This window comes from Bradyrhizobium sp. CCBAU 45384 (assembly GCF_028128665.1).
GTDB lineage: Bacteria > Pseudomonadota > Alphaproteobacteria > Rhizobiales > Xanthobacteraceae > Bradyrhizobium > Bradyrhizobium manausense.
In genome coordinates, this window is sequence record NZ_LBIZ01000120.1 from 1 (window position 1) to 55,589 (window position 55,589).

54 protein-coding genes, 1 tRNA gene and 2 pseudogenes (1 of these 57 running past the window's edge) are annotated in these 55,589 nt (G+C 64.2%); 28 read left to right on the forward strand and 29 right to left on the reverse strand.

Annotated features, from left to right (window positions below):
* Positions 1-357 (forward strand): annotated as a pseudogene (locus XH80_RS39710) (methyl-accepting chemotaxis protein); the annotation flags it as partial.
* Positions 358-452: 95 nt separating this feature from the next.
* Here the strand turns inward: XH80_RS39710 and XH80_RS39715 are convergent.
* Positions 453-824: a DUF3175 domain-containing protein gene (locus XH80_RS39715; RefSeq protein WP_271603337.1), complete on the reverse strand. Its 372-nt coding sequence runs from the start codon at positions 822-824 to the stop codon at positions 453-455.
* A gap of 128 nt (positions 825-952) precedes the next feature.
* On the opposite strand from XH80_RS39715, the gene XH80_RS39720 reads away from it, so the two are divergent.
* The 3 genes from XH80_RS39720 (at position 953) to XH80_RS39730 (ending at position 4,956) form a co-directional block, all read left to right on the forward strand.
* Complete coding sequence (locus XH80_RS39720; protein ID WP_271603338.1) at positions 953-2,440, forward strand: MFS transporter; 1,488 nt, start codon at positions 953-955, stop codon at positions 2,438-2,440.
* Positions 2,441-2,444: 4 nt separating this feature from the next.
* Positions 2,445-3,266: a trehalose-phosphatase gene (otsB, locus tag XH80_RS39725; RefSeq protein ID WP_271603339.1), complete on the forward strand. Its 822-nt coding sequence runs from the start codon at positions 2,445-2,447 to the stop codon at positions 3,264-3,266.
* A 226-nt stretch (positions 3,267-3,492) separates the two neighbouring features.
* Positions 3,493-4,956: a trehalose-6-phosphate synthase gene (locus XH80_RS39730; RefSeq protein ID WP_271603340.1), complete on the forward strand. Its 1,464-nt coding sequence runs from the start codon at positions 3,493-3,495 to the stop codon at positions 4,954-4,956.
* Between the two features lie 38 nt (positions 4,957-4,994).
* Here XH80_RS39730 and XH80_RS39735 read toward each other — a convergent pair whose 3' ends face one another.
* Complete coding sequence (locus XH80_RS39735) at positions 4,995-5,336, reverse strand: hypothetical protein (RefSeq protein ID WP_271603341.1); 342 nt, start codon at positions 5,334-5,336, stop codon at positions 4,995-4,997.
* Positions 5,337-5,531: 195 nt separating this feature from the next.
* On the opposite strand from XH80_RS39735, the gene XH80_RS39740 reads away from it, so the two are divergent.
* From XH80_RS39740 to XH80_RS39765, 6 genes are all read left to right on the forward strand, one after another.
* A tRNA-Ser gene (locus XH80_RS39740) sits at positions 5,532-5,621 on the forward strand.
* A 230-nt stretch (positions 5,622-5,851) separates the two neighbouring features.
* On the forward strand, positions 5,852-7,453 hold the full coding sequence (locus XH80_RS39745; RefSeq protein WP_271603342.1) for an ABC transporter substrate-binding protein: 1,602 nt from the start codon (positions 5,852-5,854) through the stop codon (positions 7,451-7,453).
* An 86-nt stretch (positions 7,454-7,539) separates the two neighbouring features.
* A complete protein-coding gene (locus XH80_RS39750) occupies positions 7,540-8,550 on the forward strand; it encodes an ABC transporter permease subunit (protein ID WP_271603343.1) in 1,011 nt (336 codons plus the stop codon).
* Entirely contained in the window at positions 8,547-9,455 is a 909-nt protein-coding gene (locus XH80_RS39755; RefSeq protein WP_271603344.1) for an ABC transporter permease subunit, read from the forward strand. The genes XH80_RS39750 and XH80_RS39755 overlap by 4 nt, the downstream gene beginning before the upstream one ends.
* Positions 9,456-9,473: 18 nt before the next feature.
* A complete protein-coding gene (locus tag XH80_RS39760) occupies positions 9,474-10,502 on the forward strand; it encodes an ABC transporter ATP-binding protein (protein ID WP_271603345.1) in 1,029 nt (342 codons plus the stop codon).
* Positions 10,499-11,476, forward strand: a complete 978-nt coding sequence (locus XH80_RS39765; RefSeq protein ID WP_271603346.1) for a peptide ABC transporter ATP-binding protein — start codon at positions 10,499-10,501, stop codon at positions 11,474-11,476. Before XH80_RS39760 ends, XH80_RS39765 begins: the two co-directional genes overlap by 4 nt.
* A 93-nt stretch (positions 11,477-11,569) precedes the next feature.
* On the opposite strand, the gene XH80_RS39770 is transcribed toward XH80_RS39765, so the two are convergent.
* The 8 genes and pseudogenes from XH80_RS39770 to XH80_RS39805 all read right to left on the reverse strand — a co-directional run bounded on the left by XH80_RS39770 (position 11,570) and on the right by XH80_RS39805 (position 20,836).
* A complete protein-coding gene (locus XH80_RS39770; RefSeq protein WP_271603347.1) occupies positions 11,570-13,492 on the reverse strand; it encodes a CHAT domain-containing protein in 1,923 nt (640 codons plus the stop codon).
* Positions 13,493-13,526: 34 nt separating this feature from the next.
* Positions 13,527-14,528, reverse strand: a pseudogene (locus tag XH80_RS39775) (tetratricopeptide repeat protein); the annotation flags it as partial.
* Positions 14,529-14,751: 223 nt separating this feature from the next.
* Positions 14,752-15,387: a LysE family translocator gene (locus XH80_RS39780; RefSeq protein ID WP_271603348.1), complete on the reverse strand. Its 636-nt coding sequence runs from the start codon at positions 15,385-15,387 to the stop codon at positions 14,752-14,754.
* 104 nt (positions 15,388-15,491) lie between these two features.
* Positions 15,492-16,442 carry an ABC transporter ATP-binding protein gene (locus tag XH80_RS39785; RefSeq protein ID WP_271603349.1) on the reverse strand — a complete coding sequence of 317 codons (951 nt, stop codon included), beginning with the start codon at positions 16,440-16,442 and terminating at the stop codon, positions 15,492-15,494.
* Complete coding sequence (locus XH80_RS39790; RefSeq protein WP_271603350.1) at positions 16,439-17,413, reverse strand: ABC transporter ATP-binding protein; 975 nt, start codon at positions 17,411-17,413, stop codon at positions 16,439-16,441. Before XH80_RS39790 ends, XH80_RS39785 begins: the two co-directional genes overlap by 4 nt.
* Before the next feature lie 3 nt (positions 17,414-17,416).
* Entirely contained in the window at positions 17,417-18,277 is an 861-nt protein-coding gene (locus tag XH80_RS39795; protein WP_271603351.1) for an ABC transporter permease, read from the reverse strand.
* Positions 18,274-19,218: an ABC transporter permease gene (locus XH80_RS39800; protein WP_057748172.1), complete on the reverse strand. Its 945-nt coding sequence runs from the start codon at positions 19,216-19,218 to the stop codon at positions 18,274-18,276. Before XH80_RS39800 ends, XH80_RS39795 begins: the two co-directional genes overlap by 4 nt.
* A gap of 76 nt (positions 19,219-19,294) precedes the next feature.
* Positions 19,295-20,836: an ABC transporter substrate-binding protein gene (locus tag XH80_RS39805; protein WP_271603352.1), complete on the reverse strand. Its 1,542-nt coding sequence runs from the start codon at positions 20,834-20,836 to the stop codon at positions 19,295-19,297.
* Between the two features lie 242 nt (positions 20,837-21,078).
* Here XH80_RS39805 and XH80_RS39810 point away from each other — a divergent pair, with 242 nt between their 5' ends.
* The 5 genes from XH80_RS39810 to recQ all read left to right on the forward strand — a co-directional run bounded on the left by XH80_RS39810 (position 21,079) and on the right by recQ (position 27,356).
* On the forward strand, positions 21,079-22,035 hold the full coding sequence (locus tag XH80_RS39810) for a MurR/RpiR family transcriptional regulator (protein WP_271603353.1): 957 nt from the start codon (positions 21,079-21,081) through the stop codon (positions 22,033-22,035).
* 190 nt (positions 22,036-22,225) lie between these two features.
* Positions 22,226-23,527, forward strand: coding sequence for an O-acetylhomoserine aminocarboxypropyltransferase/cysteine synthase family protein (locus XH80_RS39815; protein WP_271603354.1), 1,302 nt, complete (start codon positions 22,226-22,228; stop codon positions 23,525-23,527).
* A 12-nt stretch (positions 23,528-23,539) separates the two neighbouring features.
* Complete coding sequence (gene metA, locus XH80_RS39820; RefSeq protein WP_271603355.1) at positions 23,540-24,568, forward strand: homoserine O-succinyltransferase MetA; 1,029 nt, start codon at positions 23,540-23,542, stop codon at positions 24,566-24,568.
* Positions 24,569-24,648: 80 nt separating this feature from the next.
* Entirely contained in the window at positions 24,649-25,392 is a 744-nt protein-coding gene (locus XH80_RS39825) for a polysaccharide deacetylase family protein (protein ID WP_271603356.1), read from the forward strand.
* A 98-nt stretch (positions 25,393-25,490) separates the two neighbouring features.
* Entirely contained in the window at positions 25,491-27,356 is a 1,866-nt protein-coding gene (gene recQ / locus XH80_RS39830) for a DNA helicase RecQ (RefSeq protein WP_271603357.1), read from the forward strand.
* Between the two features lie 194 nt (positions 27,357-27,550).
* Here recQ and XH80_RS39835 read toward each other — a convergent pair whose 3' ends face one another.
* Positions 27,551-28,567, reverse strand: coding sequence for a 1-aminocyclopropane-1-carboxylate deaminase (locus XH80_RS39835; RefSeq protein ID WP_057748155.1), 1,017 nt, complete (start codon positions 28,565-28,567; stop codon positions 27,551-27,553).
* A 159-nt stretch (positions 28,568-28,726) separates the two neighbouring features.
* Here XH80_RS39835 and XH80_RS39840 point away from each other — a divergent pair, with 159 nt between their 5' ends.
* Positions 28,727-29,191, forward strand: a complete 465-nt coding sequence (locus XH80_RS39840; protein WP_148755822.1) for an Lrp/AsnC family transcriptional regulator — start codon at positions 28,727-28,729, stop codon at positions 29,189-29,191.
* Positions 29,192-29,352: 161 nt separating this feature from the next.
* Positions 29,353-29,913: a carboxymuconolactone decarboxylase family protein gene (locus XH80_RS39845; RefSeq protein WP_220001239.1), complete on the forward strand. Its 561-nt coding sequence runs from the start codon at positions 29,353-29,355 to the stop codon at positions 29,911-29,913.
* 16 nt (positions 29,914-29,929) lie between these two features.
* Here the strand turns inward: XH80_RS39845 and XH80_RS39850 are convergent, their stop codons facing one another.
* Positions 29,930-30,784, reverse strand: coding sequence for a hypothetical protein (locus tag XH80_RS39850; RefSeq protein ID WP_271603942.1), 855 nt, complete (start codon positions 30,782-30,784; stop codon positions 29,930-29,932).
* Between the two features lie 231 nt (positions 30,785-31,015).
* On the opposite strand from XH80_RS39850, the gene XH80_RS39855 reads away from it, so the two are divergent.
* The gene (locus tag XH80_RS39855) at positions 31,016-31,261 is read left to right on the forward strand and encodes a hypothetical protein (protein WP_057748140.1); all 246 of its coding nucleotides are present in this window, start codon (positions 31,016-31,018) and stop codon (positions 31,259-31,261) included.
* 9 nt (positions 31,262-31,270) lie between these two features.
* On the opposite strand, the gene XH80_RS39860 is transcribed toward XH80_RS39855, so the two are convergent.
* The gene (locus XH80_RS39860) at positions 31,271-32,206 is read right to left on the reverse strand and encodes an alpha/beta hydrolase (protein ID WP_271603358.1); all 936 of its coding nucleotides are present in this window, start codon (positions 32,204-32,206) and stop codon (positions 31,271-31,273) included.
* A gap of 149 nt (positions 32,207-32,355) precedes the next feature.
* On the opposite strand from XH80_RS39860, the gene XH80_RS39865 reads away from it, so the two are divergent.
* A complete protein-coding gene (locus XH80_RS39865) occupies positions 32,356-33,243 on the forward strand; it encodes a branched-chain amino acid aminotransferase (protein ID WP_271603359.1) in 888 nt (295 codons plus the stop codon).
* Between the two features lie 126 nt (positions 33,244-33,369).
* On the opposite strand, the gene XH80_RS39870 is transcribed toward XH80_RS39865, so the two are convergent.
* Both XH80_RS39870 and phaR read right to left on the reverse strand, forming a co-directional pair.
* A complete protein-coding gene (locus XH80_RS39870) occupies positions 33,370-33,987 on the reverse strand; it encodes a class I SAM-dependent methyltransferase (RefSeq protein ID WP_271603360.1) in 618 nt (205 codons plus the stop codon).
* A gap of 106 nt (positions 33,988-34,093) precedes the next feature.
* Positions 34,094-34,684 (reverse strand): polyhydroxyalkanoate synthesis repressor PhaR, encoded by a 591-nt coding sequence (gene phaR / locus XH80_RS39875; protein ID WP_057747408.1) that lies wholly within the window; start codon positions 34,682-34,684, stop codon positions 34,094-34,096.
* A gap of 294 nt (positions 34,685-34,978) precedes the next feature.
* Between phaR and XH80_RS39880 the strand changes: the two genes are divergently transcribed.
* From XH80_RS39880 to yddG, 3 genes are all read left to right on the forward strand, one after another.
* Positions 34,979-36,157 carry an acetyl-CoA C-acetyltransferase gene (locus XH80_RS39880; RefSeq protein ID WP_057747409.1) on the forward strand — a complete coding sequence of 393 codons (1,179 nt, stop codon included), beginning with the start codon at positions 34,979-34,981 and terminating at the stop codon, positions 36,155-36,157.
* Between the two features lie 237 nt (positions 36,158-36,394).
* The gene (gene phbB, locus XH80_RS39885; RefSeq protein ID WP_271603361.1) at positions 36,395-37,120 is read left to right on the forward strand and encodes an acetoacetyl-CoA reductase; all 726 of its coding nucleotides are present in this window, start codon (positions 36,395-36,397) and stop codon (positions 37,118-37,120) included.
* A 101-nt stretch (positions 37,121-37,221) separates the two neighbouring features.
* Positions 37,222-38,091, forward strand: coding sequence for an aromatic amino acid exporter YddG (gene yddG / locus XH80_RS39890; protein WP_271603362.1), 870 nt, complete (start codon positions 37,222-37,224; stop codon positions 38,089-38,091).
* Between the two features lie 6 nt (positions 38,092-38,097).
* On the opposite strand, the gene XH80_RS39895 is transcribed toward yddG, so the two are convergent.
* The 3 genes from XH80_RS39895 to gloB all read right to left on the reverse strand — a co-directional run bounded on the left by XH80_RS39895 (position 38,098) and on the right by gloB (position 40,082).
* Complete coding sequence (locus tag XH80_RS39895) at positions 38,098-38,781, reverse strand: flavin reductase family protein (protein ID WP_271603363.1); 684 nt, start codon at positions 38,779-38,781, stop codon at positions 38,098-38,100.
* A 74-nt stretch (positions 38,782-38,855) separates the two neighbouring features.
* Entirely contained in the window at positions 38,856-39,278 is a 423-nt protein-coding gene (locus XH80_RS39900; protein WP_271603364.1) for a cupin domain-containing protein, read from the reverse strand.
* Positions 39,279-39,314: 36 nt separating this feature from the next.
* Entirely contained in the window at positions 39,315-40,082 is a 768-nt protein-coding gene (gene gloB, locus XH80_RS39905; RefSeq protein ID WP_220001247.1) for a hydroxyacylglutathione hydrolase, read from the reverse strand.
* 108 nt (positions 40,083-40,190) lie between these two features.
* On the opposite strand from gloB, the gene XH80_RS39910 reads away from it, so the two are divergent.
* The gene (locus XH80_RS39910; protein WP_057747414.1) at positions 40,191-40,937 is read left to right on the forward strand and encodes a methyltransferase domain-containing protein; all 747 of its coding nucleotides are present in this window, start codon (positions 40,191-40,193) and stop codon (positions 40,935-40,937) included.
* 59 nt (positions 40,938-40,996) lie between these two features.
* On the opposite strand, the gene XH80_RS39915 is transcribed toward XH80_RS39910, so the two are convergent.
* Both XH80_RS39915 and prmC read right to left on the reverse strand, forming a co-directional pair.
* Positions 40,997-41,773, reverse strand: a complete 777-nt coding sequence (locus XH80_RS39915) for a DUF4167 domain-containing protein (RefSeq protein WP_271603365.1) — start codon at positions 41,771-41,773, stop codon at positions 40,997-40,999.
* A 461-nt stretch (positions 41,774-42,234) separates the two neighbouring features.
* On the reverse strand, positions 42,235-43,119 hold the full coding sequence (prmC, locus tag XH80_RS39920; protein WP_271603366.1) for a peptide chain release factor N(5)-glutamine methyltransferase: 885 nt from the start codon (positions 43,117-43,119) through the stop codon (positions 42,235-42,237).
* Positions 43,120-43,327: 208 nt separating this feature from the next.
* Here prmC and XH80_RS39925 point away from each other — a divergent pair, with 208 nt between their 5' ends.
* Positions 43,328-43,801, forward strand: a complete 474-nt coding sequence (locus tag XH80_RS39925) for a MarR family transcriptional regulator (protein ID WP_271603367.1) — start codon at positions 43,328-43,330, stop codon at positions 43,799-43,801.
* 15 nt (positions 43,802-43,816) lie between these two features.
* On the opposite strand, the gene prfA is transcribed toward XH80_RS39925, so the two are convergent.
* The 3 genes from prfA to XH80_RS39940 form a co-directional block, all read right to left on the reverse strand.
* Entirely contained in the window at positions 43,817-44,902 is a 1,086-nt protein-coding gene (gene prfA / locus XH80_RS39930; protein ID WP_271603368.1) for a peptide chain release factor 1, read from the reverse strand.
* Between the two features lie 56 nt (positions 44,903-44,958).
* Positions 44,959-47,226 carry a phosphoenolpyruvate--protein phosphotransferase gene (ptsP, locus tag XH80_RS39935; protein WP_220001253.1) on the reverse strand — a complete coding sequence of 756 codons (2,268 nt, stop codon included), beginning with the start codon at positions 47,224-47,226 and terminating at the stop codon, positions 44,959-44,961.
* A gap of 349 nt (positions 47,227-47,575) precedes the next feature.
* The gene (locus tag XH80_RS39940) at positions 47,576-48,832 is read right to left on the reverse strand and encodes an aspartate kinase (protein ID WP_271603369.1); all 1,257 of its coding nucleotides are present in this window, start codon (positions 48,830-48,832) and stop codon (positions 47,576-47,578) included.
* A gap of 152 nt (positions 48,833-48,984) precedes the next feature.
* On the opposite strand from XH80_RS39940, the gene XH80_RS39945 reads away from it, so the two are divergent.
* From XH80_RS39945 to XH80_RS39955, 3 genes are all read left to right on the forward strand, one after another.
* Entirely contained in the window at positions 48,985-49,452 is a 468-nt protein-coding gene (locus tag XH80_RS39945) for a PH domain-containing protein (protein ID WP_057747421.1), read from the forward strand.
* A gap of 14 nt (positions 49,453-49,466) precedes the next feature.
* Positions 49,467-50,240, forward strand: coding sequence for a bifunctional 2-polyprenyl-6-hydroxyphenol methylase/3-demethylubiquinol 3-O-methyltransferase UbiG (ubiG, locus tag XH80_RS39950; protein ID WP_271603370.1), 774 nt, complete (start codon positions 49,467-49,469; stop codon positions 50,238-50,240).
* 147 nt (positions 50,241-50,387) lie between these two features.
* The gene (locus tag XH80_RS39955; protein ID WP_271603371.1) at positions 50,388-51,287 is read left to right on the forward strand and encodes an EamA family transporter; all 900 of its coding nucleotides are present in this window, start codon (positions 50,388-50,390) and stop codon (positions 51,285-51,287) included.
* A 114-nt stretch (positions 51,288-51,401) separates the two neighbouring features.
* Here the strand turns inward: XH80_RS39955 and XH80_RS39960 are convergent, their stop codons facing one another.
* From XH80_RS39960 to XH80_RS39975, 4 genes are read right to left on the reverse strand one after another with little or no spacing between them, the layout of a single operon-like run.
* Entirely contained in the window at positions 51,402-51,878 is a 477-nt protein-coding gene (locus XH80_RS39960; protein ID WP_271603372.1) for a DUF1178 family protein, read from the reverse strand.
* On the reverse strand, positions 51,875-52,753 hold the full coding sequence (locus XH80_RS39965; protein ID WP_271603373.1) for a carbon-nitrogen hydrolase family protein: 879 nt from the start codon (positions 52,751-52,753) through the stop codon (positions 51,875-51,877). Before XH80_RS39965 ends, XH80_RS39960 begins: the two co-directional genes overlap by 4 nt.
* Positions 52,750-53,025, reverse strand: a complete 276-nt coding sequence (gene grxC / locus XH80_RS39970) for a glutaredoxin 3 (protein ID WP_271603374.1) — start codon at positions 53,023-53,025, stop codon at positions 52,750-52,752. The genes XH80_RS39965 and grxC overlap by 4 nt, the downstream gene beginning before the upstream one ends.
* A gap of 47 nt (positions 53,026-53,072) precedes the next feature.
* The gene (locus XH80_RS39975; protein ID WP_271603375.1) at positions 53,073-53,870 is read right to left on the reverse strand and encodes a ComF family protein; all 798 of its coding nucleotides are present in this window, start codon (positions 53,868-53,870) and stop codon (positions 53,073-53,075) included.
* A gap of 118 nt (positions 53,871-53,988) precedes the next feature.
* Between XH80_RS39975 and XH80_RS39980 the strand changes: the two genes are divergently transcribed.
* Positions 53,989-54,858, forward strand: coding sequence for a methyltransferase domain-containing protein (locus XH80_RS39980; RefSeq protein ID WP_271603943.1), 870 nt, complete (start codon positions 53,989-53,991; stop codon positions 54,856-54,858).
* A gap of 104 nt (positions 54,859-54,962) precedes the next feature.
* On the opposite strand, the gene XH80_RS39985 is transcribed toward XH80_RS39980, so the two are convergent.
* Together XH80_RS39985 and argJ are read right to left on the reverse strand one after the other, a co-directional pair.
* Positions 54,963-55,373: a (deoxy)nucleoside triphosphate pyrophosphohydrolase gene (locus tag XH80_RS39985; RefSeq protein WP_057747428.1), complete on the reverse strand. Its 411-nt coding sequence runs from the start codon at positions 55,371-55,373 to the stop codon at positions 54,963-54,965.
* 5 nt (positions 55,374-55,378) lie between these two features.
* Positions 55,379-55,589: the end of a bifunctional glutamate N-acetyltransferase/amino-acid acetyltransferase ArgJ gene (argJ, locus tag XH80_RS39990; protein ID WP_271603376.1), read on the reverse strand. 1,031 nt of this gene lie beyond the right edge of the window; only the last 211 of its 1,242 coding nucleotides appear in the window; its start codon lies off the right edge, out of view; the stop codon is at positions 55,379-55,381.

Genomic DNA, 55,589 nt, shown 5'->3' on the forward strand with positions numbered 1-55,589 from the left:
AAGGCCACCGACGAGATCTCCTCGCACATCGCGGGCATGCAGGGTGCGACGGCCGAGTCGGTCGCCGCGATCAAGGAGATCGGTGCCACCATCGGCAAGATCTCGTCGATCTCGACCTCGATTGCCAGTGCAGTGGAAGAGCAGGGCGCCGCAACCCAGGAGATCGCCCGCAGCGTCCAGAACGTCGCCCAGGGCACCCAGACCGCCGCGACCGACATCGGCCAGGTCAACCGCGGCGCGGCCGAAACCGGTTCAGCCTCGGAGGAGGTTCTGAACTCGGCGAAGACGCTGTCGAGCGAAAGCACCCGCCTGCGCGCCGAGCTCGATCGGTTCATGGCGAATATCCGGGCAGCGTAGGACCCGCCTGTCGCTTCATGCTCCGCCGTCGTCCCGGACGAGCGCGCCTCAAGCGCGCGCTGTCCGGACGACAGCGGGGTAAGGGGCGGCGCGCCTCATTCCCTCCCGAACGCCCGCTTCAGCTCCACCTTCGCCTTCTCCAGCCGCTCACGCTGAATCTTCGGCAAGGTCTTGCCGGCGCGGTTGATGTAGAACGTCAGCATCGACAGCGCGGAGCGATAAGCGCCGGTCTTGCGGCGCGCGCTGTGCTCGGCCGAGCGTTTCAGCGAGGCTGCGATCTTACGGGGGCTGGTGAGTTTGAACACGCCGCGTTTGAGATCGAGCGCGTCGCTCTCCTTCGTCACACGCTGCGACCAGCGCTTTGGCGCGGCGCGTTTTGTGCCTTTGCGGGCGGCGCTGCGCCGCGTGCTGGTGTTCTTGCTTCCCGTCGTTTTGCGCGAATGTGTCGTCTTTCTGACCTGAGCCATGCGTCAACTCCTTGCGGCTGCAGCGGAAACGGTCGGCATTCGCCGGCGTTCCCAGGGGAACCGGCGGATGGCGCCGACGTTGTCGCAGGTGGCAAGCGAAATGCCGCACCCCCAGACCCAGCAACCCCATGGAATTGCAGCAGAGCGCAGCGCTGAATGATGGACCTGCAGTCTCGGCGGCGGTCGCAACCGATCGCATCGTCGAGACCAGCATTCCCGCGCGGCTCGATGCGTTGCCCTGGAGCGGCTTCCACACCCGTGTCGTGCTGGCGCTCGGCATCACCTGGATTCTCGACGGGCTCGAAGTGACGCTCGCGGGAGCGCTTTCGGGTGCGCTGAAGCAGAGCCCGACGCTGCGCTTCTCCAATCTCGATCTCGGAATCGCCAATTCCGCCTACCTCGCCGGCGCCGTGCTCGGTGCGCTCGGCTTCGGCTGGCTGACCGACCGCATCGGCCGCAAGAAACTGTTCTTCATCACGCTCGCGCTCTATCTTTCTGCGACCGCGGCGACTGCGCTGTCTTGGGATATTGCCAGCTACGCGCTGTTCCGCTTCCTGACCGGTGCCGGCATCGGCGGCGAATACACCGCGATCAACTCGACCATTCAAGAGCTGGTGCCCGCGCGCTATCGCGGCTGGACTGACCTGGTCATCAACGGCAGCTTCTGGATCGGGGCGGCGATGGGGGCCGTCGCGGCCATCGTGCTGCTCGATCCCGCCGCGATCGGCCCCGATATCGGTTGGCGTCTAGCCTATCTCATAGGCGCGACCATCGGCCTCGTCGTGCTGTTGATGCGGATGTGGATCCCGGAAAGCCCGCGCTGGCTGATGATCCATGGCCGCCCCGACCAGGCGCACGAGATCGTCGACGACATCGAGCGCTCGGTGCTCGGGCATGATCAGGAGGCGGACCGCGAGAGTTTTCCCAAGATGCGGCTCAAGATGCGCGATCACACCCCGATCCGCGAAGTCGCGCAGACGCTGTTCGGCACCTACCGCCAGCGCGCGCTGGTTGGCCTGGTGCTGATGGTCGCGCAGGCCTTCTTCTACAACGCGATCTTCTTCACTTTCGCGCTGGTGCTGACTGATTTCTACGGCATCAGCGCCGATCACGTCGGCTGGTACCTGCTGCCATTCGCAGCCGGCAATTTCCTCGGCCCGCTTCTGCTCGGCCGTCTGTTCGACACGCTCGGCCGTCGCGCCATGATCATGTTCACCTATGGCGTCTCGGGCCTCTTGCTCGCGCTATCGGGCTATCTGTTCTCGATCGGCGCGTTGAGCGCGCAGGGGCAGACCATCGCCTGGATGGTGATCTTCTTCTTTGCTTCACCCGCGGCGAGCGCGGCCTATCTCACCGTCAGCGAAACCTTCCCGCTGGAGGTCCGCGCATTGGCAATTGCGGTGTTCTATGCGGTGGGCACCGGCATCGGCGGTGTGATTGGTCCTGCGCTGTTCGGCGCGCTGATCGATACGGGATCACGCAACAGCGTGTTCGCCGGCTATCTGCTGGGGTCTGTCCTGATGATCGCGGCCGCAATTGTGGCATGGCGCTATGCCATCTCGGCAGAGCGCAAATCGCTCGAACAAATCGCGCGGCCGCTCGCTTCCATGGAGTAGACTGATGAAATCCGAACTCGCTGAACCGGACCAGAAGCCCGCCATGCCTGACGAAGAAGCGCCCGATGCCGTGCCTGTGCCGCATGCGCTCGTTCCGCATCTCGACGAGACCGCGATTCTGCTCGACATCGACGGGACGCTGCTCGATCTGATGCCGACGCCGCGCGAGGTATGGGTGCCGCCGGGCCTTTCGGAGACGCTGACTCGCCTGACGGAGCGCACGTCCGGCGCCCTGGCCATGGTCAGCGGCCGCTCGCTCAACGACATCGACCTCATCTTCGCGCCCGATGTGTTTCGCGCGGTCGCCGGTCACGGCGCGGAGATGCGGCTGTCGGTGGACAACGAGGCCGACGACGTGCACGCGCCGCCGATGGACAAGGAGCTGAAGCGGCGCCTGGCTGCGATCGCAAAGCTCAGCCCCGGCATTCTGCTTGAGGACAAGGGCTATTCGCTGGCGCTGCATTATCGCCTCGCGCCGCATGCGGAGAAGGCGATTTACGAAGCCGTCTCGCTGATCCGCGCCGATCTGCCCAATGCGCCGATCGAGGTGCTGCCCGGCAAGTTCGTCTGCGAGATCAAGCATTCCGGGTTCACCAAGGCGACCGGCGTGCGCGAGCTGATGAAGCATGAGCCGTTCAGGGGACGTCGTCCGATCTTCATCGGCGACGACGTCACCGATGAAACCGTCTTCGCCATCATGCCCGACATGAACGGGCTCTCCTTCTCGGTGGGCCGTCGTGCCAAGGGCGTCAACGGCCATTTCGATGCGCCGAACGACGTACGTGCGTTCCTTGCGCGGCTGCTTGACGACACAAGGTCGGAATAAGGCGCGGTCATCTCATAGCCATATTTTCACGCGTGCAGTGCACCTGCGCGCGTCTCTTCCGGCCGTGCGAAACCAATCTTTCTCGAATGAAATCGTCGGGTTCCCTCGAAGGAAACAGGTTCCAACGCGCGCGCCTGACTTTGGTTTCATTTCGTAGAAATGATGACAGGAACCATATTGATGAACGGCAGTTAAACGGGGTGGAATGAACAGGAGGGGACGACCTGTGAACTTAGTTGTCGTTTCAAATCGAGTTGCGCGCGGCAAACCCAACGAACCCATGACGGGCGGCCTCGCAGCGGCGCTGCTTCCCGTTGTCGAGCATTCGGGTGCTATCTGGGTTGGCTCCTCCGGCCGCGTGCGTGATGGCCATCAGAAGGAGCCGTTCGCCGAGATCGAGGCGCTGGGCACGGGCGCGATCGCAACGCTGGATCTGCCGGCGGCGCATTATGGCGGCTACTACGAAGGCTTCGCCAATTCGGCCTTGTGGCCGGCGCTGCACTCGCGCAGCGATCTGATCCGCGTCTCGCGCGACGACTATGTCAGCTATCGCGAGGTCAACGCCTTCATGGCGCGCGCGCTGATGCGCTTCCGCAAAAACAAGACGGCGTTCTGGGTGCAGGATTATCATTTCCTCGCGCTCGGCGCGGAGCTGCGGGATCTCGGCGTCGATGATCCCATCGGCTTCTTCCTGCACACGCCTTGGCCGGTCGTCGCGGTGATGCAGGGCGTGCCCAATCATCGTGAGCTGATCACGACGATGCTGGCCTATGATCTGCTCGGTTTCCAGACCGAGAGTGATTGCCAGAATTTTCTTAGCTATGCCGGTAGCGAGCTCGGCCTCATCATCGAGGACGGCGTCGTGCTCTCGCAATACGGCCGCACGCGCTGCCAGGTGTTTCCGATCGGCATTGACGCGGAGAAGTTCGCTGCCTATGCCGCGAAATCAGCCTCGCATCCGGATGTCTCGCGCCTGCGCCGCAGCCTCAATGGCGAGCGACTCGCGATCGGCGTCGACCGGCTCGACTATTCCAAGGGGCTCGTCAACCGTATCTGCGCGTTCGACCGGCTCTGGACCGAGCAGCCGCAAATCGCGCGCAGCATCTCGCTGCTCCAGATCGCCAATCCGTCGCGCGGCGGCATCGAAGCCTATGGCAATCTCCAGAACGAAGTCGCCCGCCTCGTCACTGACGTCAACGGTCGCCATGGTGAGGTCGACTGGACGCCGATCCGCTATCTGAACAAGGGTTTTAGCCAGGCCGTGCTCGCCGGCCTCTACCGCACTGCGCAGGTCGGCGTGGTGACGCCGCTGCATGACGGCATGAACCTCGTCGCCAAGGAATATGTCGCCGCGCAGAACCCGGCCGATCCCGGGGTGCTGGTGCTGTCGAAATTCGCCGGCGCGGCCAACGAGCTCGACACCGCGCTGCTGGTCAATCCGCACGACATCGACGGCATGGCGCGCGCGATCGCGGTCGCCGCGGCGATGCCGCTCACCGAGCGCAAGATGCGCTGGGACGCGATGATGAAGAAATTGCGGGGTCACACCATCCAGCAATGGTCGTCGGATTTCGTTGCCGAGCTGGAGAAGTGCCGCACCGAGAAAGTCGCGGCAGCTCCACTCGCGGCACAACCGCCGCAGGCGCTGCGCTGGCTGAAATCGGCGATCTCAGGTGTGCGGCTGATCTAACCTCTCTCTGCCTCTCCCTCGCCGAGAGAGGTGCGCCCTCAATAGCAATACGACACGCCGTCCAGGATCGCGCATTGCCGCTTGTTCGGCGCGTTCGGATCGTCCATCGGCACCACGCCCTTGCCCTGGCCGACAAACACGCCGGGCCCGACATGCACGGAGCTCTTGTTGCCGATGATGATGCTCTGGTGCGGCGTGGAGCTGGAGCGGGTCCCATCCGGCCATAGGATGGTATCGCCAGCGAGCACCCCGCGCCGCCCGTCGTCGCAGGTCACATCGACGCCCAGCCTGCTGCAGGCCTGCGCCTTCGCAGGCCCGGTAAAGGCAGCACCAAGGGCCGAAATCAGGCAAAGGGCGGCGAGGGTGTTGCGGATGGTCATGGCGTCCCCGGTCATGTCTGGCGTCTTCAGGTGAATCGTCGCGCCAAACCCGTGATGGGTTCAGCCCAAAGGGGCTCCCGAAGTCACGGCGATGTGAGTTTTTATGCTGTAAATACAATATGTTGCGGAAAATTCATCGGATTTACCCGCGATCCCTTGCAAAATCGCCGGCGCCCCTTCAAGAGAGGGCGCTCCGGAGAGATGGCCGAGTGGCTTAAGGCGCACGCTTGGAAAGCGTGTGTGCGGGAAACCGTACCGTGGGTTCGAATCCCACTCTCTCCGCCAGCCCGCACATCCCAGCGAGTATGGACTTTCTGCATCGCGTTTGGCCTTCGTTCTCGGCAAGCAATTGCGGGCCGTTTTCGAGAGCTGGCAAACGTGCAATGCACGCCAAGGCGCTCAAGCCCGACGCATTGACAGCTGCAATGCCCGATCGCAATCTCAATCGCAATCTTGCCCCAGGCGTCTTTGGCGCAGCCTAACCGCGCCGAGACAATTCACAGGGAGTTCCGACAGTGAACAGATCAACCCTGCTCGCCGGCGTCTGCGCTTTGGCGCTGGCTGCGGCCTCGCCCGTATCAGCCAAAACCCTGATTTTCTGCTCGGAAGGCAGCCCGGAGAACTTCTATCCCGGCGTCAACACCACAGGCACGTCGTTCGACGGCAACGAGCCGATCTACAATCGCATTGTCGAGTTCGAGCGTGGCGGCACGAAGGTGGTGCCGGCACTCGCTGAGAAGTGGACGATCTCGCCTGACGGCACCACCTATACTTTCGAGCTGCGCAAGGGCGTGAAGTGGCATTCGACGTCCAAATCGTTCAAGCCGACGCGGGACTTCAATGCCGACGACATCATCTTCTCGATCGAGCGGCAGTGGAAAGAGGATAATCCGTACTTTAAGGTCACCAGTTCGAACCATTCCTATTTCGGCGACATGGGGATGCCGAAATTGTTGAAGTCGGTCGAGAAGGTCGATGACTACACCGTCAAGGTGACGCTCAACCGGCCGGAAGCTCCATTCCTTGCCGATCTCGCGATGGCTTTCGCGGCCATTCAGTCGAAGGAATATGCGGACGCAATGCTGAAGGCCGGCACGCCCGAAAAGATCGATCAGGATCCGATCGGGACCGGACCGTTCTATCTGGTGCAGTATCAGAAGGACGCCGTGATCCGATACAAGGCCTTCCCCGCGTTCTGGGGCGGCAAGGCGAAGATCGACGACCTCGTCTACTCGATCACGCCGGATTCATCCGTTCGCTGGGCCAAGCTTCAGAAGGGCGAATGCGACGTGATGCCCTATCCGAACCCGGCCGACATCGACGCGATGAGGAAGGATCCGAACGTGACCGTCCTGGAGCAGCCGGGCCTCAATGTCGGCTATCTGGCCTTCCAGACGCAGAAGAAGCCCTTCGACGACGTGCGCGTGCGCAAGGCCATCAGCATGGCCATCGACAAGAAAGCGATCATCGACGCCGTCTATCTGTCGACCGGCATCGCGGCCAAGAATCCCATCCCACCCTCGATGTGGTCCTATAACGACGAGGTCAAGGACGATCCCTATGATCCGGAGGCGGCCAAGAAGCTCCTGGCCGACGCAGGATTTCCGAATGGCTTCGAAACCGACCTGTGGGCCATGCCGGTGCAGCGGCCCTACAATCCGAACGCCAAGCGCATTGCCGAACTGATGCAGGCCGACCTCGCCAAGATCGGCGTCAAGGCCGAAATCAAATCGTTTGAATGGGGCGAATACCGCAAGCGAATGCAGGCCGGTGAACATCAGATGGGCATGCTGGGCTGGACCGGCGACAACGGCGATCCTGACAACTTCCTGCACACCTTGCTGGGCTGCGATTCCGCGCAAACGGCATCCGGCGGAAACATTGCCAAGTTCTGCTACAAGCCGTTCGACGATCTGGTCGTGAAGGCCAAGACCATCAGTGATCGGGCCGAGCGGACCAAGCTGTACGAGCAGGCGCAGGTGGTCTTCAAGGAGCAGGCGCCGTGGTTCACCATCGCGCATGCCGTGCAGTTGAAGCCCGTGACCAAGAGAGTGATTGACTTCAAGCTGTCGCCGTTCGGTCGCCACACCTTCTACGGCGTCGACGTCAAGGAATAGCAGGAGACAAGGGCGGAGCGGACCAACGTTGCTCCGCCCATTCTTCTTGACCCTCTCCTTATCCAGAGAGGGTGGCAGGGAACGACATGCTCCGGTTCATCTTTACCCGGCTGAGTCTTGTGGTTCCGACCTTCATCGGGATCACGTTGCTTGTCTTCGTGCTGATCCGCCTGATTCCCGGCGATCCCATCGAGACGATGGCGGGCGAACGTGGCATCGATCCTCTCAGGCACGAGCAATTGCGCAAGGAGTACGGCTTCGATCAGCCCGTGCTGGTGCAATATGGCCTCTACCTGTCGCGGCTGGTGCATGGCGACTTCGGCCGCTCGATCGTCACCCATGAGCCGGTGATTTCCGAATTTGGCACGTTGTTCCCGGCGACCATCGAGCTGTCGGTCTGCGCGATCCTGTTTGCGCTGTGCCTGGGATTGCCGGCCGGCATCATCGCCGCGGTCCGCCGCAACTCGATCTTCGATCATGGCGTGATGGGCGTCTCGCTGACCGGTTATTCGATGCCGATCTTCTGGTGGGGATTGCTGCTGATCCTGCTTTTTTCGGTACAGCTTGGATGGACTCCGGTGTCGGGCCGGATCGCGGTGCAATACTTCATCGAACCGGTGACCGGCTTCCTGCTAATCGATGCGCTGCTGGCCGGTGATTTCGGCGCGTTTCGCTCGGCGCTGTCGCATCTGGTGCTGCCCATGATCGTGCTCGGCACGGTGCCGCTCGCCGTCATCGCCCGCATGACGCGGTCCGCCATGCTGGAGGTTTTGGGCGAAGATTACATCCGTACCGCCCGCGCCAAGGGCTTGCCGTATTTCCGGGTGATCGCAATCCATGCGTTGCGCAATGCGCTGATCCCGGTGGTGACGGTGATCGGGCTTCAGGTCGGCGTGCTCTTTACCGGTGCGATCCTCACCGAGACCATCTTCTCCTGGCCGGGCGTGGGCAAATGGCTGATCGAGGGCATCAACCGCCGCGACTATCCGGTGCTGCAGGGCGGCACGCTTCTGATCGGCGCAATCATCATGATCGTCAATCTTCTGGTCGACGTCGCCTACGGACTGATCAACCCCCGCATCCGGTACACGCGATGACAGCCGAAGTCCTCAAAACTCCCATCGTGTCGCAACCGGGCGCGCCGCCGCATCCGCTGTCGCAGTTCTGGTCCGACTTCAAGGCCAATTTCGGCGCCGTGGCAGGCCTCGTCGTGATCGTGGTTCTGGTTCTGCTCGCGCTCCTTGCCGATGTCGTTGCGCCGCATTCCCCGATCGTGACCAACAATGCGGTCTTTCTCAAGCCCCCGTTCTGGCAGCAGGGCGGATCGATGGCCTATCCGCTCGGCACCGACGCGATCGGCCGCGATATTCTGTCCCGTCTCATCTATGGCGCGCGGCTGTCGCTTCTGATCGGCATCGTGGTGGTCACCCTGTCGGTGGTGACAGGCACGGTGCTCGGTCTGATCGCCGGTTTCTTCCGCGGCGTGATCGAGATCGTGATCATGCGGCTCATGGACATCACGTTGACGCTGCCGAGCCTTTTGCTTGCGATCGTGATCGTCGCGATCCTGGGGCCAGGCCTGATGAATGCCATGCTGGCGGTCGCGATCGTGCTGCTGCCGCACTATGTGCGGATCGCCCGCGCCGCCGTGATCAGCGAGGTCTCGAAGGATTACGTCGTCGCGGCCAAGGTCGCAGGAGCCAGCCGGCTCCGCTTGATGTTCAAGGAGGTGCTGCCGAATTGCACGGCGCCCCTCATCGTGCAGGCCACGCTCGGCATTTCGACGGCAATCCTGGACGCGGCCGCGCTCGGCTTTCTCGGTCTCGGTGCGCAGCCGCCTTTGCCGGAATGGGGAACCATGCTGGCCGACGCGCGCGAATTCGTGCTCCGGGCCTGGTGGGTCGTCACGCTTCCGGGCCTGGCGATTCTCGTGACCGTGCTGGCCTTCAACCTTCTGGGCGACGGATTGCGCGATGCGCTCGATCCGAAGCTCAAGCGATAGCGCACTGAAGTAGATCCGATGCCGCTGCTCGAGATCAAGAATCTGTCGGTCGAGTTTCCATCCCAGCACGGGATGGTGCGCGCCGTTGATGGCGTCGACATCATGCTCGAAAGGGGCGAGGTGCTGGGGATTGTCGGCGAATCCGGCTCCGGCAAGAGCGTCGGCATGCTGGCCCTGATGGGGTTGGTGCCCTATCCGGGGCGCGTTCGGGCCGACAAGCTGCTGTTCGAGGGACGGGATCTGCAGACCTTGTCCGAGCGCGAGCGGCGCGCGCTCACCGGCAAGGACGTCGCGATGATCTTCCAGGAGCCGACGACATCGCTCAATCCCTCCTTCACGATCGGCTATCAGCTGGCCGAAACGTTGCAGGTCCATGAAGGCATGGATCGCAAGGCCGCGCGGCGCCGCGTGATCGAGCTTTTGGAGCAGGTCGGCATTCCCGCGCCGGAGAGCCGGCTGTCGGCCTATCCGCACCAGCTCTCGGGCGGCATGAACCAGCGCGTCATGATCGCGATGGCGATCGCCTGCAACCCAAAGCTCCTGATCGCGGATGAGCCCACGACGGCGCTCGATGTCACCATCCAGGCGCAGATCCTCGATCTTCTCTTGTCCCTGCAACGCGATCGTGGCATGGCGCTGATCCTCATCACGCACAACATGGGCGTGGTCTCTGATACCACCGAGCGCGTCGCCGTGATGTATGCGGGCCAGATCATGGAGCAGCGCCCGACGCAGAGCCTGTTTGCCTCGCCGCAGCATCCCTACACGGCCGCGCTGCTGGCAGCACGCCCGGAGGCAAGCGATGGCGGACGGCTCGCCACCATTCCTGGCGTGGTGCCGGGACTGAGCGATCGGCCGCAGGGATGCCTGTTTGGTCCTCGTTGCATCTATGCGACGCCGCTGGCCGACAAGGTGCGTCCCGATCTGCGCCCCTGGATGGACGGCCTGATCCGTTGTCATTATCCGCTCGGCGATCCGACACGGGATGAGCGCATCGCGGCCGATGGCGGCAGCGCGCCGATCCCTGAGCGCGAGACCACGTCATGACGGCGCTCGTCACCGCCACCGATCTCAAGCGCAGTTACGAGGTCAAGCAGGGCTGGCTTCGACCGCCCGCGCATCTGCAGGCCGTGGGCGGCGTGTCGTTCGCTCTCGATGCCGGCAAGACGCTGGCGGTGGTTGGCGAATCCGGTTGCGGCAAGTCGACGCTCGCAAGGCTTGTGACCCTCATCGAGAAGCCGAGCGCCGGCGCGCTGATGCTTGACGGCGTCGATGCCGTCAATCCCCCGGCCGGCGCTGCGAGGACATTGCGGCGAACTGTCCAGATCGTATTTCAAAACCCCTACGGGTCGCTCAACCCCCGAAAGCGCGTCGGCGCCATCCTTGAAGAGCCGCTGATCATCAACACCACGCTTTCGAAGCAGGAGCGGCGCGCACAGGCGCTCGACATGATGGCGAAGGTCGGGCTGCGGCCGGAGCAATATGGCCGCTATCCGCACATGTTCTCGGGTGGCCAGCGTCAGCGCATCGCCATCGCGCGCGCCTTGATGTTGCGGCCAAAACTGCTTGTGGCCGACGAGCCGGTCTCGGCGCTCGACATGTCAGTGCAGGCGCAGGTTCTCAACCTCCTGGCCGATCTGCAGCGCGACCTGGGGCTGGCTTACCTCTTCATCTCGCACGATCTTGGCGTGGTCCGTCACATCGCCGACGACGTGATGATCATGTATCTGGGAATCGCAGTGGAGCATGGGCCGAAAGAGCGCATCTTTGCGCGGCCGTTGCATCCCTATACCCAGGCCTTGCTTGACGCGACGCCGGGCCTCGGCCGCAATCGCAAGCGGATTGTTCCGAAGGGCGAGCTGCCGTCGCCGCTCGATCCGCCAAAAGGCTGCGTGTTCTCGACCCGCTGCCCCTATGTCACGGATCTTTGCCGCACGCAGCGTCCGCTACTGCGCCCGCTCGACGGCCGCCTCGTCGCCTGCCACTACGCCGAGCGTTTCCTGGACACACAGGCGGCTTAGACGGTGACCGGTAGCGAGAACCGTAGGTAGGCACTCGCCGGACAGAGCGTCAGCCAATCCCCGTTGCCACGCCACGGCTCTGCCCTGAATTCGTCATTCCAGCGTCTCCCGCCGCGCAGCGCCTTCGCCGATGATGGAGAACGGTCCCCAGAACGCCGGATAGGCATTGTCCGGGTTCGCCGTATCGCCGAGATAGGCCAGCATGGCGCGGCGCAGGGCCTCGGCACGGCCGATACCGGGTTCTGACTTGATGGCGTCGAAGGTCGCGGTCGTGAGCCGGGTCGCGGCATCGGAAGCGACCGCCCAGTGCGAAACCAGCAGGGCGCGCGCGCCGGCATAAAAGAAGGCGCGCGCCAGCCCCGACAGGGCCTCGGCGCCGGGCCTGTCACCCGCCACGGTGTTGCAGGCCGACAGCACCACCCAATCTGCATTCAGCTTGAGCTGGGCCACCTCGCTCGCGGTCAGCAGTCCGTCATCGAAATCACTTGCACGTTGCGGAATGCTCAGCGCCAGCGACGGTTCGGCCACACCCTTGATGTCGCCGGCAACGAGACCGTGGGTTGCGAAATAGACGATTCGATAGTCGGCGAGAGGCAGCCGTTTCACGTTGGCCTCGCTCGCGTCGGCTTCAAGATGAAGGTCGCTCGCGGCCGCACCGACCTTCTGGGCAATCGCGCGAAGCTCGGTGGCGGTCTCGGGCAGGGGCGGCAGTGCTTTGCCGAGTATGGCGCGATCGACGCCCGCGCCCTGCCAATAATCGGTGTAGGCACGCGTGTGTGCCGCTGTCCGCGGGGCGGCCGACGGGACGCCGGCCGGGGCGGCACCCGCGCCGCGCGCGTCCGGCATGCCGAACACCGGATCGCCGAAGCCGATCATCGGCTGCGCCGCCGGCCGCTGGCGCGCATAGGCGCGCAATGCCTTGAGGCTCGCGACCGACGGCAGGACGCTGACGGCTTGCCGCTTGATCAGCCAGGAGGCGTCGCGATAGCCCGCGATGTCGGTGGGATTCGGCGCGGCAGGTTGCTGCGTCAGCAGCAGATGAAACGGCAGGGCAGTGAGCGCGCCGGTCGGTACCACCAGCAAATGGCGCTTGTCCCTGATCAAGGCGTCGACGGGGTCGAGCAGGGCGACGTAGAGGTCGCGCGCCAGGCCGAGGTCGAACATTCCCGGCGCGCCGGCGCTGCGCGCCGCCACCCATTCGCCGACATCGAGGCCGCGGCGGAAAGCCTTGACCTTGTCGGCCAAGGCGTTGGCGCCGAGCGCGATGTCGTGCCAGGCGAAGCCGTCGCGCGTCACCGCAAAGACGCGGCTCTCCTTGTCATCAGGCAGAAAGAAGACCAGCGCCTCGTCGCTGCCGAGCAGGTTCTGGACTGCGCTTACCTCCAGCGGCCGCGGCCTTGTGAGTGCGGCAAACTCCGGAAACTCCCGCGCCAGCCTCGAGTCGCTTTCGGCGAGTCGTGCCTCGGCCTCGCCGCTCGCCCGGCGCAAAGCACCGATCGTCTTGCGGTCGCGATCGCCCTCAGGCTTCGACAAAGCCTCGACGAGCTTGCGGTCGGTGTCGCGCCATGAGCCAGCGAGGTCCTGGTTCTCGCGCACCAGGACGGAAAGTGCTCCGCCGCCGGAGGCGAAGCGTGCTGCGAATTGCTGCACGGCAACCGCCGCGGACGACTGATCGGCCCACTGCGCGATCTCGAATGCTTCGCGGGCGAGCGTCGGTTCGGGCGCGATCTGTTGACGCGCCGCAAGCGCAAGATTGGCGACGTGGCGGCGAAAGAACAGTGCGCGCTGCGCGACGAGGCCGCCGGATCGCTGCTTTTGCCGGGCGCTATCGGCCTCTCGGGCGGCATGGGCCAGCACCGCGGCGGTGGCTTTGCGTGAATAGGCGAGGGCGTTGGCGCCATCGCCGGCCTCGGCATACTCGCGTGCAAGATTGTGAAGGGCGTTGGCGGTGTCGGGGTGGTTCGCGCCAAGGGCCTTCTCGTAGATCGCCAGCGCGCGCAGTGAGTTCCTCGGCATCAGCGTACTTGCCGCGCGCCTCGAATTCGAGAGCGAGATTGTTCAGGATGTGCGCGACGTCGGGATGATCCTTACCCAGTGCCCGCTCCTGGATTGTCAGCGCCCGCCGGTACAGTGCCTCCGCCTCGTCGCTGCGGTTCTCGCCGCCGTACAGCACGGCCAGATTGTCGAGGGTGTCGGCCAGATCGGGGTGGTTCGGCCCCAGCATCTTTTCCTTGATCGCCAGCGCCCGCTTGTAGAGCGCTTCAGCCTCGGCCGTGCGGCCCTGGTCCTCGGCGGTCGAGGCAAGGTTGTGCAGGATGTTGGCCACGATCGGATGGACCGGGCCGGTGGCCTTCTCCTGGATCGCCAGCGCTCGCCGGAACAGGCCTTCGGCGTCGCCATAGCGCGCCTGGTCTTGATAGAGAAGGCCGAGATTGACAAGCGCGGCTGCGACTTGGGTATGGTTCGGGCCGAGGGCTTTTTCCGTGATCGCCAGCGCGCGCTTCAACATCGGCTCTGCTTCGCCAAAGCGCCCCTGGCGTTGATACACGACGGCCAGGTTGTTCAACGTCGCGGCGAGGTCCGGATGTTCAGGTCCGAGCGCCTGTTCGCGGATCGCCAATGCGCGCTTGAACAGCGCCTCGGCCTCGTCGTAACGCGCTTCGTAGAGGTACACGGCGGCCATGTCGTCGACCGCGGTGGCGACCAGCGGATGATTTGGCCCGAGCGCCTTCTCCAGGATCGCGGCAGCGCGCTTGTAGGCGGCTTCGGCGTCGTCATAGCGGCCCTGGTTCTGGTAGGTCACGGCCACCTTGAGCAGAATGAGGGCATAGTTCGGGTGCTCGGTCCCGAATCGGGCCTTTACGGCCGCCTCGAGCTTCTGCCATTCGACGAGTGCGTCTTCATATTTTCCCGCGGCCAGCAGCGCATTGAAGTGCTTCTGCACCGTTTCGATATCGGTGCGCTGTGCCGCCGCCGGCGCCACCGCGAGCACCGCGACAGTTGCGAACCCGGCCGCCAGCGCTGCGGCTTTCCGTCGCCATTCGAGGATCATCTCACGCCTCCTGATCCGCACCGCGATTGCATCGAGGTTGTGCTGAGCCCGAACGAACAAGGCAGGTCGATGACGCGCTTTGCTTGGTCCAGATCCAAGAAGGTTGGTGTTCAGTCAGCGCCAAACGGTTCGACGTGCCGCGCGCAAAGATGACCGCGCCGACGTTTTGAGCACGCGGCGGGTTCGGAACGTCGGTTTGTGAGAGTACGCTTCCTGGTATGCTCTACCGCTGCTCGGTGGCGATGCGCAAACCCAGGGCAATCAGGACCGCTCCGGTCGCGCCCTCCACAAGGCGACGCACGGTGGGGCGTTGAAGTGCACGCCGCACCTTGTGAATGGCTGCGGCATAAAATGCGAGCCAGAGAAAGGTCATGACTGCAAAGACAATTCCAAGAGCGAGCAGTGTGGCAAAGGTCGAACCGCCCATCGGTGCAAACTGGGGAAGCAGGCTGGTGAAGAAAACAGCCATCTTGGGATTGCCGAGATCGCTGATGAGGCCCTGCCTGAAGGCCATCCAAGGGCTTACGCGGCCATGCGGCTGGATTTCCACCGCGATCCCCGAACCTTGTTCCGGCGGCCAAAGGGCTTCGTACAACGCGACGAGGCCCAGATAGATAAGATAAGCGGCCCCCAAATACTTGATCGTGAGAAACAGTGGCGCCGACGCCACCAGGAGAGCAGCAAGGCCGACGCTGGTCGCCAGCGCCCAGACTGTCTGTCCAACTGCTATGCCGGCCGCCGTGCAAATCCCGCCAGTCCGCCCGGCCAAAAGGGTGCTGCGGATTGTCGTCGCCGTATCGGGCCCCGGCGTGACGATGACGATGATCGACGTCCCGATGAATGCAAGAAAAGTTAGCATGCTCTGCTACTCCGCCACGTTGCCGGCGATTATACACACTGCCGAGGTCTTTGGCTCGGCTCGGCGTAGCCGATGACGATCATGAGGGTAGACGTGCTCGCCGGCTATACGTTGTGGCAGGCGAGTGCTCTGTCGTCCACGGAACGAAGTTCGGGAACGTCGACTAGGCAGCGATCGCTGGCCAGCGGACAACGTGGCGCGTAGGCGCAGCCGCTTGGCCGCTTGAAGAGGCTTGGCGGTTCACCCGTTTCGATGGCACCGAGGATTCGCCTGGATGGGTCCGGCTTCGGAATGGCCGCCACCAGCGATCGCGTATAGGGATGGCGCGGATCATCCAGAACCGTGCGCGTTGCGGCCTGCTCCACGATCCGGCCCATATACATCACGGCAACACGATTGCTGATTTGCCCGATGACGCCGAGATCGTGGGAGATGAACAGCATCGACAGTCCGAGCTGCTCGCGCAGGTCCATCATCAGGTTGAGCACCTGGGCCTGCACCGACACGTCGAGGGCCGAGACCGGCTCGTCGGCAATCACGATGGACGGAGAGGGGAGAATTGTTCGCGCGATGCCGGCGCGTTGTCGCTGTCCGCCACTGAGTTCGTACGGATAGCGAGCGGCGAAGGACGGATCCAGTCCGACCGCCGTCAGCGTGGCGGCGATCGCGGCGCTGCGCTGGCTGCGACTGGTGAAGAAGCCGTTGATATCGCCAGCCTCCGCGACCGAGTCTCCGATCGCGCGCCGCGGGTTGAGCGATGCATAGGGATCCTGGAACACCATCCGGATGTTCAGGCGCATGTCGCGAAGGCCGGCGCCCGTCACGTCCCTTCCCTTGAAGCTGATGCTGCCGCTGTCGGGCCGGACCAGCCCCACGATGGACCGGCCCACCGTGGTCTTGCCGCAGCCTGACTCGCCGACGATTCCGAGCACCTCGCCCTCTGCCAGCGACAGCGACACGCCATCCACCGCGCGCACCTGATATTTTCGGCCGGCGCGCCTGACCTTGAAGGAGACCTTCAGGTCCTTGATGTCGAGGACAGCGTTTCCGTTCATCGCGGTCCCCCATCGTCCAGGGGGAAGGCGCAGAGCACTTCATGTCCTCGCGAAACTTCCGCGCGCGGCGGATCCGCCGTGCGGCACGGCTCGCGCGCCGCCGGGCATCGTGAGGCAAAGACGCAGCCGGCAGCGACCGTACCGGGTGCCGGCGGCTGGCCCGCGATGGTTGGCAGGCGGCGCGCGCCGGAATTCCGCGACGGCATGCAGTCCATCAGTCCGCGCGTGTAATGATGGCGCGGTCTGCCGAACAACGCCGCGACATCAGCGGTCTCCACGATCCGACCCGCATACATGACCGAAACGCGATCCGCGAGCTGCGCGATCACCCCCATGTCGTGGGTGATGAACAACATCGCCATGTCCAGGCGGTTGCAGAGCTCGCGCAGCAGGCCGAGAACCTGCACCTGGATGGTGACATCCAGGGCCGTGGTCGGTTCATCGGCAATCAGAACCTGGGGCCTGCAGGCCAGCGCGATCGCGATCATGATCCGCTGGCGCTGGCCGCCGGAGAGTTGATGCGGATACGCGGACAGCTGCATTGCGGGATCCGGCATGCGCACCAGCTCGAGCAGCTCGCGTGCCCGGGCGGTTGCCGGAGCGTCGGACACGCGATCATGCACGCGCACGGCTTCGGCAATCTGATCGCCGATCCGACGCACGGGGTTCAGCGAGGTCATCGGCTCCTGAAAGATCATGGCCATGCGGCCGTGGCCCGCTTCGACGCGCTGCCAGGGCTGCAGCTGTGTCACGTCGCAGCCCTCCAACAGGACGCGGCCGGTGCGGATCCGCGGGCCGGGCTGCGGCAGCAATCCCATCACCGCGAGCGAGGTCATGCTCTTGCCGCAGCCGGATTCGCCGACGAGGCCGAGGATTTCGCCCTTGGCAAGTTCGAAGGACACGCCGGCGACGATATCGACCGGTGCAGTCGCGGGCCCCAATGACACGGTAAGGTCGCGAACGGACAGCACGATCTAGCCCTTCTCGCCAAGGAGCTGACGGAACCGGGGATCGAGGCGATCGCGCATGGCATCGCCGACCAGGTTGAGCGAAAACGCAGTTGCCACGATCATCATGCCCGGAAAGAACAGCAGCCACGGCGCGCGGGTGATGAAGGTGCGCGATTCCGCCAGCATGTTGCCCCAGCTCGGAATCTCCGGCGGCGCGCCGAGGCCGAGGAAATCCAGCGATGCCGCGCCAAGCTGCGCGAATGCAAAGACGAAGCTGGCCTGCACAAGAAGCGGTGAGACCAGGTTCGGCAAGATATGCTTGCCGATGAGCCAGGCCGTTCCGGCGCCCATGCTGCGGGACGCCTCGACATAGGTCTCCGTGCGCAAGCGCAGCGTCAGGCCGTAAACGATCCGCGTCGTCGTGGTCATGTAGCCGAACCCGATCGCCAGAATGGCGTTCACCACGCTCGGACCGAGGACGACGATCAGCCCAAGTGCGAGCAGCAGGCTCGGAAACGCCATGAGCACATCGACCATGCGCATCAGCACATGGCCGAGCCGGGGGAACAGGGCTGACAGCACGCCGATCGGCACGCCTGTGACAAGCGCGAACATGACCACGCCCGAACCGATCAGCAACGCCATGCGCGCCGACTGGATGGCGCGCGACAAGGTGTCCCGGCCGAATTGGTCGGTGCCGAACCAATGAAGCGCGTTTGGAGGTGTCAGACGGATCGACGGATCGATGGCGTAGGGATCGTAAGGTGCGAGCCAGGGCGCGAAAGTCGCGGCGAGCACGGTCGCCAGCAGGATGCCGAGCCCCATCAGTGCGATCGGTCGCGCGATGAACGGCTTCAGCCAGAAGATTGCGCCCTCACGGCTCATTGCAGTTCGACCCTGGGATCGAGCAGGCGATAGCTCAGATCGACGATCAGGTTGACCAGGAGATACACGACGACGATGACCAGAATGACGCCCTGGATCACTGGATAGTCCCGGCGGAGGATCGACTGAACGACGAGGCGGCCGATACCCGGCAGGGCAAACACGGTTTCAGTCACCACGGCTTCGGACAGCAGCGCCGCGAAAGTGAAGCCGAATGCCGAGACCACCGCGAGGAGCGCGTTGCGCAGAATGTGCCGGGTCACGACCTGCCAGGGGCGGATGCCCTTTGCACGCGCCGTGCGCACGTAATCCTCGCGGGAGACGTCGAGCATGCTGGCGCGGGTCAGCCGCAGAATCAACGCGGCATTCGGCGCCGCAAGCGCGAGACTCGGCAGGACGAGATAGCGGAGATTGACGATGCCGCCTTCGAAAATCGATGGATAGCCGGAGCTCGGAAACCAGCCGAGCCACGCGGCGAAGATCAGGATCAAATACAGCCCGACCCAGAACGTGGGAATCGAGGCCATCAGCATCGCCGCGCCTGATAGTCCCTGGTCGAGCCAGGTGCCGTGCCGGACCGCCGCGATCATGCCGATCGGCACGCCGATCAGCGTAACCCAGATCATCGTCATGGTGGCGAGCAAGGCGCTGGTCTCGGCACCATCGGCAATGACCGACAACACCGGCGCCTGGAAGAAGATCGACCGCCCGAGATTGCCCTCGGTCACGTGGCCGATCCAGGTCAGATATTGCAGGACGATCGGTTGGTCGAGGCCGAGCTGGTGTCGGAGGGCGTCGATCTGATCGGGCGTCGCGGTGTCACCGAGCAGAACGTAGATGGGATCGCCCGGGACGATATGGATGAAGGCAAAGATGATGACGGACGCCGCCAGAAGCGTCACCGCCGTCGTTGCCGCGCGCTTGAGTGAGTAAGACCACATGCGATCGTGCGGCCGATCAGCGGCGGCGATGCGCGCTGGCGGCGCTGGACATTCCCGGTGGTCTCATTGCCCGTCCTTACTTCGTGGACACATTCCAGAATGCGGGACCATTCGGGTTCAGTCCCTTCAGCTTGGGAGACGCGATGTCATAGGTGTAGGCATCGCCTACTTTCATCACCGGAACCTGGTCGTAGATCAGCGCTTGGATCTTGTCCCATGTCGCCTTGCGTGCGGCCGGATCGGTCGATCTGATCAGCTCGACTCGAAGCGAGCTGATCTCGGGGCTGTCCCACCATCCGGGATAGCTCGCATTCAGGAAGGTGAAGAGCAGCGGATCGGGCGAGAAGGAATGGTGGGTGACAAAGATGTCCCACTGTTCCGGCTGGCCTCGCATCTTCAGAAGCGTCGCCCAATCGACGACCATCATCTGAACATTGATGCCGGCGTCTGCCAATTGGCGCGTGAAGACAGAGGCTTCATCATAGTGCGCCTGATAGTTCGTCGAGACCAGCAGGCGGATCGGAGTCCCCGTGTAGTCCGCCTCCTTGGCGAGCTCCTTGGCCTTCTTGGGATCGTGGGGGCTGTAGCCGGACACGCCTTCTGCCGAGTACCAGGGCGTGCCCTTGGGAAAGATCGACCCTTCGGCATTCCACAGCTCCTTGGAGCCGAAGGCGACGCGCAGGGCCTGCGACTTGTCCAGCGCGGTCTGGATGGCGCGGCGGAGCTTGTAATTGTCCTTCAGGATTCCCTGCTTCGAATTCATGAAGAAAAGGCCGAAGATCGGCGCGTTGGTACGCTGCACCTGAACCGACGGGTCCTTGCTCAGGGATTCGTACAGATCGCCGGAGATCATTTCCGCGTAATCGTAGTCGCCGGCCTGCACGCCGCTGACGCGGGTGCCGACGTCCGGGACCGGAATGAACCGGATCTTGTCGAAATTGGCGACGCGGGCGCCGGCGAAGCCGTCGCCCTTTTCCTTCACCGGCTTGTAGCCATCGAATTTCTCCACCTCGACATAGCGGTTCGGCCGCCACTCCACGAATTTGTAAGGCCCGGTGCCGATATAGTCCTTCTGCTCGATCGGCTTGTTGCCTGCGTTGGCGGCGATCTCTTCCGGATAGATCGCAAGGCCACCATTGACGTCCGCAATGAGAGTCTTCCAGGCGCCGTTGGGCGCCGATAGCTTCAGCGTGACCTCATACTTTCCAGTCGCCTCGACCGAGACGGCTGCGGCCATCAGGAGCTTGCCGCGCGCGCCGACACTGCCCCACCGCGTCATCGAAGCGACCACATCCTTGGCGGTCATTTCCTTGCCGTTGTGGAAAGGGACGCCCTCGCGGAGCTTGATGACGATGGTCTTGCCGCCGTCTTCCTCGCGATCACTCTCGGCCAGCAGCGGGCGTGGCGTATAGGTCGAGTCCAGCGCATATAATGTTTCGAAGATGTGACGGCCGATGACGGAGGCGACGTCGGCTGTCGTCAGCATGACATCGAGTGGCGGCGGTTCGCCGATGGTGGCTTCGCGAAGCAGGGTGGCCGCGCTGGCCTGTGCGTTCAGAAACAATGCGGTGGCGATCCCGACCGCGCCGCGCATCAATATACTGAGGTCGCATCTCATGATCGCCCCTCCCAGCTTGTTTCCGCCGCCTGCCTCGACGTGCGGGGGATGCGCCCTTCCGGATTTGATCGGGCGGCCCGTTATCGTTTGTTTGAAAGTTACAGGCAGATTATGCTAAGTTTCAAGCGAAAAATTGCCAGGAATTGCTCACCCGCCATTAGCTGAACCGGTCGACACTGAAGGTTTCTTACGGCGATCTCCGGGCCAAGGCGCAGGTTAATCCGACCTGAGGAAGGGCGCGCATGCCGCGTGCGAAGCGAATTCAAACGGCGAAAACCGCTGGGACAGCTGCCTCGACGCCATCGCGCCGCGACGCTTTCGTGGCCGGCGATATCGTCTCCGTCATCAGACAAAGTGCTCCTGATCTCAGTCCCTCGGAGCAGCGCGTTGCCATGGCGCTGCTGGCTGACGTTGAGTTTGCCATTCACGCTAGCAATGCGGAGCTGGCGCGCAGCGCGCGCGTCAGTGAACCGACAGTGACCAGGTTCAGCCGCTCCGTTGGCTGTCGTGGCGTCCGTGACCTCAAGGTGAGGCTGGCCCAGGCGATGGCGGTTGGGCGGATTTACCTTGAACTGCCTCCGCATGTCGGCACGGATCTGGCGCGTCCTGCGCTCTGGCGCTCGGTGTTCCAGGAAATTCGCCGCGCCATTGCTGCCGCCGAAGAGGGGCTGCAGAGAGAGGACGTCGAGAGGGCTGCCGAAGCCATCTCCCGCTGTTCGAAACTTGCCGCGTTCGGCGTGGGTGGCGGCTCGACCCTTGCGGCGATGGAGGTTCAAAATCGCTTCTTTCGTCTTGGGATCGCCGTCTCGCACAGCTCCGACCCGAGCTTGATGCGCATGATCGCCGCAACCTTTGGCCGGGACGATGTCGTGGTCGCCATCTCGACCACCGGTATGGCGAAGGAGGTGATCGAGGCAGCCATTATCGCCAAGCAATACGGTGCTCTTGTTGTCGCGATCACCAAGCCGCACAGCAGGTTGGCTTCGATCGCCGATATCGCACTTGGCGTGCACGTGCCCGAAGCGCCCGATGCGCTCAAGCCGACTGCGTCGCGCTATGCCCTTCTTGCGGCCATCGATCTGCTCGCGGCATCGACGGCCTATTGCAAGCCGCTCGAAGCCCAGACACGGATGCGCCGGATCAAATACGAGCTGCTGAAGGGCGCCGACGGGAATTCAAATGGGCCGCTTGGCGACTGAACTGCCGCAGTCGTTAATCCAATTGACTCGAATTTTAGCCAATTCACCAACAACCATTAGGGTTACTTCCTCGATCTCTAAGCGAATTATTGTCCGCTTTACCACCCGCCTCTAACAGAGGGACGGCGGACAACGCACATGCCTCATACAGGCCAATAAGTGCGGCCCGCTCCCCTGCGGAGGTGGTACGATGCGCAACGAGACGATCGCAATTCACGCGGGCTACGAGCCCGAAGCCACCACGCATGCGGTCGCCGTGCCGATCTACCAGACCGCCGCCTACGCCTTCGACAGCGCCGATCACGGCGCCGCGCTGTTCAATCTCGAGGCCGAAGGTTTTCGTTACAGCCGCATCGCCAATCCGACCAGCGCCGTGCTGGAGAAGCGCATCGCCCAGCTTGAAGGCGGCGTCGGCGCGCTTGCGGTCGCGACCGGCCAGGCTGCGCTGCATTTTGCTTTCGTCAACGTCGCCGATCACGGCGGCAACATCGTCTCCGTGCCGCAGCTCTATGGCACCACCCACACGCTGCTGTCACACATCCTGCCGCGGCAGGGTATCACCGGCCGCTTCGCCGAGAGTGATGCGCCCGAGGCGATCGCAAGGCTGATCGACGAGAACACCCGCGCCGTGTTTGCCGAGACCATCGGCAATCCCGCCGGCAATGTCTGCGACATCGAGGCCCTCGCAAAAATCGCGCATGCCCATGGCGTGCCGCTGATCGTCGACAACACCGTCGCAACGCCGATCCTGCTCAAGCCGTTCGACTACGGCGCCGACATCGCCGTGCATTCGCTGACCAAGTTCCTGGGCGGCCACGGCACCACGCTCGGCGGCGCCATCGTCGATTCCGGAAATTTCCCCTGGGCCGAGCATGCCGACCGCTTCCCGGCCTACAACAAGCCGGATGCCTCCTATCACGGCCTCGTCTATGCCGAGCGCTTCGGCAGGACCGCCTATATCGAGCGCGCGCGCAGCGTCTATCAGCGCACCATGGGTTCGGTGCTGTCGCCGTTCAACGCCTTCCTGCTTTTGCAGGGCATCGAGACCGTGGCGCTGCGCATGGAGCGCCATTGCGAGAACGCCCGCAAGGTCGCCGAATTCCTGCGCAACGATCCGCGCGTCGCCTGGGTCAACTATACCGGCTTCCCGGATAGCCCCTATTATCCGTTGGTCCAGAAATATCTCGACGGCAACGCTTCCTCCCTGTTCACCTTCGGCATCAAGGGCGGCATGGAGGCTGGCAAGGCCTTCTATGACGCGCTGAAGCTGATCACGCGTCTCGTCAATATCGGCGACGCCAAGTCGCTGGCCTGCCATCCGGCCTCGACCACGCACCGCCAGATGTCGGCGGAGCAACAGCGCGCTGCCGGCGTGCTGCCGGAGACCATCCGTCTCTCGATCGGCATCGAGCACGCCTCTGATATCATCGAGGACATCGATCAGGCGCTGGAAAAGGCCTGTCCGGCCGCGCGTCTCCAGGCGGCGGAGTAAGCAATCGGGCCGATGAGCATCTTGATCGCCAGGGATCAAGGGATCGCAAGCCCGGCGCTGGTTCCGGCCGAGGGCGACCTCGCGCGCGATCATGCGGGTGCTGCGCTCACCATTGGGCTGATCAACAACATGCCGGATGCAGCGCTGAAGGCGACCGAGCGGCAGTTCATGAAGCTGCTGCAGGCCGCCGCGGGACCGCGCCGCATCCGCTTCCATTGCTTCTCGCTGCCGTCGGTGAAGCGTTCGCCGGAAGCGAAATGGCATGTCGAGAGCGAATATTCCGATCTGGTGGATCTCAAGCACCAGAAATTCGATGGCCTGATCGTGACAGGCGCCGAACCCATCGCGCCCGACCTCGACCAGGAACCGTATTGGCGCGATCTCACCGAGCTGATCGACTGGGCCAGGGTCAATACGCGCTCGACGATCTGGTCGTGCCTCGCCGCCCATGCCGCGGTGCTGCATCTTGATCGGATTGAACGGCAGCGGCTGCCGTCGAAATGCCATGGCATCTTCGACTGCGAGGCCGTGACCGGCGACCCGCTGACCCGCGATGCGCCGGCGCCGCTCAAGGTCTCGCATTCGCGCCTGAACGAGGTGACCGAGAGGGATCTCGCACAGGCCGGCTATCAGGTGCTGACCCGGTCGGCCCAAGCTGGCGTCGACGTTTTCGTCAGGCAATATGCCAGCCGCTTCGTGTTCTTCCAGGGCCATCCCGAGTATGACGCGCTGTCGCTGCAGCGCGAATATCTGCGCGACATCGGTCGTTATCTCGCGCGCGAGCGGGAGGTCTATCCCGCCCTCCCGGTGAGCTATTTCGACGCGGCGACCGAAGAGAAACTCGCGCGCTTCGAGAAGCGCGCGAAGCATCAGCGTCATCCGGCGCTGACCAACGAGTTGCCTGCGCTGACCTTGCGGACAGATATTGCGGCCGGTAGCGCCGCGGCGGCGTTGTTTCGCAATTGGTTGCGATATCTCGGCGCGGAGGCGGATGCTCCACTGCCCGCGCCTTTAACCTCGGAGCCTCCGGTTCCGCGTTAGGATTACCCAAGCGTTAAACTTGCGTCACACCCCGCGCAAATGTTTCAGTGCAGAAATACAGAGTCACAGGGAATGCACTCGTGCTGTCAAGCCTCAACGGACGCTTGAGCAATCGGCTCGCCCGGCATTTCCGCGCCACGCCGCACCGCTTGCCGACACATGCACCGATGGTGAGCTTCACCTTCGATGACGCGCCCGATAGCGCCGCAGGCGAGGGCGCCGCGTTGCTGGAAGCCCATGGCGGCCGCGGCACGTTCTATATCGCCGGCAGCCTGATCGACCAGCCCGACCATCATTGGCGTGGCCTGTCGAACGATGCGATCGTGCGTCTGCACCAGGCTGGTCACGAGATTGGCTGTCATACCTTCTCGCATCTGCGCGCGGTGGATCTTGATGAGAGCGCGATGGCGCGCGAGATCGAGCTGAACCGTAGCCATTTCCGCGGCATCGACTCCTCGATCCGGCTTGAGAATTTCGCCTATCCCTATGGCCTCGCTTCGGTCTGGCGCAAGCCGCAGCTCGCCAAAACTTTCCGCTCGGCGCGGGGCATCCTTCCCGGCGTCAACAGCGACGTGATCGATCTCCAGTTCCTGCGCGCTTCGCCCCTGGTCAATTGCGAGATCGATACGGATGGGGTGGACCGTTACTTCGACGACGCCGTTGCGAGCGGTGGCTGGTTGATCTTCTACGGCCACGACGTCGTCGATGCGCCGAGCCCCTATGGCTGCACACCGGCCCTGCTGCACCACGCGCTGGAGGCGGCCGAGAAGCGCAGCATGCCGATCGTGACGGTCGCCGAGGCCTTGCGCAGGATCGGGGCGTAGAAGGGAAACACGGCGCCTTGCCGCCCAAATCGTCTTGCAACGTCCCCGCCGTCATGCGACTTGCGTCGTGACGAATCTCTCAAGCCCCCGACGCGCCCATGTCCGCCCCTTCCACCTCTCCGCTGCCAGTGTCGGCCGATGGCCGCGATGCGCTGTCGGTGCTGCATTCGGTGTTCGGGCTGCCGGGCTTTCGCGGCGCGCAGGGCGAGATCATCCGTCATGTGACCGACGGCGGCAATTGCTTGGTGCTGATGCCGACCGGCGGCGGCAAGTCGTTGTGCTATCAATTGCCGTCGCTGCTGCGCGAAGGCTGCGGCATCGTGGTCTCGCCGCTGATCGCGCTGATGCGCGATCAGGTCGCGGGCCTGATCGAGGCCGGCGTCAATGCCGCTGCGCTGAACTCGTCGCTGTCGTTCCAGGAGGCCTCCGAGATCGAGCGCCGTCTGATCGCCGGCGATCTCGACCTGCTCTATGTGGCGCCGGAACGGCTGGTCACGCCGCGCTGCCTGTCGATGCTGGCGCAGGCCAAGGTGGCGCTGTTTGCGATCGACGAAGCGCATTGCGTCTCGCAATGGGGCCACGATTTCCGGCCTGAATATGTCGGCCTCTCCGTCATCGCCGAGCGCTTTCCCGATGTGCCGCGCATCGCACTGACAGCGACTGCGGATGAGCTGACGCGGAAAGAGATCGTCCAGCGCCTCCAGCTGACCGACAGCCCGCAATTCGTCTCCAGCTTCGACCGGCCCAACATCCGCTACGAGATCGTCGACAAGCGCAACGCGGTGTCGCAGCTCAAGGATTTCATCCGGGAACGCCATGCCGGCGACGCCGGCGTGGTCTATTGCTTGTCGCGCAACCGTGTCGAAGAGGTCGCAGCTGCGCTGGATGACGCAGGCATTGCGGCGCTGCCTTATCACGCCGGGCTCGACAGCCAAGTGCGCTCGCGCAACCAGGACCGCTTCCTCAACGAGGACGGCATCGTCATCGTCGCGACCATCGCCTTCGGCATGGGCATCGACAAGCCCGATGTGCGCTTCGTCGCCCATCTCGATCTGCCCAAGAGCATCGAGGCCTATTACCAGGAGACCGGTCGTGCCGGTCGTGACGGCAAGCCGTCCGCCGCGTGGATGGCCTATGGGCTGTCCGATATCGTGCAGCAGCGCCGCATGATCGACGAGTCCAGCGGCTCGGACGAGTTCAAGCGCGTGTCGATCGGCAAGCTGGACGCGCTGGTCGGCCTCGCCGAGACCGCGCAGTGCCGGCGCAGGCGGCTGCTCGCCTATTTCGGCGAGACGGTGATGGCCGAGAATTGCGGCAATTGCGACAATTGCCTGACGCCGCCCAAGATGCGCGATGGCAAGGTGCTGGCGCAAAAGCTGCTGTCCTGCGTCTATCGCACCGGGCAACGATTCGGCGCGATGCATCTGATCGACGTGCTGATCGGGCGTCTGACCGACAAGGTGACGCAGTTCGGCCACGACAAATTGTCGGTGTTCGGCATCGGGCGCGAGCTCAACGAGAAGCAGTGGCGCACCGTGCTGCGGCAGCTGGTGGCGATGGGCCATTTGCACGCCGACAGCGAGGCGTTCGGCGCGCTGAAACTGACCGACTCGGCGCGCGGTGTGCTGCGTGGGGAGACCGAGGTGTGGTTGCGGGAGGAAGCGCCTGGCACGCGCGTCCGCTCCAGCCGCGCAAAGTCCCGCCGCGGCGACCTTGCGCCGGCTGCCGGCGCGCCACAAGGCGATGTCGATCCCGAATTGCGCGCGCGGCTACGGTCCTGGCGCTCGGATGTGGCGCGCGAGCGCGGCGTGCCCGCCTATGTCGTGCTGCACGATGCCACCATTGACGGCATCGTGCGGGCCTGGCCGACCACGCTCGACGAGCTGCGCAATGTCCCCGGCATCGGCGACAAGAAGCTCGAGCATTACGGCGAGGAGCTGTTGCAGATCGTCAGGACGCGGTAGGCGCGCCCCGATCTCCCCACATCGTCATCCCGGACAAGCGCGCCCAAAGCGCGTGCGCAGATCCGGGATTCATAACCACGGACTGAGGCACGTGGCATGCTGGTTGCCCCAGCGCGCTTCAACAATTGACGGCGGGGTAATGGGTACTGGCTTTCGCCAGGACGACGTTGGTGAGGATGCGCGAGGAGAGCCTCTCACCCGTTCCGGAACGCGTATCCGTAGCCGTTCAACGCAGGCGCGCCGCCGAGATGGGCGTAGAGCACCTTCGCGCCCTTCTCGAAATAGCCCTTCTTGGTCAGGTCGATCAGGCCCTGCATCGACTTGCCTTCATAGACAGGGTCGGTGATCATCGCTTCTAACCGTGCGGTGAGGCGGATCGCCTCCTTGGTTTCTTCCGACGGCACGCCATAGGCGGGATAGGCGTAGTCCTCGATCAGAACGACGTCGTCTGCAACAATGTCCTTGCCGAGCTCGACGAGTTTTGCAGTGTTCTGCGCGATCGAGAGTACCTGCGCCTTGGTTTGCGCCGGGGTGAACGATCCATCGATGCCGATCACCTTTCGCGCGCGGCCGTCGGCGGCGAAGCCGACCAGCATGCCGGCATGGGTGGAACCGGTGACGGTGCAGACGATGATGTAGTCGAACTTGAAGCCGAGCTCTTTCTCCTGCTTGCGCACCTCTTCGGCGAAGCCGACATAGCCGAGCCCGCCGAATTTGTGCACGGAGGCGCCGGCCGGAATGGCGTAGGGCTTGCCGCCGGCGGCCTTCACGTCCTCGACCGCCTGCTCCCAGCTCTTGCGGATGCCGATGTCGAAGCCGTCGTCGACCAGGCGCACGTCCGCGCCCATGATGCGCGAGAGCATGATGTTGCCGACGCGGTCATAGACGGCGTCCTCGTGGGGGACCCAGGCTTCCTGCACCAGCCGGCACTTCATGCCGATCTTGGCCGCGACGGCCGCGATCATGCGGGTGTGGTTGGACTGCACGCCGCCGATCGAGACCAGCGTGTCGGCATTGGAGGCGATCGCATCGGGAATGATGTATTCGAGCTTGCGCAGCTTGTTGCCGCCATAGGCAAGGCCCGAATTGCAGTCCTCGCGCTTGGCGTAGATCTCGACATTGCCGCCGAGATGTTTCGACAGCCGCTCGAGCTTCTCGATGGGGGTCGGGCCGAAGGTGAGCGGATAGCGCGCGAATTTGTCCAGATTCATGGGATCATCCCTGATGGCGTTATAGCTGGGATGTGACTAGCAATTCGCCGGAAAAAGGTGCTTTCGAATATTGCACCAATATTGCGCGTAATCTTGCCAAAGATGCGCTGGAAGCTAAGATTCCTTCCGAGAATATCCCCTAATCCGGAAGTTCCTTCCATGTCCGCACGACTCGATCGTATCGACCTCAAGATGTTGAGATTGCTGCAGAATAACGGCAGGCTCAGCAACGCCGAGCTGGCCGAAACTGTCGCGATCAGCCCCGCCACCTGCCATCGCCGCACCCAGCGCCTGTTCGAGGACGGCTTCATCGCCGCGGTTCGCGCCATGGTGGCGCCGAAGAAGGTGGCCAAGGGCACGCTGGTGATGGTCGGCGTGGTGCTCGACCGCTCGACCCCGGAGAGCTTTGCGACGTTCGAGCAGGCGATTGCCAGGCTGAAATTCGTGCTCGACTGCCACCTCGTCGCCGGCGATTTCGACTACTTCCTCAAGATCCGCGTCGGCGACATGGAAGATTTCAACCGCATCCATGGCGAGCAGCTGATCGCGCTGCCGGGCGTCCGCCAGACCCGCACCTTCTTCGTGATGAAAGAAGTCGTCGACAACGCGCCGCTGGAGTTCTGAGCGGTGTCGAACGATCACGGACGACTCCTGCTCTGAGCCGGGCGCGGAGCACCGAGACGCTCCACACCGCTTGCAAAATCGCACGGTCGTCACGGCAACTTCACTTGCCATGTGAGCGCACGCGGGCGACGGTCGCCGCTTCTCAACGAGGAGATCCGGCCGTGCGCCTTCCCATTCTCGATCCGAAAGAGCTGAGCGACGAGCAGAAGCCGCTCTATGCCGACATGCAAGCGGGCATCAAGGACCACTTCAAGGGCTTCGTGAACATGCGCGACGACGGCGCGCTGCTCGGTCCCTGGAATCCCTGGATCCGCGAGCCGCGCTTCGGCAAGCCGGTGTGGGAGCTGGTCAAGGCGATCGCGTCGAACCCGCTGCTGCCCGCGCCGGTGCGTGAGGTCGCGATCCTTGTCACCGGCTCGCATTTCCGCTCCGGCTACGAGCTCTACGCCCATGTGCTGGTCGCCGAACAGCGCGGTCTCTCCGACGAAAAGCTCGCGACCATCGTCGCCGGGCAACGGCCGGTCGATCTTACCAAGCAGGAAGCCGTCGCCTACGACATGGCGTCCGCGCTGGTCAGCGGCGGCGTTCTGCCGGAGCTGACCTGGCGCGCCGCCGTGAAGGAGTTCGGCGAGCACGGCGCCGCCGAGCTCTCCTACCTCGTCGGGGTCTATTGCATGGTTTCGGTCACGCTGAACACGTTCGACGTGCCGGTGCCGGAATAATCCGGAGTCATAGAGGCTAATTGCGCACGGCGTAAAGGGGCGTGCGCAGCGTCAGCTGATAGGACGGCTTCGGCATCCACGCGATCTGCGCGGTGATGCCGAACAGACGGTTGTCATTGTCGTCCATGCGGTCGAGGTCGAGCCGCAGGATCGGCTGCGTGAAGGGCTCCGCCAGTGTCCGGCGCGCAAGCTGCGCGCCGCCAAACGACTGCACGCCGAGGCGTCCGGTGAATTTCCAGTTGCTCGGCCATTGGTAATAGCCGCCGGCATAAAGGATCGTGTTCGGCTTGATCCGGGCGAGCTGGCTGGCGATGTCGGTGTGGGTGTATTGCACGCCGGCAAGCCAGCCCCGCGTCTCGTCCTCGTCCAGTGCGTAGTCGAATTCCAGCACGTGGTTGAACGAATTCGTCATGCCCTGTTCGTTCGGCACCGACTGCGTCAGGGTGGATTGCAGTGTGATGGTCGGGATCTTGCCGCCGTTCTGCCGATGGAGATCGGCCTGCACGCCGATATTCCAGCTGGTGATGTCGAAGGACGACCAGCCGCCACCGATATCCGCCGACGAGCCTGATACACCGCCATAGAGCGACACGCGATCGCTGACATCCACGGTCAGCGGCAGGTCGACGGCGATCGATCTTGCGGCCGGCAAGCCGCTCGGCAAGGTCACGCCGCGCTGCGCCGCCAGCGCCTCGAATGCGGCCGAGAGCGAGCTGTTGCCGAAGCCGAGCCCGAACGTCCCCGCCGGGATCGTCGCATAAGTGGTACGGAGATCGAGATAGATATTCGGGACGGCAGGCTTTGCCGGCGTGTCCTCCTCATCAGCGGCGCAGGCGGCGCCTGACGAGGCCGTCAGACAAAGCAGTCCCATCGCGATCGTGCGCCAGGCCAGACGATCAATTCGGTTGCGATGAGACACGTGACAATCCGGCGCGTGGCACTCTGGTGACGGAATTGCTCGCTAGATGGAACGTGATCGTTCGTGGGGTCAAGGTCTATCCGTGGGCCATGGACGATGCGGATGTACGCGGTTACCCTGCCGTGATCGCACCGACACACTCGCCCGCCAGTCTGCCGACAGGGCAATTGAAGGACGCCAGCCATGAATCCGTCACGCCGCATCCTGCTCACTGGCCTGGCCGGGCTTGCCATGGCTCCGACGGCGGTCGCCGCTGCGCCGGTGCCGGCTGCTGGTAACGCTACCGTTGCCGAGGAGCGCTTCGCGCGCATGATTGCCGCAGCCCATGCGTCCGACGTCACCTGCGTCGAGCAGGCCGAGCGCTATGCGGATGCGCATTGGCCGGAGTATGTCGCTGCGGCGCGGGCCGTGCTCGACGCACGCGCGTGATTGGAGCGCTTATTTCACCACCGCACGCCGCACCTGCTCGCCGATCTGCGACAGCACTAGCTGCGCCTGCGGTAGAATCGCGCCCATGGCGTGGAAATTGTGGACCATGCCGTCATGACAGACGTGCTCGACCGCGACGCCGGCGGCGAGCAGCTTGCGCGCATAGGCATTGCCCTCGTCGCGCATCGGGTCGAATTCAGCGGTGTGGATGATTGCAGTCGGCAGGCCCGCGAGCCGCGTCGCGCGCAGCGGCGAGATACGGGGATCGGCGGCATCCAGGCCCTCGGGCAGATAGTCGGACAGGTCAGCCTCGATGGTGGCGCGGTCGATCAGGTGTCCCTCCGCGAAGGCCTCGCGCGAAGGTGATACCTCCTCGAAATCCAGCACCGGGCAGATCAGGCATTGTGCGGCGATTGACAGGCCGGCGCTCTGCGCCGCCTCCTGGCAGACGATCGCTGCGAGCGTGGCACCGGCAGAATCGCCGCCGACAACCAGCCGTTCGGCATCGATGCCGAGTGTTTCAGCCTCGCGCGCAACCCATTCGGTGGCCGCGACCGCGTCGTCAACGGCAGCGGGATATTTGTGCTCGGGCGCGAGACGGTAGTCGACCGACACGAGACGGCAGCCGGTCGCATGCGCCAGCGCCGCCGCGATCCGGTCATGCGTCGCGATGCTGCCGGCGACGAGCCCGCCGCCATGAAAGAAAACGAAGCCCGGCGCGCGGGAGCCGGCAGACGCCGGCGAATAGAGTCGATAGGGCAGCTCTCCGCCGGGGCCGGGCAGCACGCCGTCGGAGGCGCTCACATCAGGCGCCTCGGCGCGCGCAAATTGCATCAGCTTGGCCAGCGATTGCCGCCGCGCTTCGACGCTCGGCCGGCTCCGCGCCTGCGGCGCAGCTGCGGCCATCATGGTCAGCAGGCGCTTGGCGAGTGGATCGAGTGGCATGGGAAACTCCGTGACATCCAGGTATTATAGCCGGTTTGGTGGCGATGTTGTCTCAACCTCCGTCCGGGGCAAGAGTTGATGCTTCGCCGCAGCAAATCGTTTAGAAATTGGGACAAGAGTGCCCGGATATTTTTCGAGGGAGGCCTGTCATGGCCGAGATCAAGAAGCCGATCGACTATTCGCCGAGCTGGACCTTCTTCGAAGGCAAATGGCACGACGGCAATGTGCCGATCATGGGGCCGCGTACCCATGGCGCCTGGCTCGGCTCGGTGGTGTTCGACGGGGCGCGCGCGTTCGAGGGCGTTGCGCCCGATCTCGATCGTCACATCGCCCGCGCCAATCAATCCGCGATCAATTTCGGCCTCAAGCCGGTGGTCGATGCCGACACCTGGCTGGCGCTCGCCAATGACGGCATCGCGCGGTTCGCGCCGAATGCCGAGCTGTATATCCGTCCGATGTATTGGGCGCAGAATGGCGTCGGGGGCGGCGTGCTGTTCGACCCCGAGACCACCAATTGGTGCCTGTGCATCTACGAGGCGCCGATGCCGAAACCGACAGGCAGCGCGATCACGCTGTCGCCGTTCCGCAGGCCCACCGCCGAATGCGCGCCGGTCGATGCGAAAGCGGCCTGCCTCTATCCGAACAATTCGCGTGCCCTTGCCGAAGCCGCCTCGCGCGGCTTCCAGAACGCGCTGATGCTCGACCTGCTCGGCAACGTTGCCGAGTTCGGCAATTCCAACGTGTTCATGGCCAAGGACGGTGTCGTCTTCACGCCGGCACCGAACGGCACCTTCCTCAACGGAATCACGCGCCAGCGCGTGATCAGCCTGCTCCGTGCCGACGGCGCCACCGTGGTCGAGACGACGCTACGCTATCAGGACTTTCTCGCCGCCGACGAGATTTTCTCGACCGGCAACTTTGCCAAGGTCGCACCCGTGATTCGCATCGACGAGCGGGAGCTGCAGCCGGGTCCGTTCTACACCAAGGCGCGCAAGCTGTATTGGGACTTTGCCCATGCGGTGAAGCTGGCGGCGTAGCGCGACTTGCTCCGCTGTCATCGCCCGACTTGATCGGGCGATCCAGTATTCCAGAGGCGCCAATGATTCCTCAATGGGCTGCGGCGTACTGGATGCCCCGGTCAAGCCGGGGCATGACACCTGTGTCTAACGGCTTCTTTTGAACCGGCTGAACTGAAACGCCTGGGTCGAATGCCACGGCGTCGGATGCATCTCGCTGCGCGTCTCGACCAGCTCGAACGCGGGCCCGAGCTCCCTTGAAAGGCTGGCGCTGTCATGCCGCTGCACCGGCAGGCCGCTGCATTTCTCCGGGCCGTCAGGCGCGAACGTCGCGATGATCACCTGTCCGCCTGCCGCAACCGCCGATCGCAGGCGCTCGACATAGGCAGCGCGGTCGGCCGGATCGGTCAGGAAGTGAAACGCGGCGCGATCGTGCCAGACATCCCAGGTCCTCGCCGGCCGCCACATCGTGACATCAGCCACGATCCAGTCGACCGCCGAGGCGGCCGCACCGATTCGCTTCTTCGCCGCGTCGAGCGCATTTGCGGAGAGATCCAGCACCGCAATGTCGCGATAGCCGTGTTGCTGCAGTGCATCAACCAACCGCGACGCGCCACCACCAATGTCGATGATGCCGGCGGTGTGATCCGGACTGGCCGCGCGGATCATCTCGAGCGAGATCGCCGGGCTGTCCTGAAACCAGCTGACCTCGGTCTCACCCTTGGTGGCGTAGACATTCTGCCAATGTGTGGTGCGATCGGACATGGTGGCTCCGGCCTTGGCCGGCATGGCGGCGCGCTGCTGGCGATGCCGCTATTGATTTGCAGTACGCGCGCCCGCGGCTCGCGGACGCGCCAGTGCGAACGAGAGACTACTCGTCCTTCTTCGACATCCGCTCGAGGCGTTCCTGCATGTCCTTCATCTGCTGGCGCAGGTCGTCGATGTTGGTGTCCTTGGCGGGCTCGGCATTCGCGTCGGGCTCCGGTTCCGGAGTGGCCGATCGCGCAGGCGTCGCAAATGGCTTGAACATCGAGAACGTCTGCTGGAACAGCTCCATGTTGCGGCGGACCTGCTCTTCCAGCGGCGCGAAGGGCGTGCCTGATAGCGTGTTGGCGATCTGCTTGCGGAACTTCTCCTGCTCCTGGGTCAGCGTCGCGATCGACTGCTCCAGATATTTCGGCACCACCATCTGCATGCTGTCGCCATAGAAGCGGATCAGCTGACGCAGGAAGGTGGTCGGCAAGAGGTTCTGGCCGGCCTTGTTCTCCTGCTCGAAGATGATCTGGGCGAGCACGGAGCGGGTGATGTCGTCGCCGGTCTTGGCGTCGTAGACTAGGAAATCTTCGCCATCCTTGACCATGGCGGCGAGATCCTCGAGCGTCACATAGGTGCTCGTTCCGGTGTTATAGAGCCGGCGGTTCGCGTATTTCTTGATCGTGGTGGGTTGGTCTGATTTCGCCATGGGCTCTCACTTGCAAGCGCGGAGAACGGGAACCTTGCGGCCATGCCGCAGGGCGGGACGAGTACGCAACGCAACAAAGTAAGCATTTTCAACGGGGGCACGCCACCGTTTTGTGCGGCACGGTTAATTGCGCAGCAAAAACTTGCTTGCGAAAGCACCAGGAACGCTATTTTGAATGCGGTGCGGCATTGACATGCCTCAACGACGTTAACAGGATGCCGGACGAGACTGACGGGCCTTTTCCTGCGCCCGCCCGCCCCCTCGACACAGAACCTCAAGCCCCAGGAGATGCCCATGTCAGACGATGTCGTCATCGTCAGCGCCGCCCGCACCCCGGTCGGAAGCTTCAACGGAGCCTTCGCGACCCTTCCCGCACACGACCTCGGCGCCGTCGCCATCAAGGCGGCGCTGGAGCGAGGTGGCATCGAGCCCGGCCGGGTCTCGGAAGTCATCATGGGCCAGATCCTGACCGCGGGTCAGGGCCAGAACCCCGCCCGGCAGGCCTCGATCGCGGCCGGTATCCCGGTCGACAGCCCGGCCTGGGGCGTCAACCAGCTCTGTGGCTCAGGCCTGCGCTCCGTGGCGCTCGGCTATCAGGCGCTGGTGAACGGCGATTCCGACATCGTGGTCGCCGGCGGCCAGGAATCCATGAGCATGGCCCAGCACGCCCAGCACCTGCGCGGCGGCGTCAAGATGGGAGCGCTCGAATTCGTCGACACCATGATCAAGGACGGCCTGTGGGATGCCTTCAACGGCTACCACATGGGCAACACCGCCGAGAACGTGGCCAAGCAATTCCAGATCACCCGCGCCCAGCAGGACGAGTTCGCAGTCGCTTCGCAGAACAAGGCCGAGGCCGCGCAGAAGGCCGGTAAGTTCAAGGACGAGATCGTTCCGGTCACCATCAAGACGCGCAAGGGTGACGTGGTCGTCAGCGACGACGAATATCCACGCCACGGCGCAACCCTCGATGCGATGGGCAAGCTGCGCCCGGCCTTCGAGAAGGACGGCACGGTGACGGCCGGCAACGCATCCGGCATCAATGACGGCGCCGCTGCCGTGGTGCTGATGACCGCAAAGCAGGCGGCCAAGGAAGGCAAGAAGCCGCTCGCGCGCATCGTGTCCTGGGCGCACGCCGGCGTCGATCCGAAGATCATGGGCACCGGCCCGATCCCGGCCTCACGCCTTGCGTTGAAAAAGGCCGGCTGGAGCGTCGGCGATCTCGACCTGATCGAGGCCAACGAGGCGTTCGCGGCGCAAGCCTGCGCCGTCAACAAGGACCTCGGCTGGGATACCTCCAAGGTCAACGTCAATGGCGGCGCGATCGCGATCGGTCACCCGATCGGCGCTTCCGGCGCGCGCGTGCTGGTGACGCTCCTGCACGAGATGCAGAAGCGCGATTCCAAGAAGGGCCTCGCCACGCTGTGCATCGGCGGTGGCATGGGCATCGCAATGTGTCTCGCGCGAGACTGAAACTGACACTTGACTGACGGGTGCGCTGCACACGCAGGCAGAGTGCGATGCACGCGATTAAAAAGGCGGCGGTTGCAAATCAAATATTCTTCGCAACCGCGCCAGCCTCGACTAAATACAAACGCCCGGCTCAACGCCGGGCGTTTTGTTCTTGATGTCCGTCAAACCAACCGCATAATCCATCGCTAAAAACGATCGCTCAGAAACGTCCGAAGAGTCCAAGGGAAGGAATACGATATGGCAAGAGTTGCATTGGTGACGGGTGGTACGCGGGGCATTGGAGCTGCGATCAGCAAGGCGCTGAAGGCGGCCGGCTACAAGGTCGCGGCGAGCTACGCCGGCAACGACGCGGCGGCGGAGAAGTTCAAGTCCGAGACCGGTATTGCCGTCTACAAATGGGACGTCAGCAGCTTCGATGCCTGCGCCGAGGGCGTAAAGAAGGTCGAGGCCGATCTCGGGCCGGTCGAGGTGCTCGTCAACAATGCCGGCATCACGCGCGACACCGCCTTCCACAAGATGACGCTCGAGCAGTGGAACGCCGTCATCAACACCAATCTCGGCTCGCTGTTCAACATGACGCGGCAGGTGATCGAGGGCATGCGTTCGCGCAAGTTCGGCCGCATCATCTCGATCTCGTCGATCAACGGCCAGAAGGGCCAGTTCGGCCAGGTCAACTATTCCGCGGCGAAGGCCGGCGACATCGGCTTCACCAAGGCGCTCGCGCTCGAGAACGCCAAGGGCGGCATCACCGTGAATGCGATCTGCCCCGGCTACATCAACACCGAGATGGTGCAGGCCGTGCCGAAGGACGTCCTGGAGAAGAACGTGATTCCGCAGATTCCGGTCAACCGGCTCGGCGAACCGGAGGAGATCGCCCGCGCGGTCGTGTTCCTCGCGGCCGACGAAGCCGGCTTCATCACCGGCTCGACGCTGTCCATCAATGGCGGCCAGTATCAGGCCTGATAGGGATATCAAGCCTGTAGCGCCAGCCGCGACAAGGCGATAGTGAAGACGCAAATGCCCGGCCTCGCGCCGGGCATAAGCGTCCTCAGAGCCTTTGATCGATGACCCCGCGTACTGCCACACTGATCGGATTGACCGCGATTCTGATGTGGTCGCTGCTGTCAGTGATGACGGTGGCAACCGGCAAGATTCCGGCCTTTCAGCTCGCCGCCATGACGTTCGCGATCGGCGGCCTCGTTGGGCTCCTCACCTGGATCGGCCGCGGTGATGCTGCAAAGAGCCTGCGGCAGCCGCTGGTGGTGTGGGTCGTCGGCGTCGGCGGCCTGTTCGGCTATCACGCACTGTATTTCCTCGCGCTGCGCTTTGCCCCGCCCGCCGAGGCGGGCCTTCTCAATTACATGTGGCCGCTGCTGATCGTGCTGTTCTCGTCCTTCCTGCCGGGCGAGCGGCTCGCCGTGCATCACATCGTCGGTGCGGTGCTCGGCCTCGTCGGCACGGTGCTGCTGTTTGCCGGCAATACGTCAGGCTTCGCGCCGGGTGCGGTGCCGGGATTGATCGCGGCCTTCATCGCCGCCTTCGTCTGGGCGACGTATTCGGTGCTGTCGCGGCGATTGAAGGCCGTGCCGACCGATGCAGTCGCCGGCTTCTGTCTCGCCACGTCAGCGCTCGCCGCGCTGATGCATGGTCTGCTCGAGACCACGGTATGGCCGGAGACCATTTTGCAATGGCTCGCCGTGATCGGGCTCGGCATCGGCCCGGTCGGTGCTGCCTTCTACGCCTGGGACGTCGGCATGAAGCGCGGTGACATCCGCGTGCTGGGCGCCGCCTCCTATGCGACGCCGCTGCTCTCGACCGGCTTCCTCATCGCCGCCGGCTTTGCCAAAGCCAGCGCCAACATCGCCATTGCCGCGATCTTGATCGCCGGCGGCGGCCTGATCGCGGCGAAGGACATGGTGCTGCGGAAGCGATGAGGCGCGTCAAGGCGCCGGCTGCCAGCCAGGCGGCCGATACATCGTTTCCGGAATCTGTCCGAGCTCGGAGCGCTGCAAGCGTTGCGGCGTCAGGCCGTAGAATTCCTGGAAGCTGAGAATCAGCGGCCGCCATTTGTCCGGGTCGATGCGATTGCTCGCGCCGTCCATCATGATATCGGGATGCGCATGGACACGGGTGACGCGGAGCTCGATCGCGGCGAGATTGCCGCGCCAGACCGCATCATCCTGCGCCATTTCATGCACGTAGGCGACCTTCGCCTCCATCTGCACCGGGCATTGGGCCGCACGCGGTGCGCTGACCGTTTCGCCCGGCAACGCCGTCAGGCCGCTAAGGCTGAACTTGTCCTTCACGTGCCGGTAGCCGCGATAGAGTTTGCCAGGCGGCACGGGATTCGAGCCCGTGGTGCGGGCGAGGCGGTCGACGGCGGTGACAAGATCTGCCGACGGCAGATTGAGCACGCATTCGCCGGTACGAATCATATTCTCGGTTGTTTTTGAGTTGCGCGCGAGCCCGAGCATGCAGCGCCATCCGACCCACCACGCCGAGGACATCGGTGCGAGATTGTGAGTGCCGTCGTCGTTGGTCGATCCGATCAGGACGACCGGCGTTCCGAAATACAAAATGGCCGGGTCGATCTGGACGGCGGCTGAACCGAGTGTTCCGTGCATCGTGCGCTCCTGTTGACTGGAAGCGCTGTCCTAAGACGTGCCGCGGATCGAACCCACCCGATTTCAGATTGCGACTACGGCTCCCAGCCTTTCGGCGCGAGCTCGAACTTTGCGAACTCGAACGCCGGCGCCACGGTGCAGCCGACCAGCGTCCACTCGCCAGTGGTCTCCGCCATTTGCCAGGCGTGCACCGGCACGATGGCCTGCGGCCGCTCGCCGCTGACGAGATCGGTGCCGAGCCGCACCTCGTGCTGGGAGCAGCCCTCATGGGCGATGCGCAGCATCAAGGGGCTGCCGGCATAATAGTGCCAGGTCTCGACCGCATCGATCCGATGCCAGTGCGAGCGCTCGCCGCGCGCCAGTAGGAAGTAGATCAGCGTCGAGCGTGACCGGCCGTTCGCGTCGGTGGCCTGGTCGCGAAAGGTCTCGCGGTAATGGCCGCCCTCGGGATGCGGGCGGAGTTCGAGGCGCGCGATGATCTCGGCTGCGGTCGGCATCGATCCCCGGCAGGATTTATTGTTCAAGACTTTGCGTCAGGACTTGTTCTTGCGCTCGCGCAACTCGCCGAACACTGCGGCGGCATCCGCGCCCTTCATGTGAAGCCTGGCTGCGACCGCCGGTTCATCAGCGCGCAGGAACACGTTTGCTCGCTTCTCATCTCCAAGCAGCGAGGGAATCGTCGGCTTGTTCTCCGCCCGCAGCTTCGCAACCTCGGCCGCCCGTGCCTGCAGCGCCGCATTGTCGGGCTCAACGGTGAGTGCGAATTTGACGTTGGACGCCGTGTATTCGTGGCCGCAATAGAGCTTGAAGTCGTCGGGGAGCGCCCGCAGCTTCAAGAGCGAGTCCCACATCATCGGATAGTTGCCCTCGAACACCCGGCCGCAGCCGATCGAGAACAGCGTGTCGGCGGCGAACAGCGTCTTCTCGGTATCGAACACGTAGGATATGTGATCGAGCGTGTGACCGGGCGTTTCCAGCACGCGCCCCAGCAACGAGCCGACCTTGACCACGTCGGCATTGGCAACGCGCAGATCGACATTGGCGATCTTCGTCGTCTTGTCATGCGGCGCGACGACGCGGCAATTGTATTTCTGCTTGAGCTCGGCGACCCCGCCGACATGATCGCCGTGATGATGGGTGATCAGGATGTCGGTGAGCTGCCAGCCCTCACGCTCCAGCGCCTTGATGATGGGGCCGGCTTCGGGGGCGTCGATCGACGCGGTTGCCTTGGTTTCCACATCGTGGATCAGATAACCGAAATTGTCGTTTAAACAGGTGAAAGTACGAATTTCGGCGGCCATGACATCTCCATCGCGCTCAGCCCCGCCAGACAAATATGGCGTTAACGTTGCGCAGGCAATGCAATATTGGGCGCGCAGCCGCGCCCCAGCGCATGTTACATTGCCCTCATGACCATCGACGTCGTCGACCTCAGAGAATTCTATTCCCGCCGTCTCGGCATCGTGGCGCGGCAGATGATCAATCGCGGCATCAGGGAACGCTGGCCGGGCGCCGAGGGCCAGCGCGTGCTCGGTATCGGCTACCCCACGCCCTATCTCGGATTGTTCCGCGAGGACGCGGAGCGCTGTATCGCCTTCATGCCGGCAGCGCAGGGCGTGCTCAAATGGCCGACCGGGCGGCCCGCGCTGGCCGCGCTGGTCGATGAGTTCTCGCTGCCGCTTCCCGACGCTGCGGTGGACCGCATCCTGCTGATCCATGCGCTGGAGATGTCGGACGATCCGGCCGCGCTGCTGCGCGAGGTGTGGCGGGTGCTGTCGCCCTCAGGGCGCGTCATCGCGGTGATTCCGAACAGGCGCGGCGTCTGGACGCGGAGCGACAACACGCCGTTCGGCCACGGCCGTCCCTATTCGCGCTCGCAGATCACGGACCTGTTGCGCCAGACCTGGTTCACGCCGACCGGCTGGGGCGAGGCGCTGTTCATGCCGCCTTATGCCGGCCGCTGGGTGCTGAAGTCAGCGCAGATGTGGGAGCGGGCTGGAGCGGCGCTGTCGCTGCCCTTCGCCGGCGTCCACATCGTCGAAGCGACCAAGCAGGTCTATCGCGCGATCCCCGCCAAGCGCGAACGTGCCAGGCTGATTCCCTCGCTGGCGAAGCCGGTGCTGGTGCCGTCCTCGACCACGGTGAGGCGGGGCTGAAAACGAATCGTCCCGGCGAGGCCGGGACGATTGCAATCCATCACGATCGGAAGTGTGGCTTACTCGCCCGGGGCGAGATCGTCGCTGGTCGCGGCCGGAGCGGCCTCGCGCTCGGGACGCGGGCCACCATGCGGCCGGCGGCGTCGCCGCGGATAACGCTCGCCCCCGCCGCCATTGCCACCTTCGAAGCCGCCGGGCGCCCCGTTGGTCTGCGGCTGCGCGCCGGTGATGAAGGACGGCAGGCGATCGACGCTGCCGGCATCGGCGACGACAGGTTGCGGCTGGTTCTGCGGCTGCGGCTGCTGATGATATTGCGGCTGCGAACGATGGTCGCGCTCGCGATGCTCGCGCGGTTGCTGATCGCGCTGATAGGGCTGCTGGTTGTCGCGCTGCTGGTAGTCACGCTGGTGATCGCGCTGGCCGTCGCGGTCGCGCATGAAGGGCTGTTGCTGCGGCGGCTGCGGAACGAAACCCGGCTCCTGGCCGAAGGCCGAGAAATTATCGCCGTCGTCCTCGCCGTCATCGCTGCTGGTGCTGACGGGCTCGTCGCCGCGCGGTTGCTGGCTCTGGCGGAACTGCTCCTGGGCCGCCGCGATCAGGCGGAAATAGTGCTCGGCATGCTGGTAGTAGTTTTCGGCGGCAACCGGGTCGCCCGAGGAGCGGGCGTCGCGCGCCAGCTGAAGATATTTTTCGGCGATGTGGGAGGCAGTGCCGCGGATCTTGATGTCGGGGCCGTTCGATTCGTAGACCCGGGTCATCGGGTTCTGGCCGCGTCGGTTGTTGTTATTGTTGTTGTTGCGGTTGCGCATCCGCTGCTTGTTCTGACCGTTTCTCATGTCCTGCCTTTAATTCCAGCCCTAGAGGTTGCACGCATTACTGATTGCTAGGAGCGACTGACGACAAGGGTTCACAGGCCTCGCGCGCACCGCGCGCAAGGGCGGTTTGAACCCTGCCAATGTTCGTCGGCCGTCGCGTTCAACAAAGACGCGTTCCCCACCCGCCAGCATCTATTGCCAGCGAACCCATTCATATCGCCTGCCGAAACAAGCCCAGCTTTGTTGCGTAAGTCTTCAAGCGCAATATCAGGCTTTCGTTCACGTTGCGGTCGGAGAGCAGCGCAGCTCTACTGGCCATCGCGCTCAACAGGACCTGCGGCTTGGAACCTATAATCAGTAAAGCTCTCGCCCGAGAGCCCGGCTTTCGCCCGTTGGTCTACGGGGCCGGCACCGATGTGTTGACCGGAACGTAGTCGTTCCCACGGGATATTCCAAGAGGTTTTTCGAGCCCAATCCGGCTTTTATGGGGGCATTTTTCGGGCCGAGACGGCCCTGGGAATGCCCGCCAGGTCAGCCTTGGGGGGCCGGTCGATCGATAACGCGGCAGCTGCCATTAAGGTTTCAATCATCGGCGCCTGTCCCTGGCCGGCCTCGACGATCAGCGCCCCGCCGGGGGTGAGCAGGCCGGCTGCCTGGGGAATCAGGGCACGGTAGGCATCGTATCCGTCATTGCCGCCATCAAGCGCCAGGTGCGGATCGTACTCGCGGACCTCGATGCCCAATTTCGGAATCTCCCCTGCGGGAATATAGGGCGGGTTGGACACGATCAGATCGAACGGGCCGCGAAGGGCCGCCGCATACGAGCAGGCGACGAAGCTGGCGCGGTGGGCAAGGCTGAGGGCGGCGGCATTGACCCTGGCGGTATGAAGCGCGGTCAGGCTGAGATCGGTGCCGACACCAAAGGCTTCGGGAATCTCGTGCAGCAGCGCAAGCAGGATCGCGCCCGATCCGGTGCCGATATCGGCGATAACAGGCGGATGAGAGCGACCGAGCTCGCGAAAATGCTCGAGTGCACGCTCGACCACCGTCTCGGTATCGGGTCGGGGGACCAGGGTTGCTTCCGACAAACGAAACGGCAGACCCCAGAATTCCCTGATGCCGAGAATGCGGGCGACCGGCTCATGTGCGAGCCTTCGCTGCGCGTAACCTTCGAGCCGCGCTGCCTCCTCTGGCGTGAGCGGTCGCGCCGCCTCCGTGATCAGGCCGGTCAGATCGAGCCCCAGTGCAGCGCCAACAAGCAGGCGCGCATCGAGGGACGGCTCCTCGACGCCGGCCGATTGCAGCAGCGCCGACAGCGCACGTCGCGCGCTCTCGATGCTCTGTCCGGGATCAAAGCCTGTCGCCAAGGGGAACCATCCTGCCTGGCATCGTGGATAGATCGGCTGCCTTGCTTGCGTCAACGGAAACGAGCGCGCTTGATCACCGCGCAGCGCAGGAGGGACATCCCCATCGGATAGCTGTGCATCCGTGACGTCGGCCGGTTGGTCCGGCTACGGCCGCTTGCTACTTTAGGCTAAGCCTCCCGCGACGGCGGGCGGCATGGTCGAGGCAGGCATGGCTCAAGCCAAGAGGGCGCGGCGGTTGAAGGTGGTGGCATCGGCGAGGCGCAGCACGATGCGTGACTCCGATTACGCAGCACTGGCGCAGTTTCGCTACCAGATCCGAAGCTTTCTGGCATTCAGCGAGGCGGCCGCCGCCGTACAGGGATTGACGCCGACGCAACATCAGGCGCTGCTCGGCATCAAGGGCTTTGTCCGCCCGGGACCGGCAACCGTCGGCGACGTCGCGAAATTTCTGCTGATCCGGCATCACTCCGCTGTCGAGCTGATCAATCGCCTCGAAAAGCAGGGCCTTGTCGCTCGCCTCGCCGATCCGGAGGATGCCAGGCGCGTGCATCTCAAGCTGACGAAAAAAGGCGAGCAGAAGCTCCAGGCGCTCTCGCGCAAGAACCTCGAGGAGCTCCGCCGCGCCGCGAGCCCGGCGCTGAGCCGTCTGTTGAAATCCTTCGGAGCGCCCGGCGAGGCCTGAACGCCCCGCGGCCTGTCAGGCCGCTGCGCCCTGTGCGGCGAGCTGCGCGGCCTGGTGCTCCGTGGTCAGCGCATCGGTGAGTTCGCCGAGCGCTTCGCCTGATATCACCTGCGGCAGCTTGTAGAGCGTCAGATTGATGCGGTGGTCGGTGACGCGGCCTTGCGGGAAATTATAGGTGCGGATGCGCTCGGAGCGGTCGCCGGAGCCGACCTTCTCCTTACGCTCGGCCGAACGTGCGGCATCGACGCGCTGCCGCTCGGCATCGTAGATGCGCGAGCGCAGGATGTTCATCGCCGAGGCGCGATTCTTGTGCTGCGAGCGGCTGTCCTGCATCATCACTACGATGCCGGTCGGAATATGGGTGATGCGGATCGCCGATTCCGTCTTGTTGACGTGCTGGCCGCCGGCGCCTTGCGCGCGCATGGTCTCGATGCGCAGATCCTCGTTCTTGATGTCGACGTCGACATCCTCGACCTCGGGCAGGACCGCGACGGTGGCCGCCGAGGTGTGGATGCGCCCCTGCGTCTCGGTGTCGGGCACGCGCTGCACCCGGTGCACGCCGGATTCGAATTTCAGCTTCGAGAACGCGCCGCGGCCCTGCACCTCCGCGATGATTTCCTTGTAGCCGCCGACAGTGCCTTCGCTCGCCGAGATCACCTCGACCTTCCAGCCCTGCAGGGCGGCGAAGCGCTCGTACATCCGGAACAGATCGCCGGCGAACAGCGAGGCCTCGTCGCCGCCGGTGCCGGCGCGGATTTCCAGCACGACGTTGCGGTCGTCCATGGCGTCCTTGGGCAGCAGCGCGATGCGGATCTTCTGGACGAGCTCCTCGATCTTCGGATTGAGCTCGTCGCGCTCGGCTTCGGCCATGCTGCGCATCTCGGCATCGGTCGCGGGATCGGCGATCAGCGCCTCGGTGTCGGCGAGCTCCCTGACGGCAGAGCGATACGTCTTCACCGCCTCGATCAGCGGGGTGATCTCGGCGAGCTCGCGCGTGACCTGGACGTAGCGCTCGGAGGAGAGCTGTCCGAGCGACTCGGCCTCGAGGGACGCGTGATGCGCGAGCAGGAGGTCCAGTTTGGCTTCGGGGAGTGACGACATGGTTCAGTCTCGAATGGCGGAGGGAAGCGAGGCGGCGACGGCGAGCGGCAGGTCCGCTACAACGCCAGGCCCTCGGCCTCGGCAAATTCCGTCAGCTTCTGCCGGATCGAAACGCTGCCGCTAGGTGCATCCAGCAGGGGTCCAAGCATGGCTGCGGCCTTGTTGACGTCGAGGTCGATCACCATCGCCTTGACCGGGCCGAGCGCGGTCGCCGACAGCGACAGCGAGCGGTAGCCCATCGCCAGCAGCGCCAGCGCGCCGATCGGCTTCGAGGCCATCTCGCCGCAGAGCGACAGCGATTTCTTCGCGGCCAGCGTTTTTTGCGCGATGTCGCGCAGCGCGCGCAGGATCGGCGTCGACATGGTGTCGAAGCGCTCGGAGACCTTGGCATTGCCGCGGTCGACCGCGAACAGGAACTGGAACAGATCGTTGGAGCCGACCGAGATGAAGTCGACCTTCTTCAGGAGTTCGTCGAGCTGGTAGAGCAGGGCGGGCACCTCGACCATGGTGCCGATGTCGATGCGCTCCGGCAGGGTGTGGCCATGCTGGCGCAAATAAGTCAGCTCGCGCTCGACCAGCGCCTTCGCCGAATCGAATTCGGCGACCTCCGTGATCATCGGGAACATGATCCGCAGTGCGCGGCCGCCGCCGGCGCGGAGCAACGCGCGGATCTGGCCGCGTAAGAGGCCGGGACGGTCCAGTCCGAGCCGGATCGCGCGCCAGCCGAGCGCGGGATTCTCCTCGATCACCGTCTCCATATAGGGCAGCGCCTTGTCGCCGCCGATGTCGAGGGTGCGGAAGGTGACGGGCTTGGGGCCTGCGGCGTCCAGCACGGCGCGGTAGAGCGCGAGCTGGTCGCTGGTGCGCGGCAGGCTCTGTCCCACCATGAATTGCAGCTCGGTGCGGAACAGGCCGATGCCGGCGCTGCCGGTGTCGTCGATATGCGGCAGGTCGATGGCAAGGCCCGCATTGATCAGGAGCTCGACCTTCTCGCCGTCCTTGGTGACGCAGGGCCGGTCGCGCAGCGCCAGATATTGCGCCTGGCGGCGGGCACGGAAGCGCACCCGTTCGGCATAGGCTGCTTCGATCTCCTGCGACGGGCGCACATAGATCGCGCCCGAGGTGCCGTCGACGATGATGGCATCGCCTGGATCGGCAATGCCGGGCGCATTCGGCACTTCGCCGACCGCGGGAATGCCGAGCGCGCGGGCCACGATCGAGACGTGGGAGTTGGCGGTGCCTTCCTCCAGCACGATGCCGCGCAGGCGCTTGCGGTCGTAATCGAGCAGTGCCGCCGGGCCCATCGCACGCGCGATGACGATGGCATTGTCGGGCAATTGTTCGCGCGAAGGCGCGTGGTCCTGGCCGACCAGCTGCCGCATCAGGCGGTAGCCGAGGTCTTCCAGGTCATGCAGGCGATCGCGCAGGTATGGATCGGTGGAGCGCAGCATGCGGGCGCGGGTGTCGGATTGGACGCGCTCGACGGCGGCTTCCGCGGTGAGGCCGGTGGCGACCGCCTCGTGGAGCTTGTGCGACCAGCCCTGATCGTTGGCGAACATGCGGTAGGCTTCGAGCACGTCGCGGTGCTCGCCGCCCTCGGCGACATCGCCGCGCTCCAGCATGCGGTCGAGATCCGAGCGCAGCTTGGCCAGCGCGGTGTCGAGCCGCTTGATTTCCTTCGGCAGGTCCTCGGCAATGTAGTCCTTGATGACGACGCGCGGCTCGTGCAGCACGACATGGCCGAGCGCAATGCCTTCCGAGAGGATCGCGCCGGCCTTCTGCGTCGAATGGCGCGCGGCCGGCTCCAGGCCCGGCTGGGCCAGCGCGGACAATTCGCCTGACGCGATCAGCTCCGCCAGCACCATGGCGGTGGTCTGCAGCGCCTCGAGCTCCTCCTCGACATAGGTGCGCTTGGCGCGGTTCTGCACCACCAGCACGCCGAGCGTGTTGCCGGCGCGCAGGATCGGCACGCCGAGGAAGGAGTGATAGATCTCTTCGCCGGTCTCCGGGCGGAACGAGAAGGCCGGATGGCTCTGCGCGTCGTTCAAGTTGAGCGGCGTCGCCTCGCTGGCGACAAGGCCGACCAGGCCCTCATGGGCGCTGAGTACGGTGTGGTGCACGGCCTCGCGGTTGAGGCCTTCGGTGGCGTAGAGCTCGAGGGTGTTGTCAACGCGCAGCACATAGACGGAGCACACCTCGGCCACCATGTTGGCGGCGATCAGCACCACGATCTTGTCCAGCCGCTCCTGGGCCGAGACCTGCTCCGCCATGGTTTCGCGGAGCCGTCTCAACAAGACGCGGGGACCTCCCGACGCGCTCCGCATGAACCGTCAATCTCCTCCGTCTGCCCGGTCCGGCGATATTGGCCGGCGGCTGGCCTAAAATTCCAGAAAAACAATTAAATTGTTTGTCCGGCGCAGGCGCAAACGCAAATCTTCCTGAGATCTTGTGCTTGCGTCGAATCAGCGCCGCCTGAACTGGGACACAGTCTGCGGCAGCCCACCCTGTCCGCCGTATAGCGAATTGAGGCTTGTTTTGCCAAGCAAAACGCCTGCCAAACGCGAAGGTGTGTACACCCCAGCGTTTGCTGCGACCGCTAAGAGAAAATTAGCCTTGGTATGGTCCGGAAAAGTGCGAAGCGGTTTTCCGGCAAGACCATGCGACGGTCGCGCTTCAGGCCTGATCGAGGCCGTAGAGCGTGTGCAGCGTGCGCACCGCAAGCTCGGTATAGGCGGCGTCGATCAAAACCGAGAATTTGATCTCGGAGGTTGTAATGGCCCGGATGTTGATATTCCGTCCTGCGAGGGCCGAAAACGCCTGGGCCGCGACGCCGGCATGGCTGCGCATGCCGCTGCCGATCACCGAGATCTTGGCGACGTCGGTCGCGGTATCCAGCCGTGCATACCCGATCTTGGCCTTGGCGGCGGTAATCGTCTCCTTGGCCCTGACGTGGTCGGCGGCCGGCACCGTGAAGGTCAGGTCGGTGGTCTTGCCGTCTTCAGACACGTTCTGGACGATCATGTCGACGTTGATATTGGCATCCGCGAGCGGGCCGAAGATCGATGCGGCAACGCCAGGCTTGTCCTCGATCTGGCGCACCGAGATCTGGGCCTCGTCCTTCGAAAAGGCGATACCGGTGACGACGTGGTTTTCCATGATCTCCTCCTCGCCGCAGATCAGGGTGCCGGGCGGCTGGTTGGCATGCGGGTCGATATCCTCAGGCTTGTCGAAGCTCGAGCGCACGAAGATCGGCATGTTGTGGACCATGCCGAGTTCCACCGAGCGCACCTGGAGCACCTTGGCGCCCTGGGAGGCCAGTTCCAGCATGTCTTCGAATGCGATCTTGTCGAGCCGCTTGGCCTTCGGCACGATGCGCGGGTCGGTGGTATAGACGCCATCGACGTCGGTGTAGATGTCGCAGCGATCGGCCTTGACGGCGGCGGCAATCGCCACGGCCGAGGTATCGGAGCCGCCACGGCCAAGGGTGGTGATGCGGCCCGTCCTGGGATCGATGCCTTGGAAGCCGGCGATGACAGCGACCTCTTTCCGTTCCTGGAAGCGCTTGATGATCTCGCTGCCGTCGATGTCCTCGATCCGGGCCGAGGCATGAGCATCGCTGGTCTTGATCGGGATCTGCCAGCCCTGCCAGGAGCGGGCCTGGATGCCCATGCTCTGGAGCACGATGGCCAGCAGGCCCGAGGTGACCTGTTCGCCGGAGGCGACGACGGCGTCGTATTCGCGCGCGTCGTGCATCGGCGAGGCCTCGGTGCACCAGGCCACCAGCTCGTTGGTCTTGCCCGACATCGCCGAGACGACCACAGCCACTTCATGGCCGGCGTCGACCTCACGCTTCACATGGCGTGCGACGTTGCGGATACGTTCGATGTTGGCGACGGACGTGCCGCCGAATTTCATCACGAGACGGCTCATGACGACGCGTGCATTCCCTCTTGAGGATCAGTATGGTGACCCGCGCCGGACGGATGCCCTGGGGGATACCGACCGCGCGTATACAGAGGGGCGGGGCCGGGGGCAAGCGGGTTCCTGCACCGGCCAATCCAGGCAATGGGTCATCAGAGGTCATGGCGCGCTATATTGACGAAATCCTGCAGCCCGGCGAGCGGGTGCTGTATTCGACCAATGCGCACTGGATCTTCTACTTCCCGGCCATTCTGGCCTGGATCGTGGCGATCGCCCTGTTCGTGGTCTCTCGCCGGACCGACATCTACGGCGTGATGATCATCTGTCTGTTCGGCTCCGGCCTAGTGGCGCTGGCCGCCCTGTTCTGGACCGTGAAAGGCTGGTTCCATCGCTTCACCACCGAGACCGACGTCACCAATCTCAGGGTTGTGCATAAGACCGGGTTCATCAAGCGTCGCACCTTTGAAATGGCGCTGGATAAGGTCGAGAGTGTTGATGTCGACCAGACGATTCTTGGACGAATTCTCAACTATGGCGACGTGACCATCCGCGGCGTCGGCGAAGGGATCGAGACGATCAAGACCATCGCCGATCCGCTTGCCTTCCGTAGTTCGATCACCACGCGTTAGGACCGCGCGTATCCATGAGCATGCAGCAAGATAGTTCCGCAACTGCCACCGTGCCGCCGGGCTCGACCGTCGACGCCGCCGAGATCGCGAAATTCTCAAAGCTGTCAGCCGAGTGGTGGGACCCCAAAGGCAAGATGGCGCCGCTGCACCGGATCAATCCGCTGCGCCTCGGCTATATCCGGGACGCCGCTTGCCGCAAGTTCGAGCGCAATGTGCGCAGCCTCAACAGCCTCGGTGGCCTGCGTGTGCTCGACATCGGCTGCGGCGCCGGACTGTTGTGCGAGCCGCTGTCGCGCCTGGGCGCACAGGTCATCGGCGTCGACCCGTCGGCCAGCAACATTGCGGCCGCGAAGCTGCATGCCGACAAGAGCCATCTGTCGATCGATTACCGCTGCACCACGGTGGAGGAGATCGATCCGCGCGAGCGCTTCGACATCGTGCTGGCGATGGAGGTGATCGAGCACGTCGTCGACGTCGGCGTTTTTCTCAAGCGCTGCGCCTCGATGCTGAAGCCGAACGGCCTGATGGTGGTGTCCACGCTCAACCGCAATTGGAAGAGCTTTGCGCTCGCCATCGTCGGCGCCGAATACGTGTTGCGCTGGCTGCCGCCCGGCACCCACGAATGGAACAAGTTCGTCACCCCTGACGAACTGACCAAACATCTCCTCGACAACCGCCTCGTCATCACCGAGCAGACCGGCGTCGTCTACTCCCCCTTCGCCGACAAATGGACGCTCTCGTCCGATATGGACGTGAACTACATGGTGGTGGCTGAAGCGATGGTGTGAGGGGGGCTGCTCGTCGTGGCCTAGCTGCTTCCACAAACACTGAGTTTGTGGCGCGAGCATCGCTCCCATGACGTTCGTGTGGTTGACCCATTGAATAGCTGACGGCACGGTGGCCGCAATCCTTTACCTGCATTAGCCACCCGTCCCATGTTCACCGTCACCAGTCTCTGGATTCCCTTCACCGTCATCGCTGCGCTCGGCCAGGTCGCGCGCAATGCGATGCAGCGGTCGCTGACCAAGCCGCTGGGGACATGGGGCGCGACCAATATCCGCTTCCTGTTCGGCTTCCCGTTTTCGCTGCTGTTTCTGGGGCTGGTGCTGGTCGCAACCGGCGATCACATCGGCATGCCGCCATCGATGTTCTGGCCGTGGCTGCTGCTCGGCGCGCTCAGCCAGATCGTCGCGACCGGGTTGATGCTGCTGGCCATGAACGACCGCTCCTTTGTGGTGACGACGGCCTACCTCAAGACCGAAGCGATCCAGACCGCGATCTTCGGCTTCGTCTTCCTCGGCGATCACCTGACGTGGCTGAAGGTGGTGGCGATCGTGATCGCCACTGTCGGCGTCGTCATCACCGCGCTGCGGCCCGGTGGCGAGAAGAGCTTTGCGGAGCTGAAGCCGACCATCACCGGCCTCGTTGCGGCGGCAGCGTTCGCACTCTCGGCGGTCGGCTTCCGCGGCGCCATCATCACCGTACCGAACGTGTCGTTCGTGACGGCGTCGTCGTTCACGCTGGTGCTCGGCCTGTTGGTGCAGACGCTGATCCTGACGATCTATCTGCTCTGGCGCACGCCTGACGTGTTGCGCGGAATTCTCGGCCTATGGCGGCCGTCGATGCTGGCCGGCTTCACGGGCGCCTTCGCCTCGCAATTCTGGTTCCTGGCGTTCGCACTGACGGCCGCTGCCAATGTCCGCACGCTCGCTTTGATCGAGGTGCTGTTCGCGCAAGCCGTCGCCTACTACTCGTTCAAGCAGCCGATCGCGCCGCGCGAGATTGTTGGAATCGTGCTGATCGTGGTGGGCGTGGCGTTGTTGGTTGGGGTGTAACTTGGTGTCATTCCGGGGCGCCCGTAGGGCGAACCCGGAATCTCGATGTTCTCAGCGGCGCAATTGCGCCCCCGTAGTTCGATGCTCTGCATCGCCCCGGAACGACAGCAACCTTCAGTTCCGGTCTTCCGGCAGGGTCGGTAGCGGCGAGACCTCGATGCCCTCGTCGATCAGCGACTTCGCTTCATCAGGCGAAGCCTCGCCGTAGATCGGGCGATGTTCCTTGTCGCCGTAATGCATTGCGCGGGCTTCGTTGGCGAAGCGGTCGCCGACATTGTCGGCGTTCTTCACGATATGGTCGCGCAGCTCCTTCAGCTTGGCGCGCAGCTCGCGCTCCTGCGCCAGCATCAGCGAGGTCGGACCTGACGACGCAGCCTCGGGTGCGGCGGTTGTTGTCGGCTCCGCCGGCGGCGTGGCGCGCCCCTTCTTGCCGACGATGCGCGGCGCCATGATCGCCTTGTCGACCTTGGCCGAGCCGCAGATCGGACAGGTCACCAGCTTGCGCTTGACCTGCGAATCATAGGCCGACGAGCTCTGGAACCAGCTCTCGAACTCGTGGTTACGGTCGCAACGGAGCGCGTAGCGGATCATGCCGATCCTCGCACCAGGTGCAGATGATCCGGCCCGGCCTTGGGATCGGAGACGCCGAACCGGCGGCCGTGCTGGAGCGACGGGATGGCGCGGCGCGCGGTCTCGACCTTGGCCGGGTCGATCTTGGCCATGATGATGCCGGGCTCGACATCGCCCTCGGCGAGGATCTCGCCCCAGGGATCGATGATCAGCGAGTGGCCATAGGTCTCGCGCTTGTTCTCATGGATGCCTGCCTGGGCCGCCGCGAAGATGAAGCAGCCGGTCTCGATCGCGCGCGCACGCAGCAGGATGTGCCAGTGCGCCTCGCCGGTCTTGCGGGTGAAGGCGGAGGGAACGGTGATGAAATGAGCGCCGCTCTCGGCCAATGCGCGGTAGAGCGCGGGGAAGCGCACGTCGTAGCAGATCGTCAAGCCAACACGGCCCCAGGGCAGGTCGGAGATCACGGCGGTCTCGCCCGGCTGGTAATTGGCGGATTCGCGATAGCTCTCGCCGTCCGGCAGCTCGATGTCGAACATGTGGATCTTGTCGTAGCTCGCGAGCACATTGCCCTCGGGCCCGATCAGAAACGAGCGGTTGACCGCCTTTTCGGGCGAGAACCGCAGCGCCAGCGAGCCGACATGGATGTGGATCTTCAGCTCGGCCGCCAATGCGCGATAGGCCTTGAGCGAGGCGTCGTCCTCCTCGCTCTGCAGATGCTCGAACAGCGCCTGGCGGTTCAGCTGCATCATGTTGCTGACTTCGGGCGTCTGCACGTAGTCCGCGCCCTTGGCAGCCGCCTCCCGGATCAGCTTGCTGGCTTGCGCGAGGCTCGGCTCCGGCATCAGGCCGGTGCGCATCTGCACCATGGCGGCGGTGAAGGTCCTGTTCTCACTCATGAGACCGCCTTGACGCTTTCGAGCAGGCCGTCGAGCTTGCCTTCGCGGTCGAGCGCGTAGAGGTCGTCGCAGCCGCCGATATAAGTTCCGCCGATCCAGATCTGCGGGAAGGTCGAGCCCGCGCCGGCGCGGTCGTACATCTCCTCACGCCAGGACGGGTTCTTGGCGACATCGAATTCCGTGAAGCTCGCCTTCTTTCGGGTCAGAAGCGACCTGGCGGCGGAACAATAGCCGCATCCCGGCCTGGTATAGATCTCGACAGCAGCGGTCATGGTATCAAGCGCTCTCATGTCATGAATTTGTTGAATTATATGGGGGTTTACCTGGTCTCGACAACCCGGGCAAAGACCAGCACGTCGACCTGGGCTGCCTTGGCGCGCAGCAAAGCGCGGGCGCAGGCGTCCAGGGTCGCACCCGATGTCAGGACATCGTCGACAAGGACGATGCGTCGGCCCTGGACCTCGGACTGGTGGTCGGGGGATACCTGGAACGCGCCCTGCACATTGGTGGCGCGCTGCGCCCGCGACAGGCCGATCTGCTGCTCGGTGGCGCGCACCCGGCGCAGCACCTCAGCTCTCACCTTCACACCGCTCTGGCGTGCGATGATCTGTGCCAGCGCGCCTGATTGGTTGTAGCGGCGGCGCCAGGCCCGCCGCCAATGCAGGGGCACCGGCACCAGCATGTCGGCGCCGTTGAGCAACTCGCCGCCCGCGCGCGCCATCCAGCGGCCCATGGCCGGCGCGAGATCGGTACGGTCCTGGTATTTCAGCGCATGCACCAGCGTGCGCGCGACATCGTCATAGCGCACCGCCGCGCGTGCCCGCATGTAAGCCGGCGGGCTCGCGATCGCCTCCATCGACAGCATGTCGGGGCCGGGATCATAGACGAAGGGAATGCCGAGCCGTGGGCAATAGGGCCGTTCAATGAACGACAGCCGCGACCAGCACGCTGCGCACACACCCTCGCCATCGACCGGCTCGCGACAGGACACGCACAGCGTCGGCAGCGCAATGTCGAGCGCGAGCTTTGCCGCCCGTGTCAGCACATGGCGGCCAGCCGTCCACGCGGCACGCAAAGGCGCGGCAAGGGAACGGGACGGGGCGGCATCAGCTTCCATGAAAGGAGGCTAGCGTTCCACGGCAATCCGCTCAAGCCACGCTCTCGTGCACCCGGGCGCAGCGCTGAAAGCGCTGCTGCGCGTCCGGGACACGAGAGAGGACATTGCAATGGCCTGTATGATCGGCGTAACCAGCGGCATGGCTCAGACCCCACAGACCCCGCCCGCCTTGTTCGATCGCGCCCTGCTTCATGCGCGGCAGCGGCGTGCGCTGGCGCAGGGTCCCGAGAGCTTCCTGCTCGACCGGGTCGCCGAGGACATGGCCGACCGGCTTGCCGCAGTGATGCGCGAGTTTCATGCCCCGGCCGATCTCTGGACGCCTGGTGCGGGGCTCACAGGGCTGCGCGGACGGTTGCCGTCCATGCAACGGATCGCGCTCGACGCAGCGGGCTCCGAGACATTGCCCGTGCTGCCCGAAAGCCTCGATCTCGTCGTCTCGGCACTCGCGCTGCAATTCGTCAACGATCTCCCTGGCGTGCTCGCGCAGGTTCGCCGCGCGCTGAAGCCGGACGGGCTGCTGCTCGCCGCGATGATCGGCGGCGATAGCCTGACCGAGCTGCGGCAGGCCTTTGCCGCGGCGGAGGCCGAATGCGAAGGCGGGGTCTCCCCGCGCGTGGCGCCGTTCGCCGATTTGCGCGACATCGGCGCGCTGTTGCAGCGAGCGGGCTTTGCGCTGCCGGTCACCGACGTCGATCGTGTCGTGGTGCGTTATGGCGACGCGTTCACGTTGATGCAGGATCTTCGCCGCATGGGCGCGGCCAATGTGCTGATCGAACGGCGGCGCACGCCGAGCCGGCGCGCGACGCTGCTGCGCATGGCCGAAATCTATGCCGAGCGCTTTGCCGATGCCGACGGCCGTATCCGTGCGACCTTCGACATCATCTGGCTGTCCGGCTGGGCGCCACATGCGAGCCAGCAGCAGCCGCTGAAGCCGGGTTCGGCGAAAGCGAGCCTGGCGGAGGCGGTGAAGAAGGCGGGGGAGATTTAAGGCACTTGCACCGTCATTCCGGGGCGGTCCTGCGGACCGAACCCGGAATCTCGAGATTCCGGGTTCGCGCTCTCGCGCGCCCCGGAATGACGATGAGGGCATCGTCACATCAGCAGATCAATCAAATGCGGGATCAGCGGAATGTCCGCCGGCGGCATCGGGTAGTCGCGCAGCTTGTTGGCGCGGACCCAGGCCAGGTTTTGCCCCTCACGCGGTGTGACGATGCCTTCCCAGCGCCGGCAGATATAGAGCGGCATCAGCAGATGAAACGTCTCATAGCCATGGCTCGCAAAAGTCAGCGGCGCCAGGCACGGCTCGGCGACGGTGATGCCGAGCTCCTCGTGGAGCTCGCGGATCAGGCTTTGCTCGGGCCGCTCGCCCGGCTCGAGCTTGCCGCCAGGAAATTCCCACAAGCCCGCGAGCGTCTTGCCTTCCGGGCGTTGCGCGATCAGGACGCGCTTGTCGGCGTCGACGAGCGCGCAGGCCACCACCAGTGTCAGCTTCAGCTCGGCCATGATCCCTAAGACCGGTAATCGCCGTTGATCGCGACATATTCCTTGGTCAGGTCGCAGGTCAGCACGCGGTCGCGGCCCTTGCCGAGGCCGAGCGAGACCCGGATCGCGATCTCCGGCGCCTTCATCGCCTCCGACACTTGCGCTTCGTCGTAGGAGGGATCGCGCGCGCCGCTCTTGGCGACGCGGATGCCATTGAAGGAGATCGACAGTCTGTCG

What these genes read in the sequence shown, in the direction of transcription:
- ptsP (WP_220001253.1), bottom strand. Translation starts at nt 47,226, where the DNA reads ATGCGGAGCGCGTCGGGAGGTCCCCGCGTCTTGTTGAGACGGCTCCGC.
- XH80_RS39880 (WP_057747409.1), top strand. Translation starts at nt 34,979, where the DNA reads ATGTCAGACGATGTCGTCATCGTCAGCGCCGCCCGCACCCCGGTCGGA.
- XH80_RS39765 (WP_271603346.1), top strand. Translation starts at nt 10,499, where the DNA reads ATGACGGCGCTCGTCACCGCCACCGATCTCAAGCGCAGTTACGAGGTC.
- gloB (WP_220001247.1), bottom strand. Translation starts at nt 40,082, where the DNA reads ATGGCCGCCGAAATTCGTACTTTCACCTGTTTAAACGACAATTTCGGT.
- XH80_RS39980 (WP_271603943.1), top strand. Translation starts at nt 53,989, where the DNA reads ATGATCGGCGTAACCAGCGGCATGGCTCAGACCCCACAGACCCCGCCC.
- XH80_RS39735 (WP_271603341.1), bottom strand. Translation starts at nt 5,336, where the DNA reads ATGACCATCCGCAACACCCTCGCCGCCCTTTGCCTGATTTCGGCCCTT.
- XH80_RS39780 (WP_271603348.1), bottom strand. Translation starts at nt 15,387, where the DNA reads ATGCTAACTTTTCTTGCATTCATCGGGACGTCGATCATCGTCATCGTC.
- recQ (WP_271603357.1), top strand. Translation starts at nt 25,491, where the DNA reads ATGTCCGCCCCTTCCACCTCTCCGCTGCCAGTGTCGGCCGATGGCCGC.
- XH80_RS39985 (WP_057747428.1), bottom strand. Translation starts at nt 55,373, where the DNA reads ATGGCCGAGCTGAAGCTGACACTGGTGGTGGCCTGCGCGCTCGTCGAC.
- grxC (WP_271603374.1), bottom strand. Translation starts at nt 53,025, where the DNA reads ATGACCGCTGCTGTCGAGATCTATACCAGGCCGGGATGCGGCTATTGT.
- XH80_RS39795 (WP_271603351.1), bottom strand. Translation starts at nt 18,277, where the DNA reads ATGAGCCGTGAGGGCGCAATCTTCTGGCTGAAGCCGTTCATCGCGCGA.
- XH80_RS39800 (WP_057748172.1), bottom strand. Translation starts at nt 19,218, where the DNA reads ATGTGGTCTTACTCACTCAAGCGCGCGGCAACGACGGCGGTGACGCTT.
- prfA (WP_271603368.1), bottom strand. Translation starts at nt 44,902, where the DNA reads ATGTCGTCACTCCCCGAAGCCAAACTGGACCTCCTGCTCGCGCATCAC.
- XH80_RS39870 (WP_271603360.1), bottom strand. Translation starts at nt 33,987, where the DNA reads ATGTCCGATCGCACCACACATTGGCAGAATGTCTACGCCACCAAGGGT.
- XH80_RS39855 (WP_057748140.1), top strand. Translation starts at nt 31,016, where the DNA reads ATGAATCCGTCACGCCGCATCCTGCTCACTGGCCTGGCCGGGCTTGCC.
- XH80_RS39915 (WP_271603365.1), bottom strand. Translation starts at nt 41,773, where the DNA reads ATGAGAAACGGTCAGAACAAGCAGCGGATGCGCAACCGCAACAACAAC.
- XH80_RS39815 (WP_271603354.1), top strand. Translation starts at nt 22,226, where the DNA reads ATGCGCAACGAGACGATCGCAATTCACGCGGGCTACGAGCCCGAAGCC.
- phbB (WP_271603361.1), top strand. Translation starts at nt 36,395, where the DNA reads ATGGCAAGAGTTGCATTGGTGACGGGTGGTACGCGGGGCATTGGAGCT.
- metA (WP_271603355.1), top strand. Translation starts at nt 23,540, where the DNA reads ATGAGCATCTTGATCGCCAGGGATCAAGGGATCGCAAGCCCGGCGCTG.
- XH80_RS39960 (WP_271603372.1), bottom strand. Translation starts at nt 51,878, where the DNA reads ATGATCCGCTACGCGCTCCGTTGCGACCGTAACCACGAGTTCGAGAGC.
- XH80_RS39760 (WP_271603345.1), top strand. Translation starts at nt 9,474, where the DNA reads ATGCCGCTGCTCGAGATCAAGAATCTGTCGGTCGAGTTTCCATCCCAG.
- XH80_RS39965 (WP_271603373.1), bottom strand. Translation starts at nt 52,753, where the DNA reads ATGAGTGAGAACAGGACCTTCACCGCCGCCATGGTGCAGATGCGCACC.
- XH80_RS39835 (WP_057748155.1), bottom strand. Translation starts at nt 28,567, where the DNA reads ATGAATCTGGACAAATTCGCGCGCTATCCGCTCACCTTCGGCCCGACC.
- XH80_RS39860 (WP_271603358.1), bottom strand. Translation starts at nt 32,206, where the DNA reads ATGCCACTCGATCCACTCGCCAAGCGCCTGCTGACCATGATGGCCGCA.
- yddG (WP_271603362.1), top strand. Translation starts at nt 37,222, where the DNA reads ATGACCCCGCGTACTGCCACACTGATCGGATTGACCGCGATTCTGATG.
- otsB (WP_271603339.1), top strand. Translation starts at nt 2,445, where the DNA reads ATGAAATCCGAACTCGCTGAACCGGACCAGAAGCCCGCCATGCCTGAC.
- XH80_RS39900 (WP_271603364.1), bottom strand. Translation starts at nt 39,278, where the DNA reads ATGCCGACCGCAGCCGAGATCATCGCGCGCCTCGAACTCCGCCCGCAT.
- XH80_RS39840 (WP_148755822.1), top strand. Translation starts at nt 28,727, where the DNA reads ATGTCCGCACGACTCGATCGTATCGACCTCAAGATGTTGAGATTGCTG.
- ubiG (WP_271603370.1), top strand. Translation starts at nt 49,467, where the DNA reads ATGAGCATGCAGCAAGATAGTTCCGCAACTGCCACCGTGCCGCCGGGC.
- XH80_RS39910 (WP_057747414.1), top strand. Translation starts at nt 40,191, where the DNA reads ATGACCATCGACGTCGTCGACCTCAGAGAATTCTATTCCCGCCGTCTC.
- XH80_RS39755 (WP_271603344.1), top strand. Translation starts at nt 8,547, where the DNA reads ATGACAGCCGAAGTCCTCAAAACTCCCATCGTGTCGCAACCGGGCGCG.
- XH80_RS39750 (WP_271603343.1), top strand. Translation starts at nt 7,540, where the DNA reads ATGCTCCGGTTCATCTTTACCCGGCTGAGTCTTGTGGTTCCGACCTTC.
- XH80_RS39785 (WP_271603349.1), bottom strand. Translation starts at nt 16,442, where the DNA reads ATGAACGGAAACGCTGTCCTCGACATCAAGGACCTGAAGGTCTCCTTC.
- XH80_RS39850 (WP_271603942.1), bottom strand. Translation starts at nt 30,784, where the DNA reads ATGGGACTGCTTTGTCTGACGGCCTCGTCAGGCGCCGCCTGCGCCGCT.
- XH80_RS39720 (WP_271603338.1), top strand. Translation starts at nt 953, where the DNA reads ATGGAATTGCAGCAGAGCGCAGCGCTGAATGATGGACCTGCAGTCTCG.
- phaR (WP_057747408.1), bottom strand. Translation starts at nt 34,684, where the DNA reads ATGGCGAAATCAGACCAACCCACCACGATCAAGAAATACGCGAACCGC.
- XH80_RS39810 (WP_271603353.1), top strand. Translation starts at nt 21,079, where the DNA reads ATGCCGCGTGCGAAGCGAATTCAAACGGCGAAAACCGCTGGGACAGCT.
- XH80_RS39955 (WP_271603371.1), top strand. Translation starts at nt 50,388, where the DNA reads ATGTTCACCGTCACCAGTCTCTGGATTCCCTTCACCGTCATCGCTGCG.
- XH80_RS39715 (WP_271603337.1), bottom strand. Translation starts at nt 824, where the DNA reads ATGGCTCAGGTCAGAAAGACGACACATTCGCGCAAAACGACGGGAAGC.
- XH80_RS39865 (WP_271603359.1), top strand. Translation starts at nt 32,356, where the DNA reads ATGGCCGAGATCAAGAAGCCGATCGACTATTCGCCGAGCTGGACCTTC.
- XH80_RS39945 (WP_057747421.1), top strand. Translation starts at nt 48,985, where the DNA reads ATGGCGCGCTATATTGACGAAATCCTGCAGCCCGGCGAGCGGGTGCTG.
- XH80_RS39805 (WP_271603352.1), bottom strand. Translation starts at nt 20,836, where the DNA reads ATGAGATGCGACCTCAGTATATTGATGCGCGGCGCGGTCGGGATCGCC.
- XH80_RS39975 (WP_271603375.1), bottom strand. Translation starts at nt 53,870, where the DNA reads ATGGAAGCTGATGCCGCCCCGTCCCGTTCCCTTGCCGCGCCTTTGCGT.
- XH80_RS39925 (WP_271603367.1), top strand. Translation starts at nt 43,328, where the DNA reads ATGGCTCAAGCCAAGAGGGCGCGGCGGTTGAAGGTGGTGGCATCGGCG.
- XH80_RS39770 (WP_271603347.1), bottom strand. Translation starts at nt 13,492, where the DNA reads ATGCCGAGGAACTCACTGCGCGCGCTGGCGATCTACGAGAAGGCCCTT.
- XH80_RS39940 (WP_271603369.1), bottom strand. Translation starts at nt 48,832, where the DNA reads ATGAGCCGTCTCGTGATGAAATTCGGCGGCACGTCCGTCGCCAACATC.
- XH80_RS39895 (WP_271603363.1), bottom strand. Translation starts at nt 38,781, where the DNA reads ATGCACGGAACACTCGGTTCAGCCGCCGTCCAGATCGACCCGGCCATT.